Genomic DNA, 52765 nt, shown 5'->3' on the forward strand with positions numbered 1-52765 from the left:
AACGATATCGGCGCGCCTTATGTTGTTACCACTGGCCGCCGCATCCGCGATGAAGGCTGGCCCTCGGACGCCACCAAGGTGGCCGTGATGCTAGACGGCGAGTGTTCATTCCAAGCGCTGGATATGAAGGCGTTCGATATCTGGTGGGGCGCCTATGTCGGCATGAAGGAAGAGATCCTGATCCACGGCCCACTAGATGAGGTAGCCGAAACCATCTTGACCACCCGCGCGCAGGCCCGAGCCGATCATGGTTGGATCATGGATATCTACCTGCTGCAAAAGCGGTCACTCTGAAGACGCATACGCAAATGTGAATGCACAGGCAGGCGAAACCTGCTCTAGTTGGGCACCAACAACACGGAGACCCTGTGATGAGAGCAATCTGCGCTGCGTTCTACTTGCTAGCCTCGCCTGCCCTTGCGGATCAGGCCCTGCCGGGATGGGCCGTTCATGACACAGGGAAATCCTATGACGCGCTGGTGGCTGACACCAAGGCCGCCGTCAAGGAACACGGGCTGATCGTTGTCACTCAAGCCGGGCCGACCAAAGCGGCGGCGGCCCGAGGGATCACCATTCCGGGCAATCGCGTGATCGGCGTATTCAACAACGACTATGCGGTGCGGGTACTCGAAACCTCGACCGCAGCGATGATCGAGGCGCCGATTCGCCTGTATGTCACCGAAAATGACGACGGCACTGCGAGTTTGTCATACAAAACCCCCAGCTTTGTGTTTGAGCCTTACGCGGATCAAGGTGGGCAGGACCTGTCCGATATTGCCGCAGAACTGGACCAAAAGTTTCAATCAATTGCGGAAACAGCCGTCAAATAGTCACACTGATGTGAACCCGCTTGCCTCTTGCCAGTGTGTCAGACATTTGCTGTCACATATCTTTTTCTCGGAGCATGACTGATGCAGGACCTCTCTCCCCGCGCGGCGGATCTACTGGCTCAACGATTGTATGAGGCAGGGTGCCGCCATGCGTTCGGTATGCCAGGCGGCGAGGTTCTGACGCTGGTGGACGCCCTCGAACGGGCCGGCATAACCTTTCATCTGACCAAACACGAGAACGCAGCCGGTTTCATGGCCGAAGCCGTCCATCACCGCGACGGCGCGCCCGCGATACTGGTTGCAACCCTTGGTCCCGGCGCGATGAACGGGATCAACGTGGTTGCCAACGCGCTGCAAGACCGGGTGCCCATGGTCGTGCTGACCGGCTGTGTCGACGCTGATGAGGCGCTGACCTACACGCATCAGGTCATGGACCACAGCCAAGTTTATCGCTCGATCACCAAAGGGACCTTTACCCTCACCGCCGAGGGCGCGGACATCATCGCAGACAAAGCGGTGTCGCTTGCCAACCAGCCCCGGCCCGGCCCGGTGCATGTCGACGTACCGATCTCGGTCGCGGATACCCGCGTCTTATCGACGAAACGCCGCCGTCTGGCCAAAGTGGCCGCAGTGGCCCCCGAAGGCGATTGCCTATCCAAAGCCCGACGCTGGGTGGCCGAGGCCGAGCGTCCGATTGCGATCATCGGGCTGGACGTCCTCTATGACGACTCTCGCAGCGTGGTTCAGGCGTTCCTGGAGCATTTCAGCATCCCCTTCGTCACGACCTACAAAGCAAAAGGCGTAGTGCCCGAAGATCATCCCTTGTGTCTGGGCGGTGCCGGGTTGTCCCCTCTGGCCGACAAACACCTTGTCCCGCTGGTGGAACAGGCCGATCTCGTTCTGTGCCTGGGCTATGACCCTATCGAAATGCGCCCCGGCTGGCGTGAGATCTGGGATCCCGAAGAAACGCGCGTGATCGATATCTCGGCCGTGGTCAATGATCACTACATGCATCAGGCCGGGCTAAACCTTGTCGCCGATACTGGCGAGACCCTCGAGGCCATCGCCAAAGGCAACCCCGCCCGCGCCACATGGCCTGCCGGAGAGCCTGCGAAGGTCAAAGCCGCTTTGGCGGACGCCTTCCCACAGAATGACGATTGGGGGCCAGCTGGCGTGATCGCCGAAACCCGTGCCGCCCTGCCCGCGAATACTTTGGCAACGGCGGACAGCGGCGCGCACCGTATTCTCCTCAGCCAGATGTGGGAGTGTTCGGAGCCACGCGGGCTGATCCAGTCCTCAGCCCTTTGCACCATGGGCTGCGCTGTTCCAATGGCGATCGGGCTGAAACTGGTAGAACCGAACCGACCGGTGATCAGCCTTTCGGGCGATGCCGGGTTCCTGATGGTCGCCGGAGAGTTGTCGACCGCCGCCGAAATGGGCGGCAACCCGATCTTTTTGGTCTTTGTCGACGCCTCCCTCGCCCTGATCGAGTTGAAACAACGCCAACGGCAGATGGGCAACAACGGGGTCGATTTCGACCGCCATGACTTTGCCGCTCTGGGTCGCGCGTTCGGAGGCTATGGACACACGGTCCGCAACCGCGCAGAACTGCGTGCAGCACTGGATGAGGCGGTCAAAGCCGACCGCTTCACCGTCATCGCTGCCGAGATCGAGCGTGGAGGATATGATGGCCGAATCTAATGGGCCGCTGAAAGGCGTAAAGGTTCTGGACCTGTCGCGCATTCTGGCCGGACCGACCTGCACTCAACTGCTGGGCGATCTGGGCGCAAGTGTCATCAAGATCGAAAACCCCTCGACCGGTGGGGATGATACGCGGCAATGGGGCCCTCCGTATGTTGAGGATGAAGCGGGCAACCGTTCCGACCTGAGTGCGTATTTCATGTCGGCCAACCGGAACAAGAAATCCGTTGCCATCGACATTGCAACGCCAGAAGGGCAAGCCGAGATCAAGCGGCTGGCCTCGCATGCGGATATCCTGATCGAGAATTTCAAACCCGGTGGTTTGGCGAAGTACGGACTGGATTACAACAGCTTGTCGCAGGATCTTCCCGGCCTCGTCTATTGCTCGATTTCCGGCTATGGGCAGACGGGCCCCAACTCCAGCAAGCCCGGCTATGACCTGATGGCGCAAGGGTATGGTGGGATCATGTCCCTGACAGGCGACCCCGAGGGCGCGCCAATGAAGGTTGGCGTCGGCATCGCCGATGTGATGTGCGGCATGTACGCAACCGTTGGCATTCTGGCAGCTTTGCGCCATCGCGACCTGACCGGTGAAGGGCAACAAATCGACCTTGCCTTGGTGGATGCACAGATCTCGTGGTTGATCAATGAAGGCACAAACTACCTGACCTTGGGCCAGGTGCCTCAGCGACGCGGCAACGGACATCCCAATATTGTCCCATATGAGGTGTATGAGACAGCAGATGGTCACGTGATTTTGGCCGTTGGAAATGACAGCCAGTTCCGCAGGTTCTGCGCGTTCATCGGCCACGCTGATCTTGCCGACGACGTACGTTTTGCCACCAATCCGGCGCGACTGGAGCACCGCGACGCACTGAACGCGATCCTGCGCCCGGCGATGAAACAGCGTCCGACGACGACTGTGATTTCCGAGCTTGAGGCCCGCAAAGTGCCCGTCGGCCCGGTGCAAACGGTGGATCAGGTGTTTGACACCGATCAGGTCGCCGCGCGGCAGATGAAGATCGCGATGCAGGCCCAACCGGGACAGGTGAATTTGATCGGCAATCCGCTAAACCTGTCGCGCACGCCTGTAACATATCGGCATGCGCCACCGGTCTTCGGGGCCGATACTGATGATATTTTAAGCGCTGAAAACCCGTTCGAAGATTGAAACACTTGCATGTTTCGGCAGCAACTTGCTGAAACATGCCCTTGAATCGGCGGTTTTTTTCACTTTTTTCACACACGCGATTTCACCAATTCGAGAGCAGGGTCGATACTGTTACGAGGCCGTCGCAGACTCTGGTAAATCGAACAGTGTCAAATACCGCAACCAGATTGGACCCAAGTATGAAACAAGACGTTTTTGGACAGATGAACACTCTGACCCACCCGGCGGCCGTCGAGGCATGGGACGGTGTTCTGCTTGGGTTCATGGCGCATGCGGCGATTACCCCCCAGCATTTGGGCAAGGTATTGGAGCTCGAGCCCGACTTCGCTTTGGGCCACGCGGTCAAGGGCCTGTTCATGGTTCTTCTGGGCCGACGCGAGATGCTACCCGTCGCCGTCGACGCGCTGAGCGCCGCCAATGAAGCGATGAAACGCCAGCCCATCTCGAAACGAGAGCAGCTATTTGTTGAGGCCCTGTCCCTCTATCTGGCGGACCTACCCTCGCAAGCCGTGCAGAAGTTCGAAGAGGTGCTGCGCGCCCATCCGACGGATTCGCTGGCGATGAAGCTCAGCCATGCGACCCGGTTTGTGCTTGGCGATGCAGAGGGCATGCGGCGTTCGATCGAACGCGTCATGCCTGCCTATGAGCCGGATCATGCGGGCCGTGGCTATCTACTGGGCTGTCATTCCTTCGCGTTGGAAGAGACCGGATCCTACGAAAAGGCCGAGATTGCCGGTCGTCAGGCCCTGTGGATGGTGTCCGACGATGCCTGGGGTCTGCACGCGGTCGCCCATGTTCACGAGATGACGGGCAATGCTCAGCTCGGCCTGGATTGGCTGGCAGGGCGTGAGGACGCCTGGGCCCATTGCAACAACTTCCGCTATCACGTTTGGTGGCACAAGGCGCTGATGCATCTGGATCTGGGTCAGGTTGATCAGGTCATCGACCTCTATGACCAGCATATCCGCAAGGACAAGACTGACGATTATCGCGATATCTCGAACGCAACCTCGCTACTGTCCCGGATGGAGCTTGAAGGCATTGATGTCGGCGACCGCTGGGAGGAGTTGGCCGATCTCAGCGCTGCCCGGACTGAAGATGGCTGCCTGATTTTCGCCGACCTGCATTATCTACTGGCGCTGACCGGCGACAACCGCTCGGACGCGACGGCCAAGATGCTACAACGCATCCAGAAAGACGCTCAGCGCAACCAAGGCGACACACCGATCCGCATGTCTGACCCGGGTATTGCCGCCGCCAAAGGGCTTGAAGCCTTTGGTGATGGTCTGTACGGCGCGGCGTTTGATTTCCTCTCAACCGCCCGCTCCGGCATGCAGTTGGCCGGTGGCAGCCACGCCCAACGTGATGTATTCGAGCGCATCACAATTGATTCCGGCCTGCGCGCCGGACGCCTGGATGCTGTCGAGCGCATTCTGGATGACCGCCGCGCCAAACGCGCCGGAGGCGAGGACAATTACGCACTCGCGCGCCGCGCTCTGATCAGCGTGGCCCGCGACAACGGCGACGCACAAAGCGTTCCGGCTGAATAACAAAAAGACTAAGAAGGACAGAAAACGTATGGCGACTGTTTCGCCCGCTTCTGATTTTGCGACTGTTGCGGCCTCGGCCGCAGCGCCTACTGCCCGTGTGCGCGACCCGCGACTGGATTTCTATCGCGGCATCGCGATGTTCATCATCCTGATCGCCCATATCCCGAACGACCCATGGGCCAAATGGATCCCGGCCCGTTTCGGGTTTTCGGATGCGACCGAGATCTTTGTGTTCTGTTCGGGCATGGCCTCGGCCATTGCATTCGGCGGTGCCTTCCTACGCAAAGGCTGGTGGATGGGGACCGCTCGCGTGGCGTTCCGCATCTGGCAGGTCTACTGGGCGCATATCTGTCTGTTCTTCTTCGTGGCCATGAGCATGGCCGCGCTGGACAATTCCGGCCTGTTTGAAAAAAGCTATGTCTCGTCGCTGAACCTGCAGCATTTCTTCAATGATCCGCTGCCGCAAATGGTCGGGATTTTCACCCTGACCTATGTGCCCAACTACTTCGACATCCTGCCGATGTACCTGGTCGTTCTGGCGATGATGCCGCTCTACATGGCCCTTTACCGCGTCAGCTTTTGGCTGATGGCGGCTGTGTCGGTTTCGATCTGGCTTGTCGCCCAGACCGGAGTATTGGCGCTTCCCGCCGAGCCATGGTCGGACCGTCAATGGTTCTTCAACCCGTTCGGTTGGCAGTTGCTGTTCTTCACCGGGTTCGCCTTTATGCGTGGTTGGATTCCAGCCCCTCCGGTATCAAAAACGCTGATCTGGGCGGCCATTGCATTTCTGGTTCTGTCCGCGCCCTTTGGGTCGTGGAAGGTTTTCCTTTGGGTTCAATCCGCGGCCCCCGGTCTGGCCGAGCAAATCCGCGAGATTTGGCCTCTGACCAAAGAACTGCGCAGCAAGACCGAGTTCGGCCTATTCCGCTACATCCACTTCCTATCGCTGGCCTATCTGGGCTGGGTCGTTGCCGGTGAGCATGGTCACCGTCTGATCGCCACTGGGCATTCTGTGGGCGCGCGCATCTGGCAGGTGGTTCTGAAACTGATCACCAAAGTGGGACAACAATCGCTGGCGGTCTTTGTCTTCTCGATGGCCGCAGCCCGCCTGATCGGGGTCGCGCTGGATCAGACCGAGCGGGAAGTTGCCAGTGTCTTTGTCGCCAACATGATTGGCTTTGCCATGATCATCGGGGTGGCCTATCTGGCCGCCTGGTTCAAATCTCAGCCATGGAAATCAAAGAAATGAATCTGACTCGCCGCGCATTTCTGGCCTCGAGCTCCGCGCTGTTTCTGGCGCCGGCCACCTTTGCCTCGGGGTCAGAGGTTCCGTTCGACCGCAACGACGTGATCGAACTGGCCCGAGAACTGGCCAGCCGCCCCTTTGCCGAGCGCGAGATGGTGCCGCAGGAATGGCAGGACCTGACTTATACGCAATACCGCTCGATCCGGTTCCGGCTGGACCGCGCGCTTTGGTATGAGACCGAGACCCCCTTCAACGTCGATTTTTTCACCCCCGGCCTGTATTTCCCACGCACCGTCAAGGTCTCGACCGTCGAGAAAGGGATGACAAAGCCGGTCGCTTTCGACCTTGAGATGTTCGACAAGGCCGAAGAGGTCCCGACCCTTCCAATCGACGAAACGCTTGGCTTCTCGGGCCTGCGTCTGCGTACGGAAATGCACCGCCCCGGCAAGACCGATGAGTTCTGCGTCTGGCAGGGGGCCAGCTATTTCCGCGCCATTGGTCTGCACGAGGTCTACGGCCTGTCTGCGCGCGGTCTGGCCCTGAAAACCGGCGACCCGGATGGCGAGGAATTCCCCGAATTCATCCGCTTCTGGCTGGAACGTCCCGAACCCGGTCAGCGCAACATGGTTGTCCACGCCCTGATGGACAGCCCCAGCGTGACCGGTGCCTACCGATTTAACGTCACCGCCGGTGCCGATTGCATCATGGATATTGAGGCCACCCTCTTCCCCCGCGAAGAACTGCCCCATGTGGGTATCGCGCCCGGCACTTCGATGTTCCTGTTCGATCAGACCAATCACAGCCGGTTCGACGATTTCCGCCCCGCTGTCCATGACAGCGACGGGCTGCTGATCCGCAACGGCGCAGGTGAGGTGATCTGGCGTCCGCTGGCGAACCCAACCCGTTTGCAAATCTCGTCTTTCGTGGACATGAACCCTCAGGGTTTTGGCCTGATGCAGCGCAAGCGCGAATTCTCGGACTACGCGGATCTTGAGGCGAATTATCACAAACGCCCCAGCCTGTGGGTCGAGCCCGGCTCTGATTGGGGCAAGGGCACGGTGACACTGGTCGAGATCCCTGCCGATCAGGAGATTTACGACAATATCGTCGCCTACTGGCGGCCCGCCGAACCCTATGCCGCCGGCAGCCAGGTTGACCTGAGCTATCGCCTGATCTGGGGCGAGGAACCTCAGCGCACGCCGATGCCACGGGTCATCAACACGGCGATGGGTGAAAACACCTTTGGCGAGGGCCGTCTGGCCGTGATCGACTTTGAGCCCAGCCCTCTGTTCGACGATCTGGAGGCAGTCAGCATTTTCGCGAATTCGCCTCATGCGGAAACCTCGGACGGTGTGTTGCAGCGCAACCCCGATACCGGCGGTGTGCGTCTGGCGTTCTCGTTCCAGCCGGGCGAACGAGACCATGTGGAGCTTCGCGCGCAATTGCTGGTCGGCAAGCAACCCGCCTCCGAAGTCTGGCTGTACCGTTGGACCGCATGAGCCGCGACCTGCATATCATGCCACCCGAGGCCCCGCTGGCGATGCCCGCGCAGGATTTCCGCAATGGTTTCCGCGATGCGCAGGTACCTGCGGGTGCCCGCCCATCGGCCGGGTTCTGGCGCGCGCTGGCGTTTTCGCCAGCAATGGCAGCCACGCTGGGTTTGCTATGGGTCATGAGCGACTGGTTCGGATCTGAAGGCATCAACCTTGTCGAAGCCATCCTTCTAGCGTTGATCTCGTTCAACTTCTTCTGGATCTCGTTCACGGTCTGCACAGTGCTGCTGGGCATGATCTCGCTGTCCCGGCAGGAGCGCCCGATCCGACAAGACCGCGCGCAACCACTGCGCGTTGCCCTGCTGATGCCAACCTACAACGAGGTGCCGTGGTTCGTGCTGGGCAATGCCCGCACCATGCTGGAAGAACTGCGCGCCCGAGGTGGACAGCATGAATACGCGATGTTCATCCTCTCTGACACCCGCGATCCGGACATCGCCGCGCAAGAGCAAGCCAGTATTGAGGCGCTGCGCACCACGCTAGCCCCCGACCTGAAGCTCTACTACCGCCGTCGCGAACAGAATACTGACCGAAAAGTTGGCAATATCGCCGATTGGGTCAGCCGCTGGGGCGCGGATTGGGACGCGATGCTGGTGCTGGATGCCGACAGCCTGATGACAGGCCGCGCGATTGCTCGGCTGACGGATTCTCTGGCGCGCGATCCCGGCGCGGGCTTGATTCAAAGCTACCCGCAACTCATTGGCGCACAGTCGGTCTTCGCCCGGATGCAGCAATTCGCCAATGGCGTCTACGGTATCGCCTTTGCCGAAGGTCTGGCCCGCTGGTGTGGGCAAGAGGGCAACTATTGGGGTCACAATGCCATCATCCGCACCAAGGCCTTTGCCACTTGTGCCGGACTGCCCAAGCTGCGCACGTTCAACGGGCAGGAAAAGCTGATAATGAGCCACGACTTTGTCGAGGCCGGTCTGCTGCGCCGTGCCGGTTGGGCCGTTCGGTTCCTGCCGCGCATTCGTGGTTCATACGAAGAAACACCACCCACCCTTATCGACCACGCCATGCGGGACCGCCGCTGGTGTCAGGGGAACCTGCAACATCTGAAACTGCTGGGCTCGCGCGGGTTCCGGTCCGTCTCGCGGTTTCATATGTTCCACGGGGCGGTCGGCTATTTGATGTCCCCGCTGTGGTTTGCGCTACTGCTTATGTGGGCGTTGATTGGTCAGGGTGAGGAAGCCTCGGTCCTGCATTATTTCAGCCCAGACAACCCCCTGTTCCCACAATGGCCGGAGATGTCTGAGACACGCCATGTGCTGATCATTCTCGTCATGTATGCGATGCTGCTGGCCCCCAAGGTTCTGGGCGTTGCCGCCCTCCCCCTCAGCGGAGTGCGCTATTCCGATTTCGGCGGTTGGAGACGGTTCTTCACCTCGTTCCTGTTCGAGGTCATCCTGTCGATCCTCTATGCGCCAATCCTAATGGTGCAGCAAATGATCGCTGTGTTCCGCACGGCATTGGGCATCCAAAAGGGCTGGTCCCCGCAGGCGCGTGACGGTGGCAGCTATTCCTTACGCACGCTGGTCCTGTGCCATGCGCTGGAAACCGTCAGTGGCATGGCACTTAGCGTTGGTATTCTGGCCGGGCTGGTCTCGGTCTGGCTTGCCCCAATTGCGATCAGCCTTGCACTGGCGATCCCGCTTTCGGCGCTCAGCGGTGTATCGGCTGGTACCGCCCGCCGTATGGTCGGCATGCGTGAGGATTTTGCTGAGCCCGCCATCACCCGCTCGGCCCGTCGTCATCGCAATGAGTTGAAGCGCCTGATCGAGGGTAAGGGCAGCATGACCCCGGCGGAATAATCAACCGCCGGGCAATCCTTCGTACCAATCCAGCATCATATCCGCCCACCCGGTGGGCACCGTATGACCGCCGGGGAACAGCGCGAACTCCAGCGCGCTGCCCTCGGCACATCCCATCCAGTTGCGCCGCATGAACTGGCCCGTGGTCGAGAACCCGCTGGGCTTGGTATCAACACAGCCATTTGCCTCGCGCCAGATCTCAAGCCCGGCAAAGATATCGCCTTGATGGAAACGGCCACCGCCCAGCAAACGCCCCTCGAGCGGAACGACATTGTCGATCCAGCCATGGGTGTGAAACATGCGGATCGGTCCGGCGCAGGATTCGGGATGCGGACGCCAGAAGCCACCTGAGACGGGGACATAGGCCGAGAAGGTCTCAGGCGCATCGCAGGCGAGGTAATTCACCATGAAGCCGCCGGCGGAAAACCCTCCTAGAACAACGCGTTCACCGTCAATGCCAAACCGCTCAGCGGCGTCATCCACCGCTTCGCTGAGAAAGGCCGTTTCGTCACGCTCGCCAAAGCCGGGATAGAAGTTCCAGCTTTGAATGCCGCCCCGGTCCGGCCGCTCCAACCCCTCCGGCGCCATCACCGCATAGCCGCGCGCCAGCAGAGGCTCGACCATGCTGCGATTGTTCATCGTTCCTGAGCCGCTGCCTCCGTAGCCATGCAGAAACACGACCAGTGGCGGGTTTTCGGCTTCGGGCAATTCAATGTGATATGCGCCCGAGGTGATCTCGCAGGTGCCTTCATCCGGGCCACAATCGGCCAGGGCCGGTTGCGCCGCTGCGGCCAGACAAAAAGATAGCCAGCATTTGTGTTTCATCACGTCCCCTCAACAAAGGTCTCAACCGGCAGACCGGCCCGCACCCAGCCCGGCCCGGCGGCCGAACCCAACATGCCCTCTGGCACGTCAATAATATTGGTAAACCCGGCTGCGGTCAGTTGATTGCTCAACCGTGCCGAACGGACCCCACGCGCGCAGATCAGAGCCACAGGGGCGGACTTGTCACCGCCAGCCATTTGCACAAGGGCCGGAATAAAATCCTCGCGCCGCATGTCCAGAGGCTGCGCCCCCTGTCCGACGCCTGTGGCCCTCCATTCCCGAGGTGTGCGGATGTCCACCAGCAACACATCTCCGGCGACGGCTTTCTGATGCGCCTGCGTCACTTCCAGTTGGCCGCCCGTGTAGTCCTGCGGGATCAAACGGTACTCACGAATGGCAATTCCTGCGGCAATTGCGCCTGCCCCGCCCATCAATACCCACCGTCGCGTTCGGCTTTTCCCGTCTGCCATATGGCGTTCTCCTGCACTCATGGCTTTGTTCTATCACAAGGGTTGCAACCGCGCGCCGGGGAATTCCGGCAGCGGGATCAAGTTCGCGTCATTATCACGCAGAAAGATAGGTTCGATATACACCTTTTAACATCTGTCAAAACCTTGCAATTTTTGGACAATCATTAAATTATCCTACAAAATCTGTCATATTGACCGCCCAGACCGGAGTATCGCACTTGTCCCTATTCCTCATCGCGGCCCTTCCCTTCCTCGGAGCTGTTTTCCCAGCCCTCCTGATACGGGCGGGACGAAATGCAGCCGCTTCGGCCGCAGGGTTGACCACTTTCCTGGCCCTGATGGGGTTGCTGATCCATATCCCCAGCGTGCTGCGCGGCGATGTCGTGACAGCGCGGTTTGACTGGATACCGGGGCTGGGGCTGAACGCGAATTTCATGCTGGACGGGCTTGGTTTTCTGTTTGCCCTGCTGATCCTCGGCATCGGCCTGCTGATCATCCTGTATGCGCGGTTCTACCTGTCGCGTGAAGACCCGATGGGGCAGTTCTACACCTATCTGCTGCTGTTTCAGGGCGCGATGGTTGGGATTGTTTTATCCGATAACATCCTGCTTTTGCTCATTTTCTGGGAGCTGACCTCGCTCAGCTCATTCCTCCTGATCGGCTATTGGAAACACCTGCCCGAAGGCCGACAAGGCGCGCGCATGGCGCTGGCCGTCACCGGAGGCGGCGGATTGGCGATGATCGCCGGGATGCTGATTTTGGGGAATATCGTCGGGTCCTATGACCTCAGCGTGATTTTGCAGAACAAAGAGCTGATCCAGGCCTCGCCCTACTATCTACCCGCGCTGATCCTGATCCTGTTGGGCTGTTTTACCAAATCAGCACAGTTCCCATTCCATTTCTGGCTGCCTCACGCGATGGCTGCCCCGACGCCGGTTTCCGCCTATCTGCACTCGGCCACCATGGTGAAGGCCGGGTTGTTCTTGATGGCGCGGATGTGGCCGGTTCTGGCGGGGACGGAGGCGTGGTTCTATATCGTCGCAACAACCGGTTTGGTGACCATGCTGCTGGGCGCGGTGATCGCGCTGTTCAAGGACGATCTGAAGGCGCTGCTGGCGTTCTCAACCGTGTCACATCTGGGCCTGATCACCATGCTGCTGGGCTTTGGCACCAAGTTTGCAGCCGTGGCCGCGGTGTTCCACATCATCAACCACGCGACGTTCAAAGCCGCGCTGTTCATGACCGCCGGGATCGTGGATCACGAAACCGGAACGCGCGATGTCAAACGGCTGGGCGGCTTGCGTCATCTGATGCCGATCACATTCACCATCGGCACCATCGCAGCTTTGTCCATGGCCGGCCTGCCTCCGCTGAACGGTTTTTTGTCAAAAGAGATGATGCTGGAGGAAACCGTCCACACCACTTGGCTGAACTCTCACTATCTGGTGCCGGGTTTGGCCCTGCTGGCAGCGCTGTTCTCGGCGGCCTACTCCTTCCGCTTTGTCAGCCATGTCTTCCTTGGACCAAAGCGCGAGGATTACCCGGCCCATCCGCATGACCCTCCGGTCGGGCTTTGGCTGGCACCCGCCTTCATGGTCGTTCTGGTCGTGCTGATCGGCCTTTATTCAGCGGCCATCGTCGGCCCGCTGGTGGCCGTCGTATCCAGCGCCGTGATCGGTGGCGAAAAGCTGCCCTATTATTCGCTGAAACTGTGGCACGGCTTTACCCCTGCGCTGTATATGTCCGTTGTCGCGACGTTGGGCGGTCTGTTCCTGATGTCGCAACACAAACGCGCGCAGCAGCTTTGGAACACCCTGCCCCGGCCTGAGGCCAAAGTGATTTTCGAGGCCATTATCAATGCGTTTACGCGGCTCAGCCAATGGATCACAGATGAGCTACACAATGGTGTCCTCAGCCGGTATGCGATCATCTTTGTCGCCTTTACCGTCGGCCTTGGCTACTACGCCTATTCCACCGGGACGATCGGAGTTGAAACCCGCGTGCCGCTGCCTGCGCAGATCATTCCGATCGTTGGCTGGATCTGTCTGGTGGGCGCAACGCTGGGCATCATGTGGTTCCACCGTAACCGCCTGTTGTCGCTGGTTCTGATTGGTGTTGTCGGGCTGATCGTTTCGGTTGCGTTCAACTACCTCTCGGCTCCGGATCTGGCACTGACGCAGATCTCAGTCGAGGTGGTGACGATGATCCTGTTGCTGCTGTCGCTGAACTTCCTGCCGACCGAGACCCCATGGGACAGCACCGCCGCGCGGCGCTGGCGGGACGCTGCGATCTCGGTCGTGGCCGGGCTTGGAACCGGGGCGCTGGTCTATGCGATCATGCTGCGCGATTTCGCGTTCCCGACGATTTCCGAATTCCACCTTGCCAACTCGTACAAGGGCGGCGGCGGCACCAACGTGGTGAATGTCATCCTCGTGGATTTCCGGGGCTTTGATACCTTCGGCGAGATCATCGTTCTGGGCATCGCGGCGCTGATCATCTTTGCCCTGACCGAAGCGGTCCTGAGCAGCAATGTCCGGGGCTACCTGCTGAATCGCAAGCCGCATTGGCCGCAATCGGGCGACTCCCATCCGTTAATGATGGTGGTCGTGACCCGCGTGATGATGCCAATTGCCCTGATGGTGGGTGCCTACATCTTCTTCCGTGGCCATAACCAGCCCGGAGGCGGCTTTATCGCCGGCCTGATCGTCGCCATCGCCTATTTGATGCAATACATGGCCAGCGGCTACACCTGGGCGATCGAACGGCAAAGGTTCTACTATCACGGCACCATCGGCTGGGGCGTGCTGATCGCCGCCGCTACCGGTCTCGGCGCCTGGTTCAATGAACGCCCCTTCCTCACCAGCGACTTCGGCTACATCAACTGGCCACCGCTGGAAGAATTCGAATGGGCCACCGCAATGTTGTTCGACACCGGTGTCTTCCTCGCTGTTTTGGGCGCGGTGATGCTGGCGCTGGATAGCCTGTCCCGCTTTGCATGGCAGCCGGGCATGGCACAGGAGTTCCCGATGGATATCAACCCGTTGCGGGACGCTCCGCCGGAAGAAGAACAAGAGAAGGAGCAGGCCTGATGGAAGCGCTCGTTGCCTCTGCCGTAGGTATTCTGACCGCCGCCGGGATTTTCCTGATCCTGCGTCGCCGGACATTCCCGGTCATTCTTGGCCTTTCGCTGATCACCTACGCGGTGAACGTATTCCTGTTCGCAACCGGACGTCTGGCGCTGAATTCGCCTGCCGTTTTGAACAAATACGAAGACGTCCCCTATACCGATCCGCTGCCGCAGGCACTGGTGCTGACGGCCATCGTGATCTCATTCGGGATGACGGCGGTGATCGTGATGATCTCGCTCTCGGCCTATCTATCCTCGAAGGATGACCATATCGACATGAGCCCGAATGACAGTGTGGACGCGCCGGGAGAAGACGCATGAACCATTGGATCGTTGCGCCGATCGTTCTTCCTGCGATCCTGGCTCCATTCATCATCATGGTCCTGCGCTATCACCTCGACCTGCAGCGCATCTTCTCGGTCGCGGGGGTTGTTGCCCTGCTGGGCATTGCCTTGACCATCGCCGCGCAGGCCGCGGGAGGCGACATTCAGGTCTATGAGCTGGGCAACTGGCCCGCCCCCTTCGGGATTGTCATGGTGCTGGACCGGCTTTCAGCCATGATGGTTCTGCTGACCGCCCTACTGGCCCTGCCCATTGTGCTCTACGCCATCGGTTCGGGTTGGGATGAGCGTGGCAAGCATTTTCACGCCTTGTTTCATTTCCAGCTTATGGGCGTATGCGGGGCCTTCCTGACCGGAGACGCCTTCAACCTCTTTGTGTTCTTCGAGGTCCTGCTGATCGCCTCCTACGGTCTGATGACCCATGGTGGCGGAGCGGTCAGGCTGAAGGCTGGCGTGCAATACGTGGCCTATAACCTGCTGGGATCGACCCTGTTCCTGTTTGCCCTGGGCACACTCTATGGTGTGACTGGCACGCTCAACATGGCCGATATCGCCCTGCGCGTGGCCGAGATACCGCCTGAGGATACCGCACTGCTGCGGGTTGGTGCTGTGTTGCTGTTGTTGGTGTTCTGTATCAAGGCCGCCGTTCTACCGTTGCATTTCTGGCTACCGGCCAGCTACGCCAACGCTCCCCTACCCGTGGCGGCCCTGTTCGCGATCATGACCAAGGTTGGGGCGTATTCGATCATCCGGATGTACACTCTGGCCTTCGGCCCCGAGGTTGAAGCAACGCAAGGGCTGGTCGGCAATTGGCTGCAACCTGCCGCGCTAGTTACGCTTGCCGTCGGGGCCATCGGCATCCTCGGCTCGCAACATATCGCGCGGATGGTGGCCTTCTGTGCTATCGCTTCAATGGGTACGCTGCTGATTGCCATTTCGCTGTTCACGCCTGATGCCAGTGCAGCCGCGCTCTACTATGTGTTCCACTCAACGCTTGCGACAGCTCTGTTGTTCCTTGTCGCCGATCTGGTGATGGAACGCCGCGGCGGCGCCATCGCGCCCACGAGGCCAATGGCGCAGACCGGATTGATCTCAGCGCTGTTCTTCGTCGGAGCGATTGCGATGGCCGGGATGCCTCCGCTGTCCGGTTTTATCGGCAAGCTGCTGGTTCTGGATGCGGCCCGGGATGCACCTGACGCAACCTCGGTCTGGGCGGTCATCCTGATCGGATCCTTTGTCACTATCGTTGGTCTGGCACGGACCGGCACGTTGATCTTTTGGAAAAGCCACGACGCGGACCATAACCCTCAGCCCGAGGAGGAAGACTCCGAGCCTCAACCCGCCCCTGAACCGCACCCGGGTCTGGCATTTACAGCGGTCTTCGGTCTGGTCGGCGGTCTGGTCCTGCTGACCTTGTTTGCGGGCCCCGCGCTCGAATACACCAGCAAAACCGCCGAGCAACTGTTCACACCCGAAGACTACATCTCGGCCGTATTGGGAGAGGCAGAATGATCAAGCTGCTACATCGCATATTCCCGCACCCTCACCTGAGCTTTCTGCTGACACTGGTCTGGGTTCTGCTTGCCAATAACGGGTCCTTGAACTCGCTCGTTTTTGGTTTGATCCTGGGGATCATCATTCCCTTTGTCACCCAACCTTACTGGCCCGACCGCCCCAAACTGCGCAACTGGCCCATGGTGGCCGAGTACATCCTGGTGGTCCTGTGGGATATCGTTATCGCCAATATCACCGTCGCCCGGATCATCCTGTTCAAACGCGACGACGCTCGCCAACCAAACTGGATCTGCGTCCCGCTTGAACTGCGTACGCCCGAGGCAATCACCGTACTGGCCGGGACAATCACCATGACGCCGGGTACCGTCAGCTGCGATTTGTCGGCGCAGGGGCATAACCTTCTGGTCCATTGCCTTGATGCTCCTGACCCTGAGGCCGTGCGCGATCAGATCAAACAGCGCTACGAACGCCGCCTGAAGGAGATTTTCGAATGATTGATTATGCGATCTACTTCGCCTTCGCCTGCTTCGGAGCCGCCATCATGATGTGCCTGTGGCGGATCATCACCGCCGATGGTGTCGGCACCCGCGTTCTGGCGCTGGACACGATGGTGATCAACACCATCGCGCTGATGATCCTGTACGGTTTGGATCAAGGCACCGAGATCTTTTTCGAGGCTGCCATGATCATCGCCATGCTGGGTTTCGTTTCAACCGTGGCCTATGCGCGCTTCATGCTGCGCGGCAACATCATCGAGTGAGGGCGACATGACATTTCTCGTCGAATTGCTGATTGCCGCCTTCCTGATCATGTCGGGTATCTTCGGCTTCGTTGGATCGTTTGGGATGATCAAACTGAAAGACCCGATGTCGCGCCTGCACGCGCCGACCAAAGCGACAACGCTGGGTGTGGGCGGCGTGCTACTGGCCTCGATTGCACATTCCGTGTTGCTTGAGGGCAAACTGTCGATGCATGAGCTGCTGATCACGCTGTTTTTGTTCCTGACGGCCCCGATCACGGCCCTGTTCATTGCCAAATGGCACATTCATCGTCATGAAAAGCCGCAGGATCTGCCGGATGCGGGCGAGGACGAGCTTTGGGCCACCCACGCGGTCGAGCAGGTTGAAGACGTCCCTGATCACAGCACGAACTGAGCCTGATGCATAACCCTCCGCTGCCCCTGACCCGTGATCTGGTTTTGATTGGCGGAGGTCACACCCATGCTTTGCTGCTGCGTAAATGGGGGATGAACCCTCTGCACGGCGCGCGCGTAACGGTGATCAACCCCGGCCCGACTGCGCCCTATTCTGGGATGCTGCCCGGCTTTGTCGCTGGTCACTACTCCCGCTCTGATCTGGACATTGATTTGGTCCGTCTGGCCCGTTTCGCGGGCGCACGGGTCATTCTGGGCGCGGTTGAGGGGCTCGACATTGACCAGCGCCATTTGCATGTGCCGGGACGGCCTCCGGTGGCATTCGATGTCGCCTCGGTCAACGTCGGGATCACCTCGGACATGCCCGCCCTGCCAGGTTTTGCAGACCATGCCGTTCCGGCCAAACCCTTGGGCGTCTTTGCCGCGCGTTGGTCTGCATATCTAGACAGCACCGGCCCTGCCTCGGTGGCCGTGATAGGCGGAGGCGTCGCTGGGGTCGAGCTGGCGATGGCCATGGCCCAAGCGCTGGAAACCAAGGGCAGACCCGCGCGGATCACGCTGATCGACAATGCCTCGGCCCTGACAGCGACCGGCCCCAAGGCCGCAGCGACGATCCGCAAGGCTATGGCCGGTCTTGGCATCGACGTGCTCGAGGGAGTTTCAATAAAAGAGATCGCCGCAGATCATGTCGAACTTGACGATGGCCGCCAGATCCCTGCCGAGTTTGTGACCGGCGCTGCGGGGGCGAGACCCTATAGCTGGATCCAGCACACCGGGCTGGACCTGCAAGAAGGTTTCATCCGCGTGAACGGCCACCTGCAATCCAGCGACCCCGTCATCTTCGCCGCCGGAGACTGCGCCCACCTGACCGAGAACCCGCGCCCCAAAGCAGGCGTCTACGCGGTGCGCGAGGCGCCAGTATTGTTCAACAACCTGCGCGCGGCGCTGGGGGCTGGGACCATGCAGCGCTATGTGCCGCAGAAGGACTATCTGAAGCTTATCTCATTGGGCGGCAAGTCCGCGTTGGCCGAGCGTCTGGGCACGTCGTTCAGCGGCGCCCTGATGTGGCGTTGGAAGGACCATATCGACCAAGGCTTCATGAATAAGTTCCGCAATCTGCCTACCATGGCGACCCCCGCCCTCCCGCGCGCCCATGCCGCCGGTATGACCGAAGCGCTTGGAAACAAACCAATGTGCGGCGGCTGTGGGGCGAAACTCGGTCGTGGCGCGCTACGCGGCGCTCTTGCTGCGCTGCCTGAGCCATTGCGTCAAGACGTGACGGCGCTGCCCGGAGACGACGCCGCGCTGCTGACAACTGGGACAGCGCGGCAGGTCATCACCACGGACCACCTGCGCAGTGTCACCGACGACCCCGTCCTGATGACTCGCATCGCTGCGGTCCATGCGCTGGGGGACATTTGGGCGATGGGGGCCGCGCCACAGGCTGCAACGGCCACTCTCATCCTGCCACGCATGTCCTCTGACCTGCAGGAACGGACGCTTTCCGAGATCATGCAAACCGCCAACGACGTCATGCGAGACGCCGGAGCCGAGATCGTCGGCGGCCACAGCTCAATGGGCGATGAGATGACGATTGGCTTCACGGTGACCGGACTATGCACGAAAGACCCAATCACTCTCGCGGGCGGCAGGCCCGGCGATGTGTTGGTCCTAACCAAACCCATCGGCAGCGGCGTTGTGATGGCTGCCGAAATGGCCGGACGGGCCGAGGGCGCAACAGTCGCGCAAGCCTATGAGATGATGACCCAACCGCAAGGCGCAGCGTCCCGCATTCTGGCAGAGGCCCACGCGATGACCGACGTCACAGGGTTCGGCTTGGCCGGGCATCTCCACGGGCTGTGTGAGGCATCACATTGCGGCGCTGTGCTTGATCTTGAGGCCGTCCCCGTGATGCTCGGAGCCATCGAGCTCAGCGACGCCGGAATCCAATCGACCCTTTTTGCAGATAACCGTTCTATCGCGCCCGAGCTGCACATGGACGGCAAAGCGGCGCTGTTGTTCGACCCACAAACAGCGGGCGGACTGCTGGCTGCGGTAGCACCCGAGATCGCCGACAAATTGCTTGAGGATCTGCGAGCGGCGGGTTACCCGGCTGCGCGGATCGGGCATTTGACCGACACTCCGGGGTTGAACCTTCAAAGCTGATCCAGCGTGTTTTTGATGCGATCCGCCGCGCCCCTCAGGCCATTGTCATCCAACTGCGCAATCTCGATCCGCGCCAAAATCTTGGCCGGGTGTTGACGCTGGGATTTAGCATATGCCGGATCATAGTGCTGCTCCATCAGCGCACGCGTCAAAGCCTGTTTGTCGCCGGACGACATGAGGTTCAACCACCCGTCCACGACCTCATGCCCGCGATGAGATCGCAGTGGAGACAGGCGATCCCGAAGGCGCTCGGTATCCGACAGGATGTTGTCATAGGCCTGCGTCAAATAAGCCGACCGGGCGGACAAAGGCGCGTCTATATGAATACGCGGCGCGGCGCACATCGCCGTCCAGACGCTGGGTGGCAGGATGCGATCGCCTATTTTCGACGACTCCGCTTCAACCACAACCGAGCGAGATGGGTCCAGGGCGCAAAAGGCGGCTGACAGGGCGGATTCAAAAGCCTTCTGACTGGGCTGCCCACCTGGTCTTTCCCCCAGCAGTGAGCCACGATGGTTGGCGAGCCCCTCCAGATCAACCACTTGCACGCCGCGACGATCCAGATGGTGCAACAACTCGGTCTTGGCGGTGCCGGTGTAGCCATCCAGCGCGATCAGTTGGAAGGGCAGCGGCTGGTCGTATAGGTAGGCCTTCACCAGCCGACGATAGGTCCGATAACCTCCATCGACGACATCCGCCTGCCAGCCGATCTGTTGCAACATCCATGTAAACGAGCCCGAGCGTTGCCCGCCGCGCCAGCAATAAACCAAGGGCCGCCAGTTCCCCTCATGATGGCTGAGGCGTTGTTCGATATGGTTGGCCGCATTGCGAAACACCAGCGCCGCCCCAAGCTTTCGCGCCAGAAAAGGGCTTTTCTGTTTGTAAATCGTGCCGACCCGCGCGCGCTCTTCATTGTCCAGAACCGGCAGATTGATCGCCCCCGGCAGGTGGTCTTCGGCGAACTCTGCCGGGCTGCGGACGTCGATGACCGTATCGAACCCGTGCGCATAAAGCTGCGGTAGATCTTTGAATTTCAATGCCATACCAAGCGCCTGCCTTTTGGTCGCAAGTAAAGGGAACGCATCTGCTGTTAGTCCTCGATGAGTTCGATCAGGTCCGGGCCAGACGCCCGATTGGAGTTCACGGCGGGGTCGACACGATGAAACTCCAGCACATCCTCGGCACCCGGTTGCATCAACCGCGCGGCACCTTTTCCCGCCTCTCCCAACCAAAGGGACCAATCGTCTGATTCCAAGATTAAAGGCATCCGGTGGTGAATGGTCGACAGGTTCTGGTTCGCCTGAGTCGTCACGATGGCACAGGTGGATTGCCGTGCCTGTTCCGGCCCCCAATCCTGCCAGACACCCGCAAAGGCGGTGGGCGCACCGTCCTTGCGATGGATGTACCATGGCAGGCGCGTCCCTTGTTGGGTCTTAGTCCATTCATAGAACCCCGTCGCCACGATCAGGCAGCGCCGCGATCGACAGGCGTCGCGGAAAGCGGGTTTTTCGGCCAGAGTCTCGGCCCGTGCGTTGATCAACAAGGGGCCTGCATTTTCGGCCTTGTACCAATGGGGCAGAAAGCCCCAACGCAGCGCATCCAAGCGACGACCAGAATCTCCTGCGCGAACGACGTGCACCTGATTGGTCGGGCAGACGTTATAGTTGGGCACTTCGGGCAAAGCATTCGCTGGGCGCGCGGCAAACAGCTGCGCCATCGCGTCATTGGGCAAAGTGATTGCAAACCGTCCGCACATCAGTCCGTTGTCCAATCCCGGATCGTAGCGGGATGCGATTTCACCCAAAAAAGCCGCACCCAACGGGCACGGCTTTTCAGGTCTTACTTCTGCTTGATACGACCATCCAGATAAGGCTGGTACGGCGCGTTTTCTGCCAAATATTCCGCCGTTACATCCGCGAGATCCGGGCCGAAGTCATAGGCATTCTTGTCGTCGCCTTCGAAGACGCTGTAGCCGTCACCGCCGTTGCGCACGTAGTTGTTGGTCACCACCAGATACGTGGCCGAGGGATCAATCGGAACAAAACCGTCGCCATCGGCGACCATCACCTCGGTGATGCGCCCTTCATTCGGGGCGGCTAAGGGGTCCCATGTAAAGGTCAGGCCTGCGACTTGCGGGAACCGGCCTTTGACCTCTTCGACCTGGCTGACGCCGTTTTCCAGCGCGTCGATCACGCCCTGACCGTTGATCTCAAAGGTCGACAGGGTGTTCTGGAACGGCAGGACCGTCAGCACTTCGCCCATGGTGACCTCGCCTTCGTCGATCGAGGCACGCAGGCCACCCGCATTCGCAATCGCGATCTGCGCGCCTTGATCCGCAACGCGGGCCAGCATGGCATCTGCAACCAGATTGCCCATCTCGCATTCTTGCACACGGCAGACATCACGCGAGCCTTCGATGGTCGCAGCTGAGCTGGCGACAACGCGGCCCTTCATCTCTTCAATCGGGGCACCCATTTCGGCGACACGGGCTGCGATGCCCTCGTCTGGTGTGACAGAGGCATCCAACAGAATCGGCTCACCCTCTGCCGAAATCAGATTGCCGTCGTCATCAAAGGTCAGGGTGATTTCGCCTAGATATTTCGAATAGGCATAGGCCTGAACCACCGGAACTTCGCCCACCATCACCGGGTACGCACCTGCCGCGTCCTCATCCGTGTTGGACAGCAGGGTGTGCGAGTGCCCACCGACAACCAGATCAAGGCCGGGCACCTGTTCGGCGATCTTAATATCCTGAGCCAAACCCACGTGGTTCAGCGCGATGATGATGTCCACACCTTCGGCTTCCAAAGCCGCCACATCCGCCTTCAGGCTTTCGACCTCATCCTGAAAAACAACGTCCTTGCCAGGGCTCGACGTGTCCACCGTATCCGTGGCCAGGGCCGAGATGATGCCGATCTTCTGGCCACCCACCTCAAGCACCACGTGGTTTTGCACCTTGTCCTTCAGCTCGGCCGAAGAGGACAGGTCCAGATTGCCCGAGATGACGGGAAAGCTAACCGCGTCGATGAAGGCTGCCAGACCTTCGGGGCCGTCATCGAATTCGTGGTTGCCGACGGCCATCACGTCATAACCGATAGCTTCCATGAACTCGGCTTCGGCGGCACCTTTGTAGGTCGTGTAGAACAACGAGCCCTGAAACGGATCGCCCGCATCTAGCAAAAGTACATTCTCATCCGCCAGTTCGGCGCGCTTGGCGTCAACGGCTGTTTTCAGACGCGCCACACCGCCAAAACACTTCCCTTCGGCTTCATCTTCAGCATCGCAAGTGGAATCGTATTTGTTGATCGACTCGATCCGGCTGTGAATGTCGTTGGTGTGCAGAATGGTCAGCTTGTAGTCGGCAGCAGCGATGCCTGCACTCAGGCCGAGGATCGCGACCGACGTCAAAAGGCGGCTTACCATGTTGAAACTCCCTGTCATTGTTTTTCGGGATCGTGCGCTGATGCGGCGGAAGAGTCAAAGGGGGAAATCCGGCTTGATTCCACGGGCTATGCGGGGCATCAGACCCTCATGCTGATCTACAAGATATTCCGGGCCGAGGAATGGGCCGCGTTGCAGGCAAATGGCGCAACTGATGGCGCGCCAATTGATATCGCTGACGGGTTCGTCCACTTTTCGACAGCCGAACAGGCGGCGGAAACCGCTGCCAAACACTTTGCTGGGGTTGAAGGTCTGACACTGCTTGGCTGCAACGCTGACGCCATGGGCGACGACTTGAAATGGGAAGTGTCGCGCGGTGGGGCGTTGTTTCCGCATCTCTACCGCCAAATCCGGCTGAGCGACGTGGTCTGGTCCCGCCCCCTGCCCTTCGATGGTCAAACCCACCAATTCCCGAGCGAGATGGTATGACCGCCTATATTGATCCCGACCGCGAACAGTTCGAAGCCTTCAAGGCATTGGATCGGGATCAACCCATAGAGATGCTGAACCTTGTCAGGTTTCGCGCCAAGGCCGACTATCCGATGGGCCATGCTTTGGCAGATAAAGATCTGACGGGCGCCGAAGCCTATCGGCACTACGGGACTGAAACCGCCCCGATCATCGCCAGAATCGGTGCGTCAATCCTGTGGCGCGGGGCGTTTCAGACCACATTGATCGGACCGCAAGACGAGGTCTGGGATGAAGTGTTCATTGCCCGATATCCTACAGCCCATGCGTTTCTTGAAATGGTAACAGACCCGGTTTACCGGTCTGCGGTGGTCCACCGTCAGGCCGCTGTCGCAACCTCCCGCCTGATCCGCTGCGGTACCGCGCAAGGAGGCGCGTCTTTCGGATGAAACTGACCGAGAAACTGGGCCTCGCCGCCCTGCACCGTATGGACCCTGAAGCGGCCCATGGTCTGTCGATCAAGGCCTTGCAGGCCGGCCTGGCGCCAACGCCCGGACCGGTGACGTCATCGCGTCTACAGACCGAACTCGCAGGGCTGCGCCTGCCCAACCCCGTAGGCCTCGCCGCCGGGTTCGACAAGAACGGAGAGGTTCTGGCCCCTCTTTCCCGCGCAGGGTTTGGGTTCATCGAGGTCGGAGCGGTGACCCCACGCTCGCAACCCGGCAACCCGAAACCCCGCCTGTTCCGCCTGACCGAGGACAAAGCCGCCATCAACCGTTTCGGCTTCAATAATGAAGGTATGGAGGTGATGGCTGAACGGTTGGCCAGCCGTCCTAAGGATGCGGTGATCGGCCTGAACCTCGGTGCCAACAAGGATAGCGATGACAGGCCCGGCGACTTTGCCAAAGTGCTGGCCCATTGCGCCGCGCATCTGGATTTCGCGACGGTCAATGTCTCCTCCCCCAACACCGAAAAGCTGCGCGATCTTCAGGGCAAGGCGGCCCTTGGCGCTTTGTTGAGTGGTGTGATCAAGACGCGGGACGCTCTGCCGCGCCCTCTGCCCATTTTCCTGAAAATCGCGCCTGACCTGACCGAGGATGAATTGCGGGACATCGCCGAAGTGGCCTCGGAAACGGGAGTGGATGCGGTCATCGCCACCAACACAACTCTGTCGCGCGACGGGCTGCTTAGTGCGCACAAGGACGAAAAAGGCGGCCTGTCCGGTGCGCCATTGTTTGAGAAGTCCACCCGCGTTCTGGCCCATTTGAGCCAGCTGACCGATGGCAAAATCCCTCTGATCGGTGTGGGCGGTGTCAGCTCGGCGGAGCAGGCCTACGCCAAGGTCTGCGCAGGCGCGTCGGCAGTGCAGTTTTACACCGCGATGGTCTATGGCGGCCTGTCCTTGGCCGCCGATATCGCGCAGGGTCTGGATGACCTTTTGGCCCGCGATGGGTTTGACACCGTCGCTCAGGCTGTAGGCAGCAAGCGAGAGGATTGGCTGTGATCGAATATTGGCACAACCCGCGTTGTTCAAAATCCCGCATGGGATTGGCTTTGCTAGAGGAGCGCGGTGCAGAGATCGAGGTTCGGAAATACCTTGAGAACGCTCCCTCGGTCGACGAATTGCGCGCTGCGCAATCTCTGCTGGACCTGCCAGCCATCAAGATGATGCGCGCGGGCGAGAAACGGTTCAAGGAGCTGGGCCTGTCAAAGGACGCGCCGGATGCGGAGCTGATCCAAGCCATGGCGGACAACCCGATCCTGATCGAACGTCCTCTGGCCATCTCGGGCGATAAAGCCGCAATTGGCCGCCCACCCGAAAATCTGCTCGCCCTGCTCTAGGCCACCTGAGCTTCAAGCTTCAGATAACGCCAGCCCATCGTCACGCCGCGCGCAAGGTTCAGAACCATCAGCGCGGCCCACAGGCCATGGTTGCCGAACGCGGGCACCAGAATGAACAAAGCGACCACATAGATTGCCACTGATTGCAGCATCGCATTGCGCATGTCGCGGGTCCATGTGGCCCCGATATAGATACCGTCGAACATCCAGCTTGCGACACCGATGATCGGAGCCAAAGCCGCCCAGAACAGGAACGTGCGTCCCGCCTCGCGTACTTCGGGAGAGGTGGACATCAGATCAATCAGCGCGGGACCTGCAAAGAAGAAAACGGCGCTGAGAAGCACCGCGCCTCCGACACCCCACTGAGACGCCATGACCGAGGCGCGCCGTACTTGGTATCGGTCCCTTGCGCCAACCGCGCCTCCGACCAGCGCCTCGGCGGAAAAGGCGAATCCGTCTAGTGCAAAAGCGGTTATTTCAAGGAATTGTAGCAGCACTTGATTGGCCGCCAGATTGACGTCTCCCAAATCGGACCCGACGAACAGGAAGGTGGTGAAAGAGCCAGTCAGCAGAACCGAGCGGATCATGATGTCTCCGTTCACCTGCACCATCCGACGCAGCCGCGTGGCATCGAATATGCGTGGCCAGTCGCGCCAGATTTTCCCGGCAAACCCGTCCCGGCAAAGCCACAGACCCAATGCCAAACCGGTCCACTCTGCGATCAGGGTCGCAATCGCCACGCCCTCTACACCCCAGCCCAGCCCCAGAACGAACCACAGGTCCAGCACGATGTTCAGACCATTCATCCAAACCTGCAGCAGGAACACACCCCGTGTCCGTTCGACCGCGATCAGCCAGCCTGTGATCGCATAGAGGGCAATGGTTGCGGGTGCGCCCCAGATCCGAATCTCAAGGTACGACCGCGCGAGTGTTTCAACCTCGGGGCTGGCCGGGGATAGCCAGAATGCGCCACTGAAGATTGCGACCTGGGCAAAGATAAACACGAGGCCGGCCGCCCCGCCGAGCATCAACCCGCGAATGAGCAAGGCGCGCATCTCGGCGGTCTCTCCGGCCCCGCGTGCCTGCGCCGCAAGGCCCGTTGTGCCCATTCGAAGAAAGCCGAAAATCCAGTAGATCGCGGACAGGATCACCGCGCCCATGCCCACCGCGCCAATCGGAGCAGCCGCCCCCATCTGCCCCACAACGCCCGTATCCACGGCGCCAAGGATCGGCACAGTCGCGTTAGACAACACAATGGGAACCGCGATCTTCAGCACCCTTTTGTGAGTTATGGGTGCCGAGGCATCCTGCATGCTCAGCCCTAGTCGCGTGGCTGTTGCGGCATCAGGAAATGCCCCGTCGCCTGTGCAAACAGCTTGGCATGGTTGTCTTGCCACGCCTCAACCCGAACCGAGGCGTAACGCCGTCCGGCCCGGTTCACAAAGGCGCGCGCATAGGCGTCGCGCGGCAGGCCCGAGCGCAGGTAGTCTACCGTAAAGTCGATGGTTTTGGGAAAGCGGATCGATTCATCCGTGACAATCGCCTCGGCATCAATTTCACCACTTTCGATGTCCGAGAACATGTGCTCCCAGCTCAGCGTAATCACGGCAGTGACCTCAAGAAACGCCGCGGTAACGCCGCCATGAAGGGCTGGAAGAAACGGGTTGCCGATCAGTTTCTCGTCAAAGTTCAGCACGCCGGTCAGCTCATCCCCGCGCCGGTCGAAACTGATATTGAGGAACCGGATATAGGGCACGCCATCGACCAAAGCGCGCAAGGCGGCGTCGCGCCGTTGTTTGACCACTTGCATGGGTTCGGGACGGGAACGAGCCATGTTACTTCCCCTCAACCGTGAAAGACCCCGAAGCGGTCGCCACTGGCAGGTCAAGATCATCATCCATCGCCGTTGCACGCACGAAGGCCACATTTCGGGTGATGTGATAGCAATTGGCCCGCGCGGTGATGCTCTGCCCTGGCGTGGCGGCGCGCATATAGTCGATGCGCAAATCAATCGTCGCTGTTCCGCCCGGTGAAGACGGGTGGCTCATGACTGCGGCCCCGCAGCAGGTATCCAGGATGGTCGAAATCGCGCCACCGTGGATCACGCCCGTGCGCGGATCTCCGATCAGATCTTCGTTGTAAGGCATTGTTATCTCGGCTTCACCTTCCCCGATCTGGCTAAGATGAAGGCCCATCGCACGCGCATGCGGAATGGCTTCGATAAACTGGCGGGCTAGCTTTGCTTTGTCGACCATGGTGATATCCTGTTGTCTTGCCCCTTTATGAGCCGCCATCCGATCAAAGGGCAAGCCCACCTGTTGCGCTTGTTCGCATGACGTCCTAGGTTGCTGCCGAGGAGACCCCGAATGTCCGACAACCGTTTGTCATTCAAAGAGATGTGTGCCGAGTTCGACGTGACTCCGCGCACTCTGCGCTACTACGAATATATCGAGCTTTTGCAGCCCGATCGTGAAGGGCGATCCCGGTACTATGGCCCCAGAGAATGCGCCCGCATGACCCTGATCATGCGCGGCCGGAAATTCGGGTTTCCTTTGGAAGAGATTCGCCAATGGCTGTTGATCTACGAAGATCAAGGCAACGAAGCGCAGATGGCAACTTTTGTGGAAATGGCCGATCGTCAGATGGAAGAGCTGCGCCAGCAGCGCGCGCAGCTTGACGAGGCGATGGATGCCCTCAAACAGCTTCGGGACCAAACGGCTAAGTCCATCAAGTAGAACACCCCGGCCCTTCAGGGTTCTGGTGAGAACAAGCAATACACCTTGGAATCGCGTCCTAGGACCAGTCTGAGGGCGAATTTCCCTTGCCCCTAGGGAAAGAAAATTTCGCAAAACCCGTCATTACGCGACTGGAAGTTACGTCAACTTAGAAATGACGCAGCGTCTGGATTACGTAAACGTCACCTACATGTTGTAAAGCGTCCAGCAACTGCGCAACTCTATTCGGACGACGCCAGTGACGAGAGTATGACGAATGACCGAAGATCTGATGACCATCCGTGAAATGTGCGAGACCTATGATGTCACGCCCCGCACCTTGCGGTTCTACGAGGCGAAGGAACTTCTGTTTCCGATCCGCGAGGGTCAGAAGCGTCTGTTCACCAAACGCGACCGCGCGCGGCTAAAGCTGATTCTGCGCGGCAAGCGGTTTGGTTTCAGCCTTGAGGAAATTCGCCAGCTTCTGGACCTGTATCACGTGGGCGACCAGCAGGTGACCCAGATGTCGCGCACCTATGAAATCGCGTGCGAACGTCTGGCCGATATGGAATCGCGCCGTGAAGAGCTGACGCAGGCCATCGACGATCTGAAAGAGCAGTTGCGCTGGGGCGAAAAAGTCATCGCCTCGATGAAACAGGAAAAGAAGGCGGCCGAATAACTTCGCCCTGCCCTCCGGACATATGAATTAAGGGAGCTTCACATGCCCGTCTACAACGCGCCAACAAAAGACACTCAGTTCATCCTGCATGATGTCCTGAAAATCTCGGAATCTGACATTCCGGGTTACAACGAACTAGAGGCCGAATTCACCGGCGCCGTTCTGGAAGAAGCTGGCAAGGTCGCCACCAATGTTCTTCTCCCGTTGAATGTTGTCGGCGACACCGAAGGATGCCGTTTGGAAAACGGTATCGTGTACACACCCACAGGCTTCAAAGATGCCTTCGAGCAGATGAAAGAAGGCGGCTGGACTGGCCTCGACATGCCGGAAGAGTATGGCGGCCAGAACATGCCCTACGTTATTGGAACGGCCGTGGGCGAGATGTTCTCGGGCGCGAACCAGGCGTTTACGATGTATCAGGGCCTGACCCACGGTGCAGCTTCGGCCATTCTGGCGCACGGCTCGGACGAGCAGAAGAACAAATACCTGCCGAACATGATCAGCTGCGAATGGACCGGCACCATGAACCTGACCGAGCCGCATTGCGGTACCGATCTGGGACTGATGCGCACCAAAGCGGAACCTCAGGGCGACGGCAGCTATAAAATCTCGGGCCAGAAGATCTTTATCTCGGCCGGTGATCACGACATGGCCGACAATATCATCCATCTGGTTTTGGCCAAAATCCCCGGTGGCCCAGAAGGCATCAAGGGCGTTTCGCTGTTCATCGTGCCCAAGTTCATCGTGAACGAAGACGGCACCCCGGGTGAGCGTAACGGCGTTTCGGTCGGCAAGATCGAAGAGAAGATGGGCATCCACGGCAACTCGACCTGCGTCATGAACTATGACGAGGCCACCGGTTGGCTGCTGGGCGAAGAGCATAAAGGCATGCGCGCCATGTTCACCATGATGAACGAAGCGCGTCTGGGTGTGGGTATGCAGGGGGTCTCACAGGCCGAAGCTGCTTATCAAAACGCCCTGGAATATGCCAAAGATCGCCTACAGGGCCGCGATGTGACCGGAGTAAAGAACCCGGACGGCCCCGCCGATCCGCTGATCGTCCACCCCGACATCCGCCGTAACCTTATGGATCAGAAAAGCTTTACCGAAGGCGCAAGAGCGTTCCTGCTGTGGGGCGCGACCATGATCGACAAGGCGCACCGTTCCGAAGACAAAGACGCGGACGGGCTGATTTCGCTGCTGACACCGGTCATCAAGGGTTTCCTGACCGACGAAGGCTACGACATGACCGTTCAGGCGCAGCAGGTCTATGGCGGCCATGGCTACATCGAAGAATGGGGCATGTCGCAATACACCCGTGATGCCCGAATCGCCATGATCTACGAAGGCGCAAACGGCGTTCAGGCGCTGGACCTTGTCGGCCGTAAGCTAGCGCAGGATGGCGGCAAGCATGTCATGGCGTTCTTCGAAATGGTCAAAACCTTCTGCAAGGAAAACGCGGGCCAGAACGAAGCCTACGATAAAGCCTTCATCGAACCACTGAAAGCAGCGTCCAAGGATCTGCAGGCCGCTGGCATGTACTTCATGCAGGAAGGCATGAAGAACCCCAACAACGCTCTGTCCGGGTCTTATGACTTTATGCACATGTTCGGTCATGTCTGCCTGGGCCTGATGTGGGCGCAGATGGCGAAGGCCGCTCAAGACGCGCTGGACGGTGGGGCCTCTGACAAAGAGTTCTACGAGACCAAGATCAACACCGGCCGTTTCTATATGGCCCGCCGCCTGCCCGCGACAGCTATGCATCTTTCCCGCATTCAGACCGGCGCAGACACGGTGATGGTTCTGGACGCAGCGAACTTCTGATCAAAGTCTGGGCTCGGGCGACACCGCCCGGGCCCTACTATTCGGAGGAGACAGAATGCCCAAACGCTTTCGCCTGACCCGCCGTTTCCCGGTCGCCATGACCGAGGACGGCTATCGCAAACTTCGCGGCTTCGCCCGCGAGGCCGGGTTGGATGAAGGCGAAGCGCTGTCTTTTCTGTTCGAGAACTTCAACAGCGTCATCGACGAAGACAACCTGACCCACCGGTTGCGTCTCTTCAATTCCGAGTTGGAGGCACGCAAGCGCTAGGCACCAAGGCCGAAAAGCTTGGGCGGACGATGCACAAAACGCCACGGGAGGGGCGACCGCATGACCATAAAACTGCACTGCTTCGGTGAAAGCGGCAATTCTTACAAAGCCGCTCTGGCGCTGGAAATGTCCGGCCTTGAGTGGGAGCCGGTCTTTGTCGATTTCTTCAAAGGCGTCACCCGCAGCCCCGAGTTCCGCTCGGACGTAAATGTAATGGGCGAAGCGCCCTTCCTGATCGACGGCGATTTCAAAACCTCCCAATCCGGCGCGATCCAGGCCTATGTAACCGAAAAATCCGGCAAGTTCGGCGGCAAGACACGGGAAGAGAACTACGACATTCTGCGTTGGGTTCTGTGGGACAATCACAAACTCAGTTCAATGGCCGGCATGACGCGGTTTCTGATGAACTTCCTGCCAGAAGAACACCGCAATGCCGATGTGATTGCCTTCAACCAAGGCCGTCTGAAAGCGGCCTACGATGTACTGAACAATCACCTTGAGGGCCGCGACTGGATTGTTGGGGACAGCGTGACCAACGCTGATCTCAGCTGCTGCGGATACCTCTACTATCCTGAACCGTTCGGCTTTGACAGAGCCGACTGGCCCAACATCGACGCCTGGCTGACTCGTATGTCTGAGCAGCCTGGCTGGAAACACCCCTATGACCTGATGCCCGGCAACCCGTCGGATCGAGCTTAAGGAGAAGACCCATGACCGAAGCTTACATTTATGACGCCCTGCGCACTCCGCGCGGCAAGGGCCGTAAGGATGGCAGCCTGCACGAGGTAACCTCGGTGCGCCTGTCCGCCTTGACCCTGAACGCGATCAAGGAACGCAACAACCTCGAAGGCCACGCCGTTGAGGATGTGATCTGGGGCAACGTTACGCAGGTGATGGAGCAAGGCGGCTGTCTTGCGCGCTCGGCGGTTCTGGCCTCGGACCTCGACCAGTCGATCCCTGGTCTTGCGATCAACCGCTTCTGCGCCTCGGGCATGGAAGCCGTGAACCTGGCCGCGAACCAGGTTAAAGGCGGCGCGGGCGACGCCTATATCGCTGGTGGTGTTGAGATGATGGGCCGCGTGGCCATGGGCAGCGACGGTGCTGCGATTGCCGTAGACCCGACGCTGGCAATGGACACTTATTTCGTGCCGCAGGGCATCTCGGCCGACATCATCGCGACCGAGTATGGGTTCAGCCGTGACGACGCCGACGCACTGGCCGTAGAGTCTCAAAAACGCGCGGCAGAGGCTTGGGAAGACAACCGGTTTGAGAAGTCGGTCATCACCATCAAGGACCAGAACGGCCTGACCATTCTGGACCGCGACGAATACATGCGCCCCGGTACCGACATGCAGAGCCTCGGCGCGTTGAACCCGTCCTTCCAGATGATGGGTGAGCAAATGCCCGGCTTCGACAAAGTCGCGATGCTGAAATACCCGCATCTGGAGCGGATCAACCACATCCACCACGCGGGCAACAGCTCGGGCATCGTTGACGGCTCAGCCGCTGTTCTGATCGGCAACAAGGAATTCGGTGAGAAATACGGCCTCAAGCCGCGCGCCCGCATCAAAGCAACTGCGAAGATCGGCACCGACCCGACCATCATGCTGACCGGCCCGGTTCCGGTGACCGAGAAGATCCTTGCCGACAACGGCATGAAGATCAGCGATCTGGACCTGTTCGAAGTGAACGAAGCCTTCGCCTCGGTTGTGCTGCGCTTCCAGCAGGCGTTCGATGTCGATCCGGCGCTGGTAAACGTCAACGGCGGCTCGATCGCAATGGGTCACCCGCTGGGTGCAACCGGTGCCATGATCATCGGCACGCTGCTGGATGAGCTGGAGCGTCAGGACAAGGAGACCGGTCTCGCCACGCTCTGCATTGCGTCCGGCATGGGTGCGGCAACCATTATCGAGCGGGTCTGATGCCCAAGCTGGATCTTTCTCAGATCCCGTTCAAGGGTGGCTCGTCTTATCCCGGCAAACTCGCAGAAGCGGTCGTTGGCCGTTTCAACCAAGGCGTCGGAGATGCAGGCGGACTGACCCAGTTCGGGGTCAACATCGTACGGCTTGAACCGCAGGCTCTGTCCTCGCTGCGCCACTACCACATGGAGCAGGACGAGTTTGCCGTCATGCTCAGCGGCAAATGCGTGCTGATCGACGACGATGGTGAGCATGAGATGCTGCCCGGTGACTGCGCCGCGTGGCCAGCCGGTGAGGCCAACGGCCATCACCTTGTGAACAAGACCGATGCGCCCGCGAGTTTTCTAGTGGTGGGCACACGGACCCCGACCGAGACCGGCTACTACAGCGACATAGACATGATGGTGAAGGATGATGAGAACGGATTCTCTTTCACCCGGAAAGACGGCAGCCCACTGACGGCTGACCAGATTGGAGATGACAATGACTGATTTCACTCTGACCAAAGACGCAGACGGCGTCGCGTTTGTGACCTGGGATGCTCAGGGCAAATCCATGAACGTTCTGACCCGCGAGGCCTTTCAGGAGGTCAGCCAGCTGATCGATCAGGCCCTGAGCGATGATGAGATCAAAGGGATCGTTATTACCTCGGGCAAAGAAGGCTCATTCGCGGGTGGCATGGACCTGAACACGCTGGCCACCATCCGTCAGGAGGCCGGTGATGAACCGGCGCAGGCGCTGTTCGATTTTGTCATGGGCGGCCACCACATACTGCGCAAGTTGGAACTGGCGGGCATGGACCCCAAGACCAAGAAGGGCGGCAAGCCGATCGCCTGTGCCATCAACGGCACCTGCGCCGGCATCGGGACCGAGATCGCGCTGGCTTGTCACCACCGCGTCATGACCAATAGCCCAAAGTCCAAGATCGGCCTGCCTGAGATCCTGCTGGGCATCTTCCCCGGTGGTGGCGGCACCATGCGCTATAGCCGTATGGTTGGTGCGATGGCAGCCGCTCCGGTCCTGCTGGAAGGCAAAATGATGGACCCGAAGAAAGCCAAGGGCGCACAGCTGATCGACGATGTTTCGGACGATCCGGTCGCAGCAGCCAAGGAATGGGTTCTGAACGCCAAAGACGCCGATCTGGTCAAGCCTTGGGACGCGAAAGGCTACAAAATGCCCGGCGGTGCGCCCTACCACCCTGCTGGCTTCATGACTTTCGTTGGTGCCAACGCGATGGTGAACGGCAAGACCCAAGGCGCCTTCCCGGCTGCCAAGGCTCTGCTGAGCTCGATATACGAAGGGGCGCTGGTCGACTTCGACACCGCCCTGAAGATCGAGGCGCGTTGGTTCACAAACGTCCTGATGAATCCCTCATCATCGGCCATGATCCGGTCGCTGTTCCTGAACAAGGAAGCCTTGGAGAAAGGCGCGGTTCGCCCCAAAGATGTGGCCGATCAGCGCGTTAAAAAGGTCGGCGTTCTGGGCGCTGGCATGATGGGCGCCGGTATCGCTCTGGTCTCGGCGCAGGCCGGGATGGAGGTTGTTCTGGTCGACCGTGATCAGGCTGCCGCCGACAAGGGCAAGGCCTATTCCGAAAGCTACATGGACAAGGGTATCAAGCGCGGCAAAGCCACGGCTGAGAAGAAAGAGGCCCTGCTGGCCCGCATCACCGCGACCCCTGATCTAGAGCATCTGAAAGGCTGCGATTTGATTATCGAAGCCGTGTTCGAAGACCCCGGTGTGAAAGCCGATATGACCAAAAAGGTCGAGGCGATCATCCCCGAGGATTGCATCTTTGCCTCGAACACCTCGACCCTCCCGATCACCGATCTGGCAAAAGCCTCCGTCCGGCCCGAGCAGTTCATTGGCATCCACTTCTTCTCACCCGTTGAGAAGATGTTCCTGGTCGAGATCATCAAAGGCAAGGAAACTGGTGATCGCGCCGTCGCCAAGGCTCTGGACTATGTGCGCCAGATCCGGAAGACGCCAATCGTGGTCAACGATGCGCGCTTCTTCTACGCCAACCGCTGCATCATCCCTTACATCAACGAAGGCGCGCGCATGATCACCGAGGGCGTCAGCCCGATCCTGATCGACAACGCGGCGCGTCAGCTGGGCTTCCCGGTGGGACCGATCCAGCTGACCGACGAAACCTCAATTGATCTGGGTGCCAAGATTGCACGTGCGACCAAGGCGGCGATGGGCAATGCCTATCCCGAAAGCCCTTCGGACGATCTGATCTTCTGGATGGAGGAACAGGGCCGTCTGGGTCGCAAGGCCAATGCAGGCTTCTTCGACTATGACGAGAAGGGCAAACGCGTCGAATATTGGAAGGGTCTGCAGGACAAGTACCCTCTGGCCGCTGAGCAGCCTGACCTGATCGAAGTGCAGGAACGTCTGATGTTCGCACAGGTTCTGGAAGCGGTCCGTGCGCTGGAAGAAGGCGTTCTGGAAGACATCCGTGAAGGTGACGTGGGCGCGATTTTGGGTTGGGGCTTTGCGCCTTGGTCCGGTGGTCCGCTCAGCTGGCTGGACATCATCGGCACGCCCTACGCGGCCGAGCGTTGCGATCAACTGGCCGAGGCCTATGGCGCGCGTTTCGCCTGCCCGCCCCTGCTGCGTGAAATGGCTGAAAAAGGTCAAAGCTTCTACGGCCGGTTCAACCCGGACGCCAAAGCCGCTTAAAACAACGACGCAGGCGCAACTCCCCTTGCGCCTGCGTCTTCCTTACTGAACAGCCGGAGCGGTTTGCCATTCAGGCCGGAGAAACAGAACCGGCGCATTTGGTCGACCCGGCCGTCCGGGCCTACGAATACCCGCCGCTGGGCGGATCGGGAAAATCGGATCCGTCGGGATCGGAGCAGGCAAAGCGCCCAATGGGTTCGCCAGTGCCGAAATCTCACCACTTGCAGCAAGCGCACCGACCAACGCAGTCGCAGCGTCTTCGTCGGCCACCGCATACTCTTTTGCCTGACCAGACGTGCGGCTGAAGCGCCCCGAAGGGCAATAGGCTTGCAAGCCACCCTCGATATAGATCACCTCGTCCTGGTCGAAGAACAGGGTCGTGACCTCGAAGGACGATCCCGGCGACTGCGAGGACAACCGACAGGCTCCGTCCAGAAGCCGCGCAGGCAAAACAGAAACACCTTGATCCGTCAGGTCGAGTTTGCCGCGATCCAGCGCGACACCCTGTTCCGGCATCAACCAAACCGCGCGCCCGTTATAGGCCGCCCGCGCAGGCACAAAGATCGGTAGATGGGCTGATCGCCTCTCACCTGCGGGGATATTGACCCAACTGGTCGAGACTCTGCGGACTTCTTTGAATCCGTGATCCAGCGTTCGAACCAAATCGCCAGCGGCGATACGCTCGATTAGCTTCCATCCACTGGTGGTCGCGATTTTGGTTCCGTGCAGGAACCCTCCTCTGCGCGATGACACTGCGTCCAGCGCAACTGGCAGATCCGCATCGTCATGATACTCGGAAACATCCGAAAAACTCACTACTTCCAACACGTGCCGAACCCCCTTTTGGCACAAATACTCACATCTCAAGAGATAGCAGACCTAGCGGCTTTCGGTCTTAGTTTCGCCGTATTTACGCCCGATTTGGGCTAAAACGAGGGGTTTTCGCGACAGAAAGCAGTGCAAGAGTGGGTTTATCAACTAATCGGAAACTATAAGCCGGTCGTCGCGTCAAAAGCGTAGCCGAATCTCTCGATGTCTTCTGCGCAGGTCTCTGCCACAGATTGGGCGGACACGTCTGAATAGTACGCCCGATAATCCGCCTGCCGGTCCGAGGGGTTGATATGGGGCAATTCCACCTCAAACCCCAGATGGCGAAACAGAGCTTGAGCGTCCTGTTCGAACTGTTCCAACCGTATGAACAACTGACACTGTTCGACCCCATCCGCGCGGGTCATATAGCGCCGCGCCGGATGGTCCTGAAACGAACGACGAATGGTTGGGTGCAGAACAAAAGGCTCGAACGCCAATTGCTGGGACAGGGTGACAGCCTCATGCGCGAAACTCTGAAAGCGTAGCCAGTGGTAATAGCTGACCATGCGATCCCAAGGGTTGCGAACCAGCGTGAAGGCAAACATGGCCTCAAGTTCACCCTCTGGCAACACCCCGTCGATATCCTCAAGCGTCGCGTGTTTGTGCAGCCTTCCCCGCGCGGTCAGTTCCTTGGCGCGGCGCCGCCGTTTCAGGGCCTTGGGCGTGTCTCCTAACAGGATGTCATCTTTCATGGCCCGCTGCTCCAGCGCCAAAGCAAGCGAAGTTCCCCCCGTCTTTGGAATATGCACAAACACATAGCGGCGGCCGCGAGAGATGATCATGCGACCTCCTGCTCGGGGGCCGCGCGCCTGGCTCTCCAGCCCAGAACTGCGCCAGCTGTTGCAATCAGGCCGATGCCAAAGATCTGCATCACTCCGATCGTCTGTCCAAGGGCAACCCAGGCGAACAGAGGACCAAAGATCATGATCGAATATTCGAACACGGCAACGAATGAGGGCTCTCCGACCTGATAGGCCTTGATCATCATGAAAACGGCCACGGTGGACCCGACGGCCTGCACCGCGACCCATGGCAAGGCAGCGCGCATATCGAAGACCAAACCACGGGTCACAAAGCCTTCGGGACCGTCGGGTCCGGATGCGGGAAAGGCCGTGAAAACGATCAAGCCGATGGCCCCGGCAACGCCCAGAACAAGCATATTATTTGCCAGAAGGGCGACCGTGCTTTCATCCGAGCAATAGGTCCGCGTGACAATCACGCTGAGCGCGTAGAAGAACCCTCCGACAACCGGCAAAAAGGTCCTAACATCGAACTCGGTCGGGTTGGGTTGCAACACGCACAGGATGCCCATGAACCCCAGTAGAACCGCGCCGATGCGCCATGGTCCGATGACTTGTTTCAGCCCTAGCGCCGATATCAACAGCACGAACATCGGTGAGGTGAACAAACCCGCCAGGGCCTGCGCAATAGGCATCAACGCCAGCGACGCGAAATAGAACAACATGCCCGTCGCGATCAGAACGCTGCGCAGCAGGACAAACCGCAGCCGTATTGGCCGCAGACTTCCCAAACCCAACAGGGACAGTCCGATGATCAGAGGCAACATCAAAACAGCACGGCTAAGATGGAACTGCCACAGCCCGATGGTTTCGGCCAGCAGGATCACCACGTTGTCGATCACGCCAAGAATGGCCATCGCCGAGACCATCAGCACCGAGGCCAAAAAGGGGAGGGTTTCTTTGCCTGGCTGCATGTCCTGCCTCGGGTTGGATACGCGCAACAGCGCTTGTGCCATCCAGCATATTTCTGAAAGCCTGCGCAACAGGTTTGCGCCCCGTGATTTCCACATGCTATGCTTTGGCAAAAGAAAAACACGAGCAGCCCAATCCAGATGACGGCCCTGAAACAGTACCAGCGGATCGAAGCCACCGGTCTGTGGCGCCCCTCGCCCGATGATCAGCGGCGCGAGGTTGTGGTCTCGATTGGTGAGGCGACCCTGACGATCTCGGATTTCAATGACCGGGCGCTGACGCACTGGTCTCTGGCCGCGTTGGAGCGGCAGAATCCGGGCAGTTTCCCTGCGATTTTCAACCCTGACGGCGACCCGGACGAAACGCTGGAACTGGCCGAAAGCGAAAAGACGATGCTCGAGGCTATCGACCGGCTGCAGCGCGCCATCGACCGCTCGCGTCCGCATCCCGGTCGGTTGCGATGGTTTAGCGTCGCAGGCGTCGTCGCCGCTGTTCTGGCGGTGTTGCTGCTTTGGTTGCCCGGGGCCCTGCAAAACCATGTGGTCTCGGTCGTGCCCGAGGTCAAACGGCAGGACATCGGTGACGAGATTCTGAAACGAATCGAGCGGGTCTCGGGGCGCGCCTGTGCCTCACGCGATGCGCAGGCCTCTTTGGATCGTCTGGCTAAGCGCACGGGCGTGCGGCAGATCATTATCCTGCCCGCCGGGGTGCAGGACAGCCTCAGCCTGCCGGGCGGGACGGTCTTGTTGAACCGGGCCTTGGTCGAGGATCATGAAGATCCCGCCGTGGCCGCCGGCTATGTCATCGCCGAGCGCGCCCGTATCGAGGCACAAGACCCGTTGGATGATGTTCTGGACAGAACCGGCGCCTCCTCGGCCTTTCGCCTGCTGACGACCGGGGGCCTGACGCCCGAGATCGTCGACAGCTATACCGAGCAAGTCCTGTCGGAACCTCGTCCGTCTCTGACAGATGAAGCACTGCTGTCGGTTTTTGCACAGGCCGCCCTGCCTTCGACCCCATATGCCTATGCGCGGGATGTGACCGGGGAAACGGTTCTGGGCCTGATCGAGGCCGACCCAATGGCCGGACGCACGCTGGAACAGGTTTTGCCGGACCGCGATTGGGTCCAGCTTCAAAACATCTGCAGCGAGTGATCCGGCTTATTTCGTGCCGAACATACGGTCTCCGGCATCGCCGAGACCGGGCATGATATAGCCCTTCGAGTTCAGCTCACGATCCAGTGCAGCAGTAACGATATGCACGTCCGGATGGGCCTCTTTCATGCGGGCAACCCCTTCTGGTGCCGCCAGCAGGCAGAGGAACAGAATCTCGGTCGCGCCCGCTTCTTTCAGCAGATCAATCGCTGCGGCCGAGCTGTTGCCGGTGGCTAGCATCGGATCCACGGCGATAACCAGCCGGTCTTTCAGGCCCTCTGGCGCTTTGAAATAATACTGAACCGGCTTCAGCGTTTCTTCGTCGCGGTAAAGCCCGACAAATCCCACGCGGGCCGAAGGGATCAGTTCCAGCACCCCGTCCAGCATCCCGTTCCCGGCACGCAGGATCGAGACCAGCGCCAGTTTCTTACCGGCGAGAATGGGCGCGTCCATCTCCTCCATCGGAGTTTCGATATGGCGGGTGGTCAGCTTAAGCTCTCGGGTCACCTCATAAGCCAGCAACAGCGTGATTTCCCGCAGCAGCTGACGGAATTCGGCGGTCGAGGTTCCTTTGTCCCGCATGAGCGTCAGTTTGTGCTGCACCAGCGGGTGGTCAACGACGGTCAGGTGTTCGCTCATGTGTTCTCCAGTCTTTTCTTGACCCGCGCGCGGGTGTCTTCATCGCAAAAGGCGGCGTTTAGGGCCGTTTCATTCAGGGCTTCGAAGTCTTCGGCATCCCAATCAAAGGCTGCCTGCAACATCTCATATTCACGCCGCATAGTGGTATGGAAAAATGGCGGGTCATCCGTGGAAACGGTGACTTTCGCCCCGGCGTCGCGCAACCGCGCAATCGGATGCGCAGCGAAATCCGGGTAGAGACCCAGAACCACGTTTGATCCTGGGCAGACCTCAAGCGTGACATCCCGGTCGATCAGTTCATGCACCATATCGGGGTCTTCAATGGCGCGCACGCCGTGGCCGAGACGTTCAACAGACAACTCGCGCACCGCGTCGCGCACGCTCTCAGGGCCGCCGAACTCACCTGCGTGAGAGGTAAGGCGCAAACCGGCCTCGCGGGCGCAATCGAAAGCCCATTTGAAATCGCCCTGAGTGCCGATGGATTCATTGCCCCCCATACCGAAACCGGTGATCCAATCGCCTGCGGTTTCAGCGGCGCACCGGGCGCTGATCTTGGCCTGGTCCGGGCCGAAATGGCGGACACAGGTGACCACGCCGCGCAGAGTGATGTCGAACTTGCGCTCGGCCTCATCGGCGGCATCCTGAATGGCGTTCAGATAGTCGCGCCACGCGTGAAGATCACCACCTCCGCAGAAATCGGGGCTGAGGAAGGTCTCGGAATACACCACCCCATTGGCTGCGCTTTCCTCAAGGATAGCCAAGGTCAGACGGCGGAAATCCTCGGGCGATTTGAGGACCTCGCACGCGGCCTCATAGACACTGAGGAAATGGGCGAAGTCGCGGAAGTCGTAGCTGCCATCGGGCTTGAAGATACCGCTTAGGTCGATGCGTTTTTCATGCGCCAATTGCCGGATGAATGCAGGCGGCGCTGCGCCCTCATGGTGCAGGTGCAATTCGATTTTCGGAAGGTCTGCGACACTCATAGAAAGCTCTTTCCCGGCCCTTGCGCCGGTACACTCAGGTGATGGGCAACGCTGGCGGCGACATCGGCGAAATGGATTTGACCGAGCTGGCCTGACCCTTTCCCGGCCACCAAGACCGGCACCTGTTCACGGGTGTGGTCGGTGCCGTTCCAACTGGGGTCATTGCCGTGATCCGCCGTCAACACCAGCATGTCATCCGGGCGCAATTTTGGTAGGATGGCTCCGATTTCCCGATCAAACCATTCCAGCGCACGGGCATAGCCGCTGATACCGCGACGATGACCGTAGAGGCTGTCGAATTCGACGAAATTGGCAAAACTCAGGCTGCCATCCTCGGCCTCATCCACCAGGTCGGACAGGTGCACCATCAATTCGGCATCGGAGCCTTTGCGCAGCGTGTCGATGCCCTGCATCGAAAAAATGTCTCCGATCTTGCCAACGGCGTGCACGCGGCGGCCTGCGTTCTGAACCCAGTTCGTCAGCACCGGCGCGGGCGGCAAGATGGCAAAGTCTTTGCGGTTCGTTGTGCGGGTGAACCCCTCTTCGGGCGATCCGAGGAACGGGCGCGCGATTACACGGCCCACCTTCATCTCATGCAGACGCGGCGCAAGCGTTCGGCACATCGCAAGCAGGTTATCGAGGCCAAAGCTTTCCTCATGCGCGGCGATCTGGAACACGCTGTCAGCGGACGTGTAGCAGATCGGCCAGCCCGTGCGCATATGCTCGGCCCCCAGCTCGGCAATGATGGCTGTTCCGGATGCGTGGCAATTGCCCAGAATACCTTCGGTTCCTGCAGCTTGCGCGGCTGCTTGGCTCAGATCGGGAGGAAATGCGGGCTGTGTGTCAGGAAAATAGTGCCAGTCCCACGGCACCGGCAGCCCGGCCAGTTCCCAGTGGCCCGAAGGCGTATCCTTGCCCGGCGACAGTTCGCGCGCGCATCCCCACAGGCCAGTCGGTTGAGCCGCCAACCCCGGCGTTGTGTCGCCCGAGGCCAGTCGCGTCGCAGCACCCAGACCCAGCGCATCCAGATGGGGCAGCGCAAGCGGGCCGCTGCGCCCGTCCTCAGCCCGCCCATCGGCGCAGGCTTGCGCGATATGGGCCAGTGTGTTGGCCCCGGTATCAGGTACATCTCCGTTGAAGAACGCGCCTGCATCAGGTGCCCCGCCGATACCGACCGAGTCCATCACGACGAGAAAGGCGCGGCTCATGCCATTATCCTTTCATGCACCAGGTCGGGCACAGCAACCGGAGCATCAGCGATTGTGATCGCCGCCAATACGCTCTGGGCCGCCTGAGTTGCCGCGTCCTCGCGCGCCGCGTGAACAGCGGCCAATGGCGCGCCTTTGGTGACCCGCTCGCCCAGCCGTACCATGTTTGACAAACCCACCGCCGGGTCGATCACATCGCTTTCCACCTGACGCCCACCGCCAAGAGCCACCACGGCCAGCCCCAAAGCTTCACCGTCAATGGCCGTGATGTACCCGTCGCGCGGTGATGGAACCTCGGTGATCACGCTGGCTTCGGGCAGGAACCTTGACCACGTATCAACAAATTGCACTGGGCCTCCAACGGCCACCATCATGCGACCAAACCGTTCTGCAGCGCGGCCATCCCGAATGATCTCGACGATTTTTTCGCGGCCCTGATCTACTGTTTCAGAGATACCCGCATCCGCCAGCAACACCCCGCCCAATTCGGCAGAGATTTCGGCCAGAGGAGACGCTCCCCCTTCGGTCAGAACCTTCATGACCTCGGCTACCTCCAAGGCGTTGCCCAGCGCCGAGGCCAGAGGTTGGTTCATATCGGTAATAACGGCCGAGGTTCGGCAGCCGGCAGCGTTAGCAGTTGCGGTCAGCGCCTGAGCTAGCTCGTGCGCGTCTTCAATGGTTTTCATGAACGCACCGCTGCCGGCTTTAACATCCAGCACCAGCGCATCGGGACTTGCCGCGAGTTTCTTGGACAGGATCGAGGCCGTGATCAGATCGAGGCTCTCCACCGTCGCCGTCACATCCCGCACCGCATAGAGACGCTTGTCCGCAGGCGCGATCTGCCCCGTCGCGCCGACAATAGCGGCCCCTGTGTCGCGCAATACCTGCGCCAGACGCTCTTGCCCGATCTGCGTAGTGACGCCCGGAATCGCCTCAAGCTTGTCCAGCGTCCCTCCTGTATGGCCCAGCCCACGGCCCGAGATCATGGGCACATAGGCCCCAGATTCGGCCAGAGCCGGAGCCAAGATCAGGCTGACGCAATCGCCAACACCGCCCGTGGAGTGTTTGTCGATCACCGGGCCATCCAGATCCCAGCGCAGCACGTCACCACTGTCTCGCATCGCCACGGTCAGGTCGGCACGACCCTGCGCGCCCAGCCCGCCCATGCAGACGGCCATCGCAAAGGCTCCGGCCTGGGCGTCACTGACGCTGCCATCGGCCAGACCTTGGGCAAACCACGTAAGCTCTGGTCCGGTGGGCACTTCACTTCGGCGCAGTTTAACGATGATCGAACGCGCATCCATGCGATCAGCTGTCCTGCATATGCGAGGCGTCAAATGCGCCGGGCAAAAGCTGTCCGATCGTGGTTTCCAACTCGGCGCCGTCGGTTGTCGCCAAGGTGACCTTTACATCCCGCGCGCCGAACTCGGCCAGTTTCTGACGGCAGCCACCACAAGGCGGCACCGGCTGCGGGCTTTGGGCAACGACATAGACCTCGGCCAGCTCGGTTTCACCCGAGGCGACCATGGCGGCAATTGCGCCTGCTTCGGCACAGGTGCCTTCGGGATAGGCCACGTTTTCTACGTTGCATCCAACATAGAGCGTCCCTGATCCCGACAGGATCGCCGCGCCCACTTTGAAGTTCGAATAAGGCGCATGGGCGTTTTCGCGGACCTTCAAGGCGGCATCTTTAAGCGACATGGCGATTCCCCATTTTTGATCAGTTGGTCAGAAATTCAGACCCTATCGGAAAACGTGGGGCGATTAGAAGCCCCACCGCGCATTTATTCCAGAACCGTATTGAACACCCCCGGCAAGGTCACCTCGAGCAGTTCAACATCGTCAGAGGGCTGCGACAAGCGTGTGCGCATCCCCGGTGGTATCACAAAGGCATCCCCTTGCTCCAGTTGATAGGGGTCACGGCCTTCGCCCTCCAGAGTGACCTCTCCGCTCATGACGAAGGTGAAATGGATGTCGGTGTCGTGGCTGGCCCAGACCGGATCACCCTGCCCGCGCCGGACGACCTGAACACCGGCGACCCCTTTGGTGTTCTCGGCAATCGTGGTGTCGCGGCAGGTATAACCCGGCAGTCGGAACGGCACCCAATCCGCATCTTTCGCCTGATTGTAAACAAAGCGTTGCCCTTGCCATTCCCGGTCGGGGCGCAGATGCGGCGTCGGCAGTTCCATCTCGTGATCAATTTCGGTGACATGTTCGGCCGGAACGCCGATCTCGATCACCTGCACATTGTCCGAGGCTTCCAGCACGCGGTGGCGGATTTCGGGAGGCTGGATGAAGCAATCCCCGGCGGTCAGACGCAATTTGTCGCCCTGATCTTCGTAAACGACATCGACCCAGCCATGTATGCAGAAGATCAGCTGAAACCCGACCTTATGGAAATGCACCATATCCGGAACAGGGCCGCCATCGGGGATGCGAATATGACTGGCAATGATCGACCCGCCCAAACGATCCGGCACCAGATCGCGATAGTGCATCCCGGCCCTTCCGATGATCCACGGTGCTTGGTCCTTGAGCCTGCGCACGACAAAGGAATGCACCGTTTCGGGCATCACCAGAGGGGGATCGAGATCTTCGATTTCGATACGCGTTCCATTCGGAGCTACCAGAACCCGATCCCCATTGGCAAAACCCTCAGGGTTCTCGGTCAGAATACGTAAAGTGCCGGGGGTTTCGGGCGCATCCTTCTCGATCCGCAACCTTAGGCCATGGCCGGAAAAAACAGCAGTTCGAGGATCGTCAGCAGGATAGATCATATCCATCTGCATCCCCAAAACCTTGGTGTAGAACGGAATATCGTCGCGCAATTCCTGCGTAGGCAAACGGATTTCAGCGCGGGTGCTCGCCGCGTGCGCTGTCTGGGTCATGCAAGCTCTCGTCAGTCGGTTCTTTCGGCCATCCGATCAGAACCGACGCCAGAATGCCAATCGAAAAATACATCTCGAGCGTTTCTTCCAGAACAAACAGCCGTATCTTCATAACCGAGGACATCGTGGCCTCATACAGGCCCGAGATTTCTTCGAGCCCCTGCGCCACAACTGCGGCCACTCCGGCAAGCACAAAGATCGCAAGGAACGGCGCCTGAACTCTGACCGCCCGCCACGCGTTGGGAATGCCGTGCCAAAGCACACCCCCCAGCACGACGACCGCCAGGGCGACACGCACGAGCGTCATGTCCAGCAGACCGTCCAAGCCGCTTAGCACCCCGAATGGCACAGAGCCTTCGGCGTAAATATCCGCCTCAAGCTCACGCTCCGCCAGAAGCAGGCACCCCACGCCGATGTAAAGCCGCGCTAGCCCTCGATATTTGACCAAGGCCACTACCCCAGCCGTAAACAAGCCAGCCGCCGAGATCGTCTCGATCAATCCGCCTTCTTGGTTGAATACCTCAGCCTGCAACGGGAACAGGGCAATACACCCGAGGATCAGAGCCGCAACGCCGAGCGCAGCCCAGAACCAGAACCGGTCCACCCCAAAGCGGAAACGGGATGGTGGAAACACCTCGGAAGGTGTCATTTTGAGATCGTTGGGCATTTTGGTGTCTCAGAACAATTCGCAGGAGTTTGCGGTTTGTAAAAATTTTGCGACAATTAATCAAGGAAACGGTCGGGTTCTGCCAAGCGTCAGACGCGGCATAGCCAAGTCGAAAAAAATAGTTTAAGGCTAAATCAAATTTTGCAGGGGAGCTTTACCGCCGATGTCTGACACACCCAGCTTGCGGCAGGCCGCGCTTGACTATCACGCTCATCCCAAGCCCGGAAAGCTTGAAATCAAGGCCACGAAGCCGATGGCAAACGGCCGGGATCTGGCCCGCGCCTATTCGCCGGGCGTGGCCGAGGCCAGTCTTGAGATCAAGGCCGACCCCTCGAACGCGGAACACTATACCGCACGCGGCAACCTTGTGGCCGTCGTGTCGAACGGAACGGCTGTTCTAGGTCTAGGCAATATCGGTGCCCTCGCCTCGAAACCGGTGATGGAAGGCAAAGCCGTCCTTTTCAAGAAATTCGCCGGGATCGACTGCTTCGACATCGAGGTCGACCAGCCCGACCCCGAAAAACTAGCCGATGTCGTCTGCGCTCTGGAACCGACCTTCGGCGCAATCAACCTTGAAGACATCAAAGCCCCCGATTGCTTCATCGTCGAAAAGCTGTGTCGCGAGCGCATGAACATCCCCGTTTTTCACGACGATCAGCACGGAACCGCAATTGTTGTCGGGGCCGCGGCCCGCAATGCATTGCACGTCGCCGGCAAGAAGTTCGAGGAAATAAAAATCGTTTCGACCGGCGGTGGAGCGGCCGGGATCGCCTGCCTCAACATGCTGGTCAAACTTGGCGTCAAGCGCGAGAATATCTGGCTGTGCGATATTCACGGGCTGGTCTATGAGGGTCGCGCCGAGGATATGAATCCGCACAAAGATCAGTTCGCCCAGAAATCCGACCTACGCACCTTGGACGACGTGATTGGTGGGGCCGATCTGTTTCTGGGCCTAAGCGGCCCAAATGTTCTGACGCCCGAGATGGTCGAGAAAATGGCTGACCGCCCGATCATCTTCGCTCTGGCCAACCCGACGCCCGAAATCCTGCCCGAAGCCGCGCGTGAAGTCGCGCCTGATGCGATCATCGCGACCGGACGCAGCGATTTTCCCAATCAAGTCAATAACGTGCTATGTTTTCCATTCATCTTCCGCGGCGCATTGGATGTCGGCGCAACCGAGATCAATGACGAGATGCAGATTGCCTGCGTCGAAGGCATTGCCGAATTGGCCCGCGCCACCACAAGCGCCGAGGCCGCCGCTGCCTACAAGGGTGAGCAACTGACGTTTGGCCCGGACTACCTGATCCCTAAACCCTTCGATCCACGCCTTGTGGGGATCGTATCTTCGGCGGTCGCCAAGGCCGCAATGGAGAGCGGCGTTGCCAAACGTCCGATCGACGACCTTGAGGCCTACAAGGAAAAGCTGAACCAGACCGTCTTCAAATCTGCCCTTCTTATGCGCCCCGTGTTCGAGGCCGCCGCAGCCTCAAGCCGCCGGATCGTCTTCGCCGAGGGCGAGGATGAACGTGTATTGCGCGCTGCACAGGCCATCCTTGAGGAAACGACCGAAACTCCGATCCTGATTGGCCGCCCCGAAGTGATCGAGGCCCGCTGTGAGCGTCTCGGCCTGGTCGTCCGTCCCGGCAAGGATCTGCAGATTGTGAACCCGGAAAACGATCCGCGCTACTACGACTACTGGAACTCATACCACCAGATCATGCAGCGCCGCGGCGTCACACCCGATCTGGCCAAAGCGATAATGCGCACAAATTCCACAGCGATAGGCGCTATCATGGTTCATCGCGGCGAAGCCGACAGCATGATCTGCGGCACGTTCGGCGAATACCGCTGGCATTTGAATTATGTCGAGCAGGTTCTGGGCACGCCTGACCTGCGCCCACATGGGGCTTTGTCACTGATGATTCTCGAGGACGGCCCTCTATTCATCGCCGACACTCATGTACGGCAATTGCCGAATCCGGCGGAACTTGCCGAGATCACGCTGGGCGCAGCCCGCCACGTGCGGCGTTTCGGGCTTGAGCCCAAGATTGCCTTCTGCTCGCAGTCGCAGTTCGGCAACCAGGCCGAAGGCTCGGGCAAGCGACTGCGTGAGGCAATTGCCATTCTGGACAGCGAACCGCGCGACTTCACCTATGAAGGCGAGATGAACCTGGACACGGCCCTCAACCCAGAACTGCGTGAACGCATTTTCCCCGCCTCACGCCTTGAAGGTGCCGCGAATGTCCTGATCTTCGCGCATGCGGATGCCGCAAGCGGCGTGCGCAATGTTTTAAAGATGAAAGCCGACGGAATCGAAGTTGGTCCGATCCTGATGGGTATGGGCAATAAGGCACATATCGTGACCCCTTCGATCACCTCAAGGGGGCTGCTGAACATGGCAGCGATCGCGGGCACGCCCGTAACCCACTACGGCTAGGGCGGCTAGTTCAACACCAGACATCCTGTGGGTGTCTGGCTGTCCGACTCAACCAATATCCTTTGCACTCATAGATTTGCAGGTTTGCAAAACCTTACTCTCGACCTGCTAAATTCCATAAAATCTTGAGGTTTGCAAAAATTTGCAGGCTGTTTTTAGCCATCCTGCAAATATTTTGCGATAAACTGACGCGCCGTCACTCGCGCCGCTTGCCCACTGCCCTATCGCTGCCTAACAACAATTGCAGTGATTTTGGGAGGAGGGCCTGATGGCATATCAAGACGTTTACGATGGCTGGAAAAACGACCCCGAGGCGTTCTGGATGGATGCCGCCAAAGGCATTGATTGGGTCTCGGCCCCCAGCAAAGCCTTGTTCGCCGACAATGCCCCTCTGTATGAATGGTTCAGCGATGCGCAGGTCAATACCTGCTGGAACGCCGTCGACCGCCACGTGGAAAATGGGCGTGGCGAACAGACCGCCATCATCTATGACAGTCCAATCACCCATACCAAGCGCGAAATCTCGTATGTCGAGATGCGGAACCGAGTGGCAACGCTGGCTGGTGCGCTGCGCGCCAAAGGCGTTGAAAAAGGCGACCGTGTCATCATCTACATGCCGATGATCCCCGAAGCGCTCGAAGCGATGCTGGCCTGTGCCCGTCTGGGCGCGGTGCATTCGGTGGTGTTCGGCGGCTTTGCCAGCAACGAACTGGCTGTGCGGATCGACGATGCCAAACCCAAGGCCATCATCGCCGCCTCATGCGGGTTAGAGCCGGGTCGCGTGGTTCACTATAAACCTCTGCTGGACGGCGCCATCGACCTAGCCAGCCACAAGCCCGAGTTCTGCGTCATCTTCCAGCGCGAACAGGAAGTGGCACGCCTGATCGAAGGACGCGACTTCAACTGGCATGGCTTCCAATACGGCGTCGAACCTGCCGAATGCGTGCCGGTCGCGGGCAATGATCCAGCCTATATCCTTTACACCTCCGGGACCACAGGCGCGCCCAAGGGCGTTGTGCGCCCGACCGCCGGGCACCTGGTTGCGCTGAACTGGTCGATGAAGAACATCTACAATGTCGATCCGGGCGATGTGTTCTGGGCCGCCTCGGATGTGGGTTGGGTCGTTGGGCACTCCTACATCTGCTACGCCCCGCTGATCCACGGCAACACCACCATCGTGTTCGAGGGCAAACCCGTCGGCACCCCCGACGCAGGCACCTTTTGGCGGGTGATCTCCGAACATAACGTGCGCAGTTTCTTCACCGCCCCCACCGCGATCCGCGCGGTCAAGCGAGAAGACCCTAAGGGCGAGTTAATTGGCAAGTACGATCTGTCCGGCCTGCGCGCGATGTATCTTGCAGGCGAACGCGCTGACCCCGATACCATCACCTGGGCACAGGATGCGCTGAACGTTCCGATCGTCGACCACTGGTGGCAGACCGAGACCGGCTGGGCCATTGCAGGCAACCCGCTGGGGATCGAGGAACTGCCCATCAAACTGGGATCTCCGGCCAAGCCGATGCCAGGCTATGACGTTCAGATCCTAGACGAGGGTGGCCATCCGCTGAAACCGGGCGAGCTGGGCGCGATTGCGGTCAAGCTGCCGCTGCCTCCGGGCACTTTGCCAACGCTGTGGAACGCCGAAGAGCGGTTCAAAAGCTCGTACCTGAACCACTTCCCCGGCTACTATGAAACCGGCGATGCGGGCATGATCGACGAGGATGGTTACCTCTATATCATGGCGCGCACCGATGACGTGATCAACGTGGCGGGCCACCGCCTGTCGACCGGCGGGATGGAAGAGGTCCTGGCCGCCCACCCCGACGTCGCCGAGTGCGCAGTGATCGGTGTGTCGGACCAGTTGAAAGGCCAGATGCCGGTGGGCTTCCTGTGCCTGAATACCGGTGCCGACCGCGACCATGCCGAGGTTTCGAACGAAGTTGTCAAGATGGTCCGAGACAAAATCGGCCCTGTGGCTGCCTTTAAACTGGCCGTGGTGGTGGACCGCCTGCCCAAGACCCGCTCGGGCAAGATCCTGCGGGGCACCATGGTTTCGATTGCCGATGGCAAAGAGTACAAGATGCCCGCGACCATCGACGATCCCGCCATCTTGGACGAGATCAAGGACGCGTTGCAGACGATTGGCTACGCTCAGTAACCCGAGCCCCCTCTTGCAACCTGAAACAGGCCCCTTACTGTCTTGCTAAGACAGTGAGGGCCCATGACTCAAAGCAAAATCTGGCAACTCAGCGCCACTGAGCTGACCACCCTGACCCGCAACGGCGATGTAAGCGCTGAAGACGCTGTTGCCTCCTCCATCTCTCGCATGAATGCCGTCAATCCCGATCTGAATGCTGTGGTCGAGGATCTGAGCCAGCAGGCCTTGAAACGCGCGCGCGCCTTGGATCACGCACGGGCAGCTGGGGCACCGACCGGGCCGCTGCACGGGGTGCCGGTAACCATCAAAATCAATGTCGACCAGAAAGGCCACGCCACGACAAACGGGGTCGTAGCGCTGAAAGATGTCATCGCCCCTGATGACGCGCCGGTTGTGTCAAACCTTCAAAATGCCGGAGCCATCGTGATCGGTCGGACCAACACGCCCGAGTTTTCCTTCCGCGCCGACACCGACAATCCGCTTTATGGGCGCACGCATAACCCTTGGGGGCGTCATATCTCGGCCGGAGGGTCATCGGGCGGTGCCGGGGCGGCCGTCATGGCCGGGATCGGCGCGTTGGCGCATGGAAATGACATTGGCGGAAGCCTCAGGTTTCCGGCTGCCGCCAACGGAGCGGTGGCAGTCAAACCCGGCCTTGGTCGCGTTCCCGCCTGGAACCCCAGCCAAACGGCCGAGCGAGGAATACTCGCCCAATCCATGTCCGTTCAGGGCCTGATCACCCGATCCGCAGCCGACCTGTCCCTGTCGATGCCCAGCCTGATCGCCCCGGACCCGCGCGACCCGTTTCATGTTCCTCTGCCATGGCGGGGTGAGGCTCTGGACGCTCCGATCAAAGTGGCCTTTACCAAGAACACATTCGGATATGCCCTGCATACAGAGGTCGAAAAGGCGCTGGACACCGCGCGCGACGCGCTGGTCGATGCGGGCTATCTGGTTGACGAGATCGACCCCCCTGATGTCTTCGAATGCGGTCGCATCGGATACCGAACATTGATGGGTGAGGTTCTGACCCTTCTGAAATCCGATATCCAAGCGGCCGGCTCCCAAACCATCCAAGATATCTTCGAGGTCTATTTTCAGGAATTTCCGCCCATCATTGAGACCGAGCTGCTGCAAATGCTCGCCAAACGCAGCCATTATGCCCGTGAATGGTCCCTCTTCCTTGAAGACTACCCTCTGGTCCTGTCTCCCTTCTTGCCTCAACCCTTTTTCAAGCCGGACCGCGACACTGAAGGGGCCGAAGGCGTGCATGAGGTTCTGGGCTGCGCGGTCTATTCCTATGCGATGAACTTCCTTGGCCTGCCCGCCGCCTGCGTTCCGGCAAGACTGGCAGAATTGCCCAACGGCCTGCAGCCCATCAATGTTCAGATCGCAGCGCGTCGTTGGCGTGAAGATCTGGCGGTCGAGGCGGCGGCGGCGATCGAGGCGCGGGTCGGGCAGATGTGCAAGCCTCTTTGGGAGCGAATGACCCGCTCCGACTGACCCCCCCCAAAAAAAGAATCGACCCCGGGTTTTTGTGCCCGGGGTCCGCTTGCTTAAATATGCCTGGATTTCAGATAACGAGCGTGGCACCACCCACCCTCGCCAGCGCAAAAAATGCGCAAGTATGTCGAAAACGCTGTTTGGTGGCCACTCACTCCCACCTAAGCGTGTTCTCCAGGCAAGATCACATTACCTATCGCACGCTCACCCGCATGTGAACTTGTTCACACAAGGAAAAATTATTTTTCAAAACTGACGAAATTCTAAGTGAATTGTTCAGAAATCAGGCGCTCTTCAAGGCCATGTCCGGGGTCGAAAAGAATGCGATGGGTGATCTCGGATTCCGAGCAGATTTCGACCCAATCAATGTCAGGAAAGGAAATAGAATCGGCATCGGCCATTACCGGGCGTTTGTCGGCATCCAGCACGTCTATGCGAACTGTTGCGGTTTTGGGCAGCAAGGCCCCGCGCCACCGACGGGGTCGAAATGCAGCAATCGCGGTCAGGGCCAACACATCCGCCCCGATCGGCAAAATCGGACCATGGGCTGAGTAGTTATACGCGGTCGATCCCGCAGGCGTAGACAGAAGCGCGCCGTCACAGACAAGCTCTCCCATCCTTTCGCGGCCATCGACGCTGATCTTCAGACGCGCCGCTTGTGGACCTGCGCGCAACAGTGACACTTCGTTGATCGCCAGCGCTTCATGCAGTTTCCCGGATTGATCCATGGCGCGCATGGCCAGAGGGTTGATGACCTCCACCTCGGCATCATCGAGACGTTCCAAGAGATCGGTGTCAGAATAGGTGTTCATCAAGAACCCGATGGTCCCGCGGTTCATCCCGTATACCGGCGCATCGAGGTGCTGCATGTTCTTGAGCGTGCGCAGCATGAACCCATCGCCACCCAGCGCCACCACCACATCCGCATCGCGCGGCGCGGCATTTCCGTATTTGGCGACCAGGACCTCGCGGGCTGATTGCGCGACTTCAGCCTCGCTTGCGAGAAAAGCGATTCTCTTTTTCATTTTTTCCGGTTTCCGGTGCTGCACATTTGGTTCCGAAACAAACATACCTTTCCCCAATAGGCCAGAGTTGACGCCCACGCGGCGCAATTCGTCGCTTTAAAGCTGTTGCCTCGGCAGGGTTTCCGATAGGAAATCCGCAAGCAATACCCCAGACATGTGGAGCTATCATGAACGCCAATCTCCGTGACACAGGTTTTTTCACCCAGTCTTTGTCGGACCGTGATCCTGAGCTTTTCGGTTCGATCACGTCCGAGCTGGGCCGTCAGCGCGACGAGATCGAGC

The 52765-nt window shown here is 59.6% G+C and carries 50 protein-coding genes (1 of these 50 running past the window's edge); 31 read left to right on the forward strand and 19 right to left on the reverse strand.

Translation table 11 applies throughout. The features are described from left to right. The 8 genes from cobF to mdoH all read left to right on the forward strand — a co-directional run. Nucleotides 1–294, forward strand: the end of a protein-coding gene (gene cobF, locus ACR0KL_RS03400; RefSeq protein WP_170676623.1) for a precorrin-6A synthase (deacetylating). Its footprint begins 450 nt before the window's first position; only the last 294 of its 744 coding nucleotides appear in the window; the start codon falls outside the window, past its left edge; the stop codon is at nucleotides 292–294. Nucleotides 295–371: 77 nt separating this feature from the next. Beyond that, entirely contained in the window at nucleotides 372–830 is a 459-nt protein-coding gene (locus tag ACR0KL_RS03405; protein WP_170465726.1) for a DUF302 domain-containing protein, read from the forward strand. A gap of 81 nt (nucleotides 831–911) precedes the next feature. Beyond that, nucleotides 912–2531, forward strand: coding sequence for a thiamine pyrophosphate-binding protein (locus tag ACR0KL_RS03410; RefSeq protein ID WP_170465723.1), 1620 nt, complete (start codon nucleotides 912–914; stop codon nucleotides 2529–2531). Next, a complete protein-coding gene (locus ACR0KL_RS03415) occupies nucleotides 2518–3702 on the forward strand; it encodes a CoA transferase (protein ID WP_170676625.1) in 1185 nt (394 codons plus the stop codon). Before ACR0KL_RS03410 ends, ACR0KL_RS03415 begins: the two co-directional genes overlap by 14 nt. A gap of 179 nt (nucleotides 3703–3881) precedes the next feature. Further along, the gene (locus ACR0KL_RS03420) at nucleotides 3882–5252 is read left to right on the forward strand and encodes a tetratricopeptide repeat protein (protein WP_170676627.1); all 1371 of its coding nucleotides are present in this window, start codon (nucleotides 3882–3884) and stop codon (nucleotides 5250–5252) included. A 28-nt stretch (nucleotides 5253–5280) separates the two neighbouring features. Beyond that, a complete protein-coding gene (locus ACR0KL_RS03425; protein ID WP_170676629.1) occupies nucleotides 5281–6501 on the forward strand; it encodes an OpgC domain-containing protein in 1221 nt (406 codons plus the stop codon). After that, entirely contained in the window at nucleotides 6498–7997 is a 1500-nt protein-coding gene (locus ACR0KL_RS03430) for a glucan biosynthesis protein G (protein WP_170676631.1), read from the forward strand. Before ACR0KL_RS03425 ends, ACR0KL_RS03430 begins: the two co-directional genes overlap by 4 nt. Next, entirely contained in the window at nucleotides 7994–9862 is a 1869-nt protein-coding gene (mdoH, locus tag ACR0KL_RS03435) for a glucans biosynthesis glucosyltransferase MdoH (RefSeq protein WP_170676634.1), read from the forward strand. Before ACR0KL_RS03430 ends, mdoH begins: the two co-directional genes overlap by 4 nt. Here mdoH and ACR0KL_RS03440 read toward each other — a convergent pair whose 3' ends face one another. Both ACR0KL_RS03440 and ACR0KL_RS03445 read right to left on the reverse strand, forming a co-directional pair. Further along, the gene (locus tag ACR0KL_RS03440; RefSeq protein WP_170676636.1) at nucleotides 9863–10687 is read right to left on the reverse strand and encodes an alpha/beta fold hydrolase; all 825 of its coding nucleotides are present in this window, start codon (nucleotides 10685–10687) and stop codon (nucleotides 9863–9865) included. Then, the gene (locus tag ACR0KL_RS03445) at nucleotides 10687–11157 is read right to left on the reverse strand and encodes a rhodanese-like domain-containing protein (protein WP_170676638.1); all 471 of its coding nucleotides are present in this window, start codon (nucleotides 11155–11157) and stop codon (nucleotides 10687–10689) included. The genes ACR0KL_RS03440 and ACR0KL_RS03445 overlap by 1 nt, the downstream gene beginning before the upstream one ends. Before the next feature lie 218 nt (nucleotides 11158–11375). Between ACR0KL_RS03445 and ACR0KL_RS03450 the strand changes: the two genes are divergently transcribed. Genes ACR0KL_RS03450 through selD form a run of 7 tightly spaced genes read left to right on the forward strand, consistent with a single transcriptional unit; the run spans nucleotide 11376 to nucleotide 19459 of the window. Continuing rightward, nucleotides 11376–14246, forward strand: coding sequence for a monovalent cation/H+ antiporter subunit A (locus tag ACR0KL_RS03450; protein WP_170676640.1), 2871 nt, complete (start codon nucleotides 11376–11378; stop codon nucleotides 14244–14246). Then, nucleotides 14246–14605 (forward strand): Na+/H+ antiporter subunit C, encoded by a 360-nt coding sequence (locus ACR0KL_RS03455; RefSeq protein WP_170676642.1) that lies wholly within the window; start codon nucleotides 14246–14248, stop codon nucleotides 14603–14605. Before ACR0KL_RS03450 ends, ACR0KL_RS03455 begins: the two co-directional genes overlap by 1 nt. Continuing rightward, complete coding sequence (locus ACR0KL_RS03460) at nucleotides 14602–16137, forward strand: monovalent cation/H+ antiporter subunit D (protein WP_170676644.1); 1536 nt, start codon at nucleotides 14602–14604, stop codon at nucleotides 16135–16137. Before ACR0KL_RS03455 ends, ACR0KL_RS03460 begins: the two co-directional genes overlap by 4 nt. Further along, nucleotides 16137–16634, forward strand: coding sequence for a Na+/H+ antiporter subunit E (locus tag ACR0KL_RS03465; protein WP_170374373.1), 498 nt, complete (start codon nucleotides 16137–16139; stop codon nucleotides 16632–16634). The genes ACR0KL_RS03460 and ACR0KL_RS03465 overlap by 1 nt, the downstream gene beginning before the upstream one ends. Beyond that, nucleotides 16631–16900 carry a K+/H+ antiporter subunit F gene (locus tag ACR0KL_RS03470; protein ID WP_152457439.1) on the forward strand — a complete coding sequence of 90 codons (270 nt, stop codon included), beginning with the start codon at nucleotides 16631–16633 and terminating at the stop codon, nucleotides 16898–16900. The genes ACR0KL_RS03465 and ACR0KL_RS03470 overlap by 4 nt, the downstream gene beginning before the upstream one ends. A 7-nt stretch (nucleotides 16901–16907) precedes the next feature. Next, nucleotides 16908–17294 carry a Na+/H+ antiporter subunit G gene (locus ACR0KL_RS03475; protein ID WP_170374220.1) on the forward strand — a complete coding sequence of 129 codons (387 nt, stop codon included), beginning with the start codon at nucleotides 16908–16910 and terminating at the stop codon, nucleotides 17292–17294. A 5-nt stretch (nucleotides 17295–17299) separates the two neighbouring features. Further along, nucleotides 17300–19459, forward strand: coding sequence for a selenide, water dikinase SelD (selD, locus tag ACR0KL_RS03480; protein ID WP_170676647.1), 2160 nt, complete (start codon nucleotides 17300–17302; stop codon nucleotides 19457–19459). Here the strand turns inward: selD and mnmH are convergent. The 3 genes from mnmH to ACR0KL_RS03495 all read right to left on the reverse strand — a co-directional run bounded on the left by mnmH (nucleotide 19450) and on the right by ACR0KL_RS03495 (nucleotide 22882). Next, on the reverse strand, nucleotides 19450–20502 hold the full coding sequence (gene mnmH / locus ACR0KL_RS03485; protein ID WP_170676649.1) for a tRNA 2-selenouridine(34) synthase MnmH: 1053 nt from the start codon (nucleotides 20500–20502) through the stop codon (nucleotides 19450–19452). The two genes, selD and mnmH, sit on opposite strands and share 10 nt — an antisense overlap. Before the next feature lie 47 nt (nucleotides 20503–20549). After that, nucleotides 20550–21215: an SOS response-associated peptidase gene (locus tag ACR0KL_RS03490; RefSeq protein ID WP_170676718.1), complete on the reverse strand. Its 666-nt coding sequence runs from the start codon at nucleotides 21213–21215 to the stop codon at nucleotides 20550–20552. Between the two features lie 83 nt (nucleotides 21216–21298). Further along, the gene (locus ACR0KL_RS03495) at nucleotides 21299–22882 is read right to left on the reverse strand and encodes a bifunctional metallophosphatase/5'-nucleotidase (RefSeq protein ID WP_170676651.1); all 1584 of its coding nucleotides are present in this window, start codon (nucleotides 22880–22882) and stop codon (nucleotides 21299–21301) included. A gap of 108 nt (nucleotides 22883–22990) precedes the next feature. On the opposite strand from ACR0KL_RS03495, the gene ACR0KL_RS03500 reads away from it, so the two are divergent. From ACR0KL_RS03500 to arsC, 4 genes are read left to right on the forward strand one after another with little or no spacing between them, the layout of a single operon-like run. Continuing rightward, a complete protein-coding gene (locus ACR0KL_RS03500) occupies nucleotides 22991–23329 on the forward strand; it encodes a DUF952 domain-containing protein (RefSeq protein ID WP_170374228.1) in 339 nt (112 codons plus the stop codon). After that, nucleotides 23326–23757 (forward strand): DUF1330 domain-containing protein, encoded by a 432-nt coding sequence (locus ACR0KL_RS03505; protein WP_170639458.1) that lies wholly within the window; start codon nucleotides 23326–23328, stop codon nucleotides 23755–23757. Before ACR0KL_RS03500 ends, ACR0KL_RS03505 begins: the two co-directional genes overlap by 4 nt. Then, nucleotides 23754–24812 (forward strand): quinone-dependent dihydroorotate dehydrogenase, encoded by a 1059-nt coding sequence (locus ACR0KL_RS03510; RefSeq protein ID WP_170676653.1) that lies wholly within the window; start codon nucleotides 23754–23756, stop codon nucleotides 24810–24812. The genes ACR0KL_RS03505 and ACR0KL_RS03510 overlap by 4 nt, the downstream gene beginning before the upstream one ends. Continuing rightward, entirely contained in the window at nucleotides 24809–25150 is a 342-nt protein-coding gene (arsC, locus tag ACR0KL_RS03515; protein ID WP_170676655.1) for an arsenate reductase (glutaredoxin), read from the forward strand. Before ACR0KL_RS03510 ends, arsC begins: the two co-directional genes overlap by 4 nt. Here the strand turns inward: arsC and ACR0KL_RS03520 are convergent. Genes ACR0KL_RS03520 through ACR0KL_RS03530 form a run of 3 tightly spaced genes read right to left on the reverse strand, consistent with a single transcriptional unit; the run spans nucleotide 25147 to nucleotide 27405 of the window. Then, on the reverse strand, nucleotides 25147–26463 hold the full coding sequence (locus tag ACR0KL_RS03520; RefSeq protein ID WP_170641036.1) for an MATE family efflux transporter: 1317 nt from the start codon (nucleotides 26461–26463) through the stop codon (nucleotides 25147–25149). The genes arsC and ACR0KL_RS03520 overlap by 4 nt on opposite strands. A gap of 8 nt (nucleotides 26464–26471) precedes the next feature. After that, on the reverse strand, nucleotides 26472–26984 hold the full coding sequence (locus tag ACR0KL_RS03525; RefSeq protein WP_170641038.1) for a PaaI family thioesterase: 513 nt from the start codon (nucleotides 26982–26984) through the stop codon (nucleotides 26472–26474). A 1-nt stretch (nucleotide 26985) separates the two neighbouring features. Beyond that, nucleotides 26986–27405 (reverse strand): PaaI family thioesterase, encoded by a 420-nt coding sequence (locus tag ACR0KL_RS03530; protein WP_170465671.1) that lies wholly within the window; start codon nucleotides 27403–27405, stop codon nucleotides 26986–26988. 111 nt (nucleotides 27406–27516) lie between these two features. On the opposite strand from ACR0KL_RS03530, the gene ACR0KL_RS03535 reads away from it, so the two are divergent. From ACR0KL_RS03535 to ACR0KL_RS03570, 8 genes are all read left to right on the forward strand, one after another. Continuing rightward, complete coding sequence (locus ACR0KL_RS03535) at nucleotides 27517–27885, forward strand: MerR family transcriptional regulator (RefSeq protein ID WP_170374244.1); 369 nt, start codon at nucleotides 27517–27519, stop codon at nucleotides 27883–27885. Nucleotides 27886–28141: 256 nt separating this feature from the next. Continuing rightward, nucleotides 28142–28543 (forward strand): MerR family transcriptional regulator, encoded by a 402-nt coding sequence (locus ACR0KL_RS03540; RefSeq protein ID WP_170374246.1) that lies wholly within the window; start codon nucleotides 28142–28144, stop codon nucleotides 28541–28543. Between the two features lie 42 nt (nucleotides 28544–28585). Then, entirely contained in the window at nucleotides 28586–30367 is a 1782-nt protein-coding gene (locus ACR0KL_RS03545) for an acyl-CoA dehydrogenase C-terminal domain-containing protein (RefSeq protein WP_170676660.1), read from the forward strand. Nucleotides 30368–30422: 55 nt separating this feature from the next. After that, nucleotides 30423–30635: a hypothetical protein gene (locus tag ACR0KL_RS03550; RefSeq protein WP_170374251.1), complete on the forward strand. Its 213-nt coding sequence runs from the start codon at nucleotides 30423–30425 to the stop codon at nucleotides 30633–30635. A gap of 60 nt (nucleotides 30636–30695) precedes the next feature. Then, nucleotides 30696–31334: a glutathione S-transferase family protein gene (locus ACR0KL_RS03555; protein ID WP_170676662.1), complete on the forward strand. Its 639-nt coding sequence runs from the start codon at nucleotides 30696–30698 to the stop codon at nucleotides 31332–31334. An 11-nt stretch (nucleotides 31335–31345) separates the two neighbouring features. Beyond that, complete coding sequence (locus ACR0KL_RS03560; protein WP_170767050.1) at nucleotides 31346–32557, forward strand: acetyl-CoA C-acetyltransferase; 1212 nt, start codon at nucleotides 31346–31348, stop codon at nucleotides 32555–32557. Next, nucleotides 32557–33045 (forward strand): cupin domain-containing protein, encoded by a 489-nt coding sequence (locus ACR0KL_RS03565; RefSeq protein ID WP_170676666.1) that lies wholly within the window; start codon nucleotides 32557–32559, stop codon nucleotides 33043–33045. Before ACR0KL_RS03560 ends, ACR0KL_RS03565 begins: the two co-directional genes overlap by 1 nt. Further along, complete coding sequence (locus ACR0KL_RS03570) at nucleotides 33038–35239, forward strand: 3-hydroxyacyl-CoA dehydrogenase NAD-binding domain-containing protein (RefSeq protein WP_170676668.1); 2202 nt, start codon at nucleotides 33038–33040, stop codon at nucleotides 35237–35239. The genes ACR0KL_RS03565 and ACR0KL_RS03570 overlap by 8 nt, the downstream gene beginning before the upstream one ends. Nucleotides 35240–35281: 42 nt before the next feature. Here the strand turns inward: ACR0KL_RS03570 and ACR0KL_RS03575 are convergent, their stop codons facing one another. From ACR0KL_RS03575 to ACR0KL_RS03585, 3 genes are all read right to left on the reverse strand, one after another. Continuing rightward, nucleotides 35282–36067, reverse strand: a complete 786-nt coding sequence (locus tag ACR0KL_RS03575; protein WP_480554524.1) for a Hint domain-containing protein — start codon at nucleotides 36065–36067, stop codon at nucleotides 35282–35284. 161 nt (nucleotides 36068–36228) lie between these two features. Further along, on the reverse strand, nucleotides 36229–36891 hold the full coding sequence (locus ACR0KL_RS03580; protein WP_170676670.1) for a sulfotransferase family 2 domain-containing protein: 663 nt from the start codon (nucleotides 36889–36891) through the stop codon (nucleotides 36229–36231). Beyond that, nucleotides 36888–37865, reverse strand: a complete 978-nt coding sequence (locus ACR0KL_RS03585) for a DMT family transporter (protein WP_480554526.1) — start codon at nucleotides 37863–37865, stop codon at nucleotides 36888–36890. Before ACR0KL_RS03585 ends, ACR0KL_RS03580 begins: the two co-directional genes overlap by 4 nt. A 96-nt stretch (nucleotides 37866–37961) precedes the next feature. Here ACR0KL_RS03585 and ACR0KL_RS03590 point away from each other — a divergent pair, with 96 nt between their 5' ends. After that, a complete protein-coding gene (locus tag ACR0KL_RS03590; protein ID WP_170676672.1) occupies nucleotides 37962–38975 on the forward strand; it encodes a hypothetical protein in 1014 nt (337 codons plus the stop codon). 6 nt (nucleotides 38976–38981) lie between these two features. Here ACR0KL_RS03590 and upp read toward each other — a convergent pair whose 3' ends face one another. From upp to ACR0KL_RS03625, 7 genes are all read right to left on the reverse strand, one after another. Continuing rightward, nucleotides 38982–39614: a uracil phosphoribosyltransferase gene (gene upp / locus ACR0KL_RS03595; RefSeq protein WP_170374268.1), complete on the reverse strand. Its 633-nt coding sequence runs from the start codon at nucleotides 39612–39614 to the stop codon at nucleotides 38982–38984. After that, on the reverse strand, nucleotides 39611–40597 hold the full coding sequence (locus ACR0KL_RS03600; protein WP_170676674.1) for an adenosine deaminase: 987 nt from the start codon (nucleotides 40595–40597) through the stop codon (nucleotides 39611–39613). The genes upp and ACR0KL_RS03600 overlap by 4 nt, the downstream gene beginning before the upstream one ends. Further along, entirely contained in the window at nucleotides 40594–41805 is a 1212-nt protein-coding gene (locus tag ACR0KL_RS03605) for a phosphopentomutase (protein ID WP_480776635.1), read from the reverse strand. Before ACR0KL_RS03605 ends, ACR0KL_RS03600 begins: the two co-directional genes overlap by 4 nt. Beyond that, nucleotides 41802–43109, reverse strand: a complete 1308-nt coding sequence (locus ACR0KL_RS03610) for a thymidine phosphorylase (protein ID WP_480776636.1) — start codon at nucleotides 43107–43109, stop codon at nucleotides 41802–41804. Before ACR0KL_RS03610 ends, ACR0KL_RS03605 begins: the two co-directional genes overlap by 4 nt. A 4-nt stretch (nucleotides 43110–43113) precedes the next feature. Continuing rightward, nucleotides 43114–43506, reverse strand: coding sequence for a cytidine deaminase (locus ACR0KL_RS03615; protein ID WP_170465629.1), 393 nt, complete (start codon nucleotides 43504–43506; stop codon nucleotides 43114–43116). Between the two features lie 83 nt (nucleotides 43507–43589). Then, nucleotides 43590–44693 carry a cupin domain-containing protein gene (locus ACR0KL_RS03620; RefSeq protein WP_170676680.1) on the reverse strand — a complete coding sequence of 368 codons (1104 nt, stop codon included), beginning with the start codon at nucleotides 44691–44693 and terminating at the stop codon, nucleotides 43590–43592. Further along, the gene (locus ACR0KL_RS03625) at nucleotides 44656–45360 is read right to left on the reverse strand and encodes a hypothetical protein (protein WP_170552672.1); all 705 of its coding nucleotides are present in this window, start codon (nucleotides 45358–45360) and stop codon (nucleotides 44656–44658) included. Before ACR0KL_RS03625 ends, ACR0KL_RS03620 begins: the two co-directional genes overlap by 38 nt. Nucleotides 45361–45523: 163 nt before the next feature. On the opposite strand from ACR0KL_RS03625, the gene ACR0KL_RS03630 reads away from it, so the two are divergent. From ACR0KL_RS03630 to ACR0KL_RS03640, 3 genes are all read left to right on the forward strand, one after another. Next, nucleotides 45524–47797 (forward strand): NADP-dependent malic enzyme, encoded by a 2274-nt coding sequence (locus tag ACR0KL_RS03630; RefSeq protein ID WP_170641064.1) that lies wholly within the window; start codon nucleotides 45524–45526, stop codon nucleotides 47795–47797. Nucleotides 47798–48065: 268 nt separating this feature from the next. Beyond that, on the forward strand, nucleotides 48066–49955 hold the full coding sequence (gene prpE / locus ACR0KL_RS03635) for a propionate-CoA ligase PrpE (RefSeq protein ID WP_480776637.1): 1890 nt from the start codon (nucleotides 48066–48068) through the stop codon (nucleotides 49953–49955). A 63-nt stretch (nucleotides 49956–50018) separates the two neighbouring features. Further along, nucleotides 50019–51458, forward strand: coding sequence for an amidase family protein (locus tag ACR0KL_RS03640; protein WP_170676684.1), 1440 nt, complete (start codon nucleotides 50019–50021; stop codon nucleotides 51456–51458). A gap of 263 nt (nucleotides 51459–51721) precedes the next feature. On the opposite strand, the gene ACR0KL_RS03645 is transcribed toward ACR0KL_RS03640, so the two are convergent. Beyond that, entirely contained in the window at nucleotides 51722–52528 is an 807-nt protein-coding gene (locus tag ACR0KL_RS03645; RefSeq protein ID WP_170676686.1) for an NAD kinase, read from the reverse strand. Nucleotides 52529–52765 lie beyond the last annotated feature (237 nt).

The sequence above is a fragment of the Ruegeria sp. C8 genome (assembly GCF_056537565.1).

Excerpts from the sequence above, each read along its gene's own strand:
- ACR0KL_RS03430 (WP_170676631.1), top strand. The coding sequence starts at position 6,498 with ATGAATCTGACTCGCCGCGCATTTCTGGCCTCGAGCTCCGCGCTGTTT.
- ACR0KL_RS03615 (WP_170465629.1), bottom strand. The coding sequence starts at position 43,506 with ATGTCGCTTAAAGATGCCGCCTTGAAGGTCCGCGAAAACGCCCATGCG.
- ACR0KL_RS03585 (WP_480554526.1), bottom strand. The coding sequence starts at position 37,865 with ATGGCACAAGCGCTGTTGCGCGTATCCAACCCGAGGCAGGACATGCAG.
- ACR0KL_RS03535 (WP_170374244.1), top strand. The coding sequence starts at position 27,517 with ATGTCCGACAACCGTTTGTCATTCAAAGAGATGTGTGCCGAGTTCGAC.
- ACR0KL_RS03415 (WP_170676625.1), top strand. The coding sequence starts at position 2,518 with ATGGCCGAATCTAATGGGCCGCTGAAAGGCGTAAAGGTTCTGGACCTG.
- ACR0KL_RS03525 (WP_170641038.1), bottom strand. The coding sequence starts at position 26,984 with ATGGCTCGTTCCCGTCCCGAACCCATGCAAGTGGTCAAACAACGGCGC.
- ACR0KL_RS03645 (WP_170676686.1), bottom strand. The coding sequence starts at position 52,528 with ATGTTTGTTTCGGAACCAAATGTGCAGCACCGGAAACCGGAAAAAATG.
- ACR0KL_RS03510 (WP_170676653.1), top strand. The coding sequence starts at position 23,754 with ATGAAACTGACCGAGAAACTGGGCCTCGCCGCCCTGCACCGTATGGAC.
- ACR0KL_RS03495 (WP_170676651.1), bottom strand. The coding sequence starts at position 22,882 with ATGGTAAGCCGCCTTTTGACGTCGGTCGCGATCCTCGGCCTGAGTGCA.
- ACR0KL_RS03405 (WP_170465726.1), top strand. The coding sequence starts at position 372 with ATGAGAGCAATCTGCGCTGCGTTCTACTTGCTAGCCTCGCCTGCCCTT.
- ACR0KL_RS03445 (WP_170676638.1), bottom strand. The coding sequence starts at position 11,157 with ATGGCAGACGGGAAAAGCCGAACGCGACGGTGGGTATTGATGGGCGGG.
- ACR0KL_RS03530 (WP_170465671.1), bottom strand. The coding sequence starts at position 27,405 with ATGGTCGACAAAGCAAAGCTAGCCCGCCAGTTTATCGAAGCCATTCCG.
- upp (WP_170374268.1), bottom strand. The coding sequence starts at position 39,614 with ATGAGCGAACACCTGACCGTCGTTGACCACCCGCTGGTGCAGCACAAA.
- ACR0KL_RS03560 (WP_170767050.1), top strand. The coding sequence starts at position 31,346 with ATGACCGAAGCTTACATTTATGACGCCCTGCGCACTCCGCGCGGCAAG.
- ACR0KL_RS03625 (WP_170552672.1), bottom strand. The coding sequence starts at position 45,360 with ATGCCCAACGATCTCAAAATGACACCTTCCGAGGTGTTTCCACCATCC.
- ACR0KL_RS03470 (WP_152457439.1), top strand. The coding sequence starts at position 16,631 with ATGATTGATTATGCGATCTACTTCGCCTTCGCCTGCTTCGGAGCCGCC.
- ACR0KL_RS03425 (WP_170676629.1), top strand. The coding sequence starts at position 5,281 with ATGGCGACTGTTTCGCCCGCTTCTGATTTTGCGACTGTTGCGGCCTCG.
- ACR0KL_RS03440 (WP_170676636.1), bottom strand. The coding sequence starts at position 10,687 with ATGAAACACAAATGCTGGCTATCTTTTTGTCTGGCCGCAGCGGCGCAA.
- ACR0KL_RS03500 (WP_170374228.1), top strand. The coding sequence starts at position 22,991 with ATGCTGATCTACAAGATATTCCGGGCCGAGGAATGGGCCGCGTTGCAG.
- ACR0KL_RS03580 (WP_170676670.1), bottom strand. The coding sequence starts at position 36,891 with ATGATCATCTCTCGCGGCCGCCGCTATGTGTTTGTGCATATTCCAAAG.
- ACR0KL_RS03600 (WP_170676674.1), bottom strand. The coding sequence starts at position 40,597 with ATGAGTGTCGCAGACCTTCCGAAAATCGAATTGCACCTGCACCATGAG.
- ACR0KL_RS03545 (WP_170676660.1), top strand. The coding sequence starts at position 28,586 with ATGCCCGTCTACAACGCGCCAACAAAAGACACTCAGTTCATCCTGCAT.
- ACR0KL_RS03490 (WP_170676718.1), bottom strand. The coding sequence starts at position 21,215 with ATGTGCGGACGGTTTGCAATCACTTTGCCCAATGACGCGATGGCGCAG.
- ACR0KL_RS03550 (WP_170374251.1), top strand. The coding sequence starts at position 30,423 with ATGCCCAAACGCTTTCGCCTGACCCGCCGTTTCCCGGTCGCCATGACC.
- prpE (WP_480776637.1), top strand. The coding sequence starts at position 48,066 with ATGGCATATCAAGACGTTTACGATGGCTGGAAAAACGACCCCGAGGCG.
- ACR0KL_RS03630 (WP_170641064.1), top strand. The coding sequence starts at position 45,524 with ATGTCTGACACACCCAGCTTGCGGCAGGCCGCGCTTGACTATCACGCT.
- ACR0KL_RS03460 (WP_170676644.1), top strand. The coding sequence starts at position 14,602 with ATGAACCATTGGATCGTTGCGCCGATCGTTCTTCCTGCGATCCTGGCT.
- ACR0KL_RS03505 (WP_170639458.1), top strand. The coding sequence starts at position 23,326 with ATGACCGCCTATATTGATCCCGACCGCGAACAGTTCGAAGCCTTCAAG.
- ACR0KL_RS03570 (WP_170676668.1), top strand. The coding sequence starts at position 33,038 with ATGACTGATTTCACTCTGACCAAAGACGCAGACGGCGTCGCGTTTGTG.
- ACR0KL_RS03540 (WP_170374246.1), top strand. The coding sequence starts at position 28,142 with ATGACCGAAGATCTGATGACCATCCGTGAAATGTGCGAGACCTATGAT.
- ACR0KL_RS03590 (WP_170676672.1), top strand. The coding sequence starts at position 37,962 with ATGACGGCCCTGAAACAGTACCAGCGGATCGAAGCCACCGGTCTGTGG.
- ACR0KL_RS03605 (WP_480776635.1), bottom strand. The coding sequence starts at position 41,805 with ATGAGCCGCGCCTTTCTCGTCGTGATGGACTCGGTCGGTATCGGCGGG.
- selD (WP_170676647.1), top strand. The coding sequence starts at position 17,300 with ATGCATAACCCTCCGCTGCCCCTGACCCGTGATCTGGTTTTGATTGGC.
- ACR0KL_RS03565 (WP_170676666.1), top strand. The coding sequence starts at position 32,557 with ATGCCCAAGCTGGATCTTTCTCAGATCCCGTTCAAGGGTGGCTCGTCT.
- mdoH (WP_170676634.1), top strand. The coding sequence starts at position 7,994 with ATGAGCCGCGACCTGCATATCATGCCACCCGAGGCCCCGCTGGCGATG.
- ACR0KL_RS03475 (WP_170374220.1), top strand. The coding sequence starts at position 16,908 with ATGACATTTCTCGTCGAATTGCTGATTGCCGCCTTCCTGATCATGTCG.
- ACR0KL_RS03620 (WP_170676680.1), bottom strand. The coding sequence starts at position 44,693 with ATGACCCAGACAGCGCACGCGGCGAGCACCCGCGCTGAAATCCGTTTG.
- ACR0KL_RS03420 (WP_170676627.1), top strand. The coding sequence starts at position 3,882 with ATGAAACAAGACGTTTTTGGACAGATGAACACTCTGACCCACCCGGCG.
- ACR0KL_RS03555 (WP_170676662.1), top strand. The coding sequence starts at position 30,696 with ATGACCATAAAACTGCACTGCTTCGGTGAAAGCGGCAATTCTTACAAA.
- ACR0KL_RS03520 (WP_170641036.1), bottom strand. The coding sequence starts at position 26,463 with ATGCAGGATGCCTCGGCACCCATAACTCACAAAAGGGTGCTGAAGATC.
- ACR0KL_RS03455 (WP_170676642.1), top strand. The coding sequence starts at position 14,246 with ATGGAAGCGCTCGTTGCCTCTGCCGTAGGTATTCTGACCGCCGCCGGG.
- ACR0KL_RS03640 (WP_170676684.1), top strand. The coding sequence starts at position 50,019 with ATGACTCAAAGCAAAATCTGGCAACTCAGCGCCACTGAGCTGACCACC.
- ACR0KL_RS03610 (WP_480776636.1), bottom strand. The coding sequence starts at position 43,109 with ATGGATGCGCGTTCGATCATCGTTAAACTGCGCCGAAGTGAAGTGCCC.
- ACR0KL_RS03410 (WP_170465723.1), top strand. The coding sequence starts at position 912 with ATGCAGGACCTCTCTCCCCGCGCGGCGGATCTACTGGCTCAACGATTG.
- mnmH (WP_170676649.1), bottom strand. The coding sequence starts at position 20,502 with ATGGCATTGAAATTCAAAGATCTACCGCAGCTTTATGCGCACGGGTTC.